This window comes from Micrococcaceae bacterium Sec5.8 (genome assembly GCA_039636775.1).
Taxonomy (GTDB): Bacteria; Actinomycetota; Actinomycetes; order Actinomycetales; family Micrococcaceae; genus Arthrobacter.
The window spans coordinates 3,615,521-3,673,191 of record CP143429.1; the positions used below are offsets into that span (position 1 = coordinate 3,615,521).

The following is a 57,671-nucleotide window of genomic DNA, read 5'->3' on the forward strand; positions in this document are numbered from 1 at the left end:
CTTCACCGCGCGGGACTCCGAGGCCGCCTACAAAACGAAGATTTCGCAGGCCCAGCACGAGATCGCCGAGGGCAACACCTACGAGGTGTGCCTGACCACCATGCTGACAGCCGAGCTTCCCTCCGCGGTCGATCCATGGCAGACCTACCTGTCCTTACGCCGGAAGAATCCGGCCCCGTTCGCCAGCTACCTGCGGTTCGGGGAGCTCGCCGTGGCGAGTACGTCCCCGGAACGGTTCCTCCGGATCGCTGCCGACGGTCACATGCGCGCCGAGCCGATCAAGGGAACCCGGCCCCGGGATGCCGATGCCGCCCGGGACTCAGCGCTGCGGCAGGACCTCCAGTCCTCACCGAAGGACCGCGCCGAGAACATCATGATCGTGGACCTGCTCCGCAACGATCTCAGCCATTTCGCCGTGCCCGGATCGGTGGCGGTCAGCCGGCTTTGCGCGATAGAAAGCTACGCCACGGTCCATCAGATGGTGAGTACCATCGACGCCCTGCTCCGGCCCGGCATGCCGCGGGCCGAGGCCGTCGCAGCGTGCTTCCCCGCCGGGTCCATGACCGGCGCCCCCAAGGTCAGCACCATGGCCATCCTCGACCGGCTCGAGGGTGCACCCCGCGGCGTGTACTCCGGGGCAATCGGCTATTTTTCCCTCAACGGCGCCACCGACCTCGCCGTCGCGATCCGCACCCTTGTGGTGACCGGGCAGTCCGGGAACCGCACTGCCCTGAGCCTGGGCGTCGGCGGTGCGATCACCGCGGATTCCGACCCGCAGGAGGAATACGCGGAGATCAGGACCAAAGCGTTCGGGGTTCTCTCCGCGCTCGGCGCGGAATTCCCGCCCGGCTAGGCTCCGCGCCGAACCGGCGCCACGTCCGGCCCGCACCGCCGCAGGCTATTGGAGCGTCGCCGTCAGCCGGGCGACGTTGTCTACGTATTTGACCCCCATGGGCCGCTTCATCCAGTCCTCAAGCACCAGCTCGCGGGAAACGCCGCGATAGGTGTCCTCCACGGCGCTGACCCGCCGGACAATGTCCTCACCCAGGAGCATCACGGAGACTTCCAGGTTCAGCGAGAAGGAGCGCATATCCATGTTGCTTGACCCCAGCACCGCGACCTCGTTGTCGATCGTGAAGTGCTTGGCGTGCAGCACAAACGGGGCCTGGTAAAGGTAAATCCGCACCCCGGCCTCCAGCAGCGCCTCGTAATAGGACTGCTGCGCGTGGTGGACCAGGAACTGGTCGCCCTTCTCCGAGACGAAAAGTTCGACGTCGACACCGCGCTGCGCCGCCGTCGTTACCGCGTACAGGAGCGAATCATCCGGCACAAAGTACGGGCTGCAGATCGAGATGTTGCGCTGCGCGGAGTAAATCAGGGTGTTGAAGAGCCGCAGGTTGTTTTCGGTGATGAAGCCCGGCCCGCTGGGCACCACCTGGGCCGTGATGTTCCCGGCGTGCAGTTCCGGGCGGTGCGCCAGCTGCTGTTCGAGGTTTTCATCCGTTTCGCTGAGCCAGTCGGTGGCGAAGACCACGTTGAGCGTGGTGACAATCGGTCCGCGCAGGCAGGCCATCAGCTCGACCCATTCGCGGCCCACCTTGCGGTGCCGAGGGTTGTTGTAGGAGGGCTCAATCAGGTTCTGCGACCCGGTGAACGCAACTTCGCCGTCAATGACCATGATTTTGCGGTGGTTGCGCAGGTCCGGGCGACGCCACTGCCCATGGACGGGCCGCAGCGGGAGCATGGGCCGCCAGCGGATCTTGCTGGCCTTGAGCCGGGCGATCAGCTTGCTGTAACCCTTGACGCGCAGGGTCCCCAGGTGGTCGAACAAAAGGCGGACTTCCACGCCGCGCTCCGCGGCTTCCTCCATCGCTGTCAGCAGGTCATCGGTGAAGTGGTCCGAACTCAGGATGTAGAACTCGGCGTTGACGAAGGACTCCGCTTCCCGGATGGCGGCCGCCATGGCCGTGAACGAATCCGGGTAGCCCGGGAGGAGGTCCACGTGGTTGCCGTCCACCATCGGCAGCGACCCCAGCGTCTTGTTCAGTTCCGCCGCGGACAGCACCCAGTCCGGGCCCTCATAGCCGCTCTCCAGCATCGCGAGCTCCGAGGCGCCGGCGCGGACCCGGGTGTTCACTGCGTCCTGCTGTGCCCGGCGTTTGCGGGAGAGCCGGAAGTTGCCGAAGAGCAGGAAGAGCACCAGGCCCACGGCCGGAACAAAGAAGATGATGAGGAGCCATGCCATGGCAGTGGTGGGCCGCCGGTTTCCGGGAATGATGCCCAGGGCCAGGACCCTGATGCCGAAATCAACTACGGCCAGAATCAGGATGATCCATGACGGAAGAGAATCCGCCAGCGAAAACGGCCACAGCACAGGCGAACCCCTCCAGCTCCAAGCCCGCGGAACAGTTCCGGAACGGGCAACCTTGAAATCCTATCCCGTCACCCCGCCGCACTAAGCTGAAGGCATGACTTCTCCCGTAGCCGCTCCGGTGCTGGTCTTTCTGGATCCCGCGTTCGACGGCGGCCGGCTGGCCGACGCCACCAAACCACAGCTGATGGCGACCGACCAGGGAGCCACCCGAGGCGACGGCGTCTTTGAGTCGCTGCTGGTTGTGGGCGGACAGCCCCGCAAGCTTCAGGCGCATCTGAACCGGCTGGCCGGGTCCGCCCGGCTTTTGGAGCTGGGCATCCCGGCCGAGGGCGTGTGGCGCCGGGCCATTGCGACAGCGATCAGCGAATACCGGCGCAGCCATCTGCCCGGCGGCGGGACCACCGACGACGAGCTCGTCGTCAAGCTCCTCGTGACCCGCGGCGTCGAAGGCGCGGCGGGGCCCACCTGCTGGGTACAGGCGTCGGTCCCCGGCGCCGCCGGACGGCGCCAGCGCGAAACCGGCATTGACGTGCTCCTGCTGGACCGCGGCTACGACAGCGAAGTCGGGGAACGCGCCCCCTGGCTGCTCATGGGCGCCAAGACCCTCTCTTACGCCGTCAACATGGCAGCGCTTCGCTATGCGCACGCGCACGGAGCCGATGACGTGATCTTCACCTCCGCGGACGGGCGGGTCCTGGAGGGTCCGACGTCCACCGTCCTGCTCGCACACCTGGACACGGACGACGACGGCGCCGGCGGGGTGCGCACGGTCCGGCGGCTCATCACGCCCCAGCTCGACAGCGGAATCCTGCCCGGCACCTCGCAGGGGGCCTTGTTCACCGCGGCCAAGGCGGCCGGCTGGGAGCTGGGCTACGGCCCGTTGGAGCCGCGTGACCTGTACGACGCCGACGCCGTCTGGCTGATCTCCAGCATCCGGCTGCTGGCTCCCGTCAACCACATCGACGGCCGGGAAATCGGCACGCCGGACCTGCGTCAGCAGCTCACCGCGGAGCTCAACGCGCTGTACGCCACCATCGAGTAAGGGCCCCGGGCCCGCCGGAGACGGTGCGGCTCAGCCCTTGGCAAGGGCTTCGTCGACGATCCGGGCCAGGTCCGCTGCTGCGTCCTCGGTGACTCCGGGGCCTGATGCCACCGCCGCGGCCGTCAGCGCACCGCTGAGACCCATGACGGTGACAGTGGTCTGGGTCTGCCCGGTCGGCAGGGTCTGGATGCCCATGGTCGAGAAGGACTTTTCCGCCGATGTCGCGATGTCCAGGACTTTGGTTTCGCTGGCGACTTTTTGGCCCTGGAGCTCCATGGTGAAGCTTGCGCATTTCTTGCTGTCAGCTACCGATTCGTCCAGCTTGGTGCGTTGCAGGTCCGGATCCTGGACAGCCACGACCGTGACGACGGTGACCACCTGGTCCGCGGCGGACTGGGACACGCCGCTGGCATAGCTGCTTCCCTCCGGGATCTGGCTGTTGCTGTCCACCACCGCCGCGCACTCGGGCGGGGTGATCGCGGCCGTAGCGATCAACTTCTTCGCCGTGGCGATGCCTTGCTCCAGCTGGTCTGCGGATACGGCGGTGAACCCGGCGCCGCGCTCGTCCGTGAGCCCGGCAACGATCTGCGCGAGATCCCCGGCCGCATAGGCCTTCACCGTCGCGGCCGGCGACGGCGCGGAGGACGGGCCCGCGGCCGGGGATGACGGGTCAGGTGTGGTCGGCGAGGCCGGGGCCGCGGCCGCGGACGGACCGTCCGGGGCTGAAGGCGCCGGAGCGCCGCCGCAGCCTGCGAGCGCCAAAGCGGTCGAGAGCAGCAACGCTGCCGGAGTGATGGTGCGCAGAATCATGGAGCTCCCCAATTTCTCTGTAATGGCGTCACGCACCGGATCGGGCGCGACAATCGTGAGCTTACGACATCCGGTCCGTGAAAAACACGACCCCGCCTGCCGGCCGGTCACGCTAGGATCACACTTTCCGGAGCACTCGCCAGGCGTCGCCGCCCAGCGGGCTGCAGCCCAAGGCAAGCCGGAGGATCAGGTCCAGCAGAACCACGATCTGGACCACGGGCAGCGCCACCATGGTGATGGCATTGAACAGCAGGTACGCGCCGCCGCATTACCTTTTGTCGGTTCGGCACCTTTTCTCCGTTCCGGCCCGTTACTTGACATGACGGCGGCAACGGTGCGGGCCGGCGTCCGAGAGTGTTAGGTTTCTAGTGAGTAATGAGAACCGGCGCCAAGCCCTGACTGGCCGGACGGCAACCCTCCCTTTCGCGGCGGGGTGCCTCAGGTGAGTACTCGGCATATCGACCATTCGAGCTGCAAGCGTGAAAGAAGGAGATCCGTCGTGCCTGACGCGTCCACCCCCGCAGTACCCATACCGGCACCAGCCCCGTCCCCGGCGGTTGCCGGCACGAGCGGGAAGAAGCTGGCATACCGCCTGTTCACCGGCCCCGACGACCGTGCATTTTGCGAGCGCGTCTCGGCCGCCCTCGCCGCGGGCTACGTTTTGCACGGCAGCCCGGCCGTCACATTCAACGGCAGCGACGTCGTCGTGGCCCAGGCCCTGGTGCTGCCGGCGGCGATCGCCAGCGCCGATGCCGCCGTCGCCGACGCCGCGGGCGGCCCTGGGTTCGACCGAAAGTTCGACGGAAAATTTGACGGAGAGTTCGACGGAGAGGGCCACGCGTGAGCTACGCCGGAGACCTCAGCCCGCACGAGGCGTGGGCAAAGCTCGAGGAAGGCGCCCTGCTCGTGGACGTCCGCACCGTGGGCGAATGGGCCCTTACCGGCACCCCGGACACCACCGGAACACCGCACCCGCCGCTCTTCCTGCAGTGGAACCTGGCCGGCGGCATCCCCAACCCGCAATTCATCGCGCAACTGCGACAACTCGCTGCCGAAGCCGGCAACACCGAACTTCTCTTCCTGTGCCGTTCGGGCGTCCGGTCCGTTGCCGCAGCACACGCCGCCACGGACGCCGGGTTCACTTCCTACAACGTCCTCGAAGGCTTTGAGGGCGAACCCGACCGGCAGGGCGAACGGACCGTCAACGGCTGGCGGAACCGCGGCCTGCCCACGAACGCGGAAAATTACTAAATGGCCTTCAATGCTGAGGCCGGGGGCTGGAGCGCCGGCACCCAGGCTGTCCGTGGCGGCCTGGACCGGACCGGTTTTCAGGAAACCGCCGAACCGATCTTCCTGAGCTCCGGATTCGTCTACGAATCCGCGGCCGCCGCCGAGCGCGCCTTCACCGGCGAGGACGAACGCTTCGTCTATTCCCGCTACGGCAACCCCACGGTGGCCACCTTCCAGGAACGGCTCCGGCTGCTCGAAGGCACCGAGGCCTGTTTTGCCACCGCCTCGGGCATGTCCGCGGTTTTCACCGCGCTTGGGGCCCTCCTGGCCGCCGGCGACCGGGTGGTAGCAGCCCGCTCGCTGTTCGGCTCGTGTTTCGTGATCCTCAGCGAGATCCTGCCCCGATGGGGGGTGCATACGGTCTTCGTCGACGGACCGGATCTGGAGCAGTGGCGCTCAGCGCTCTCTGAACCGACGACGGCGGTCTTCTTCGAGTCGCCGTCGAACCCGATGCAGGAAATCGTCGATATCGCCGCCGTGAGCGAGCTGGCGCATGCCGCCGGGGCGACGGTCGTCGTCGACAATGTCTTTGCCACCCCCCTGCTGCAGCGCTGCGGGGAACTCGGCGCGGATGTGATCGTCTATTCGGGAACCAAGCACATCGACGGCCAGGGCAGGGTGTTGGGCGGCGCGGTGCTGGGTACCAAGGAATTCATCGAGGGACCGGTCAAGCAGCTCATGCGCCACACCGGCCCGGCGCTCTCCGCCTTCAACGCGTGGGTGCTGGCCAAGGGCCTGGAGACGATGGGCCTGCGGGTAAACCATTCCTCCGCTTCGGCCCTGCGGCTGGCCGAATGGCTGGAGGAGCAACCCGGCGTCAGCTGGGTCCGGTACCCGTTGCTGCCTTCCCACCCGCAGCACGAATTGGCCGCCCGGCAGATGAAGGCCGGCGGCACCGTGCTGACTTTCGAACTCTCCCCGTCCCCCGGCAGGTCAGCGAAGGAGGCCGCGTTCGCGCTGCTGGACGGGCTGCGGATCATCGATATCTCCAACAACCTGGGCGATTCGAAGTCCCTGATCACCCATCCCGCCACGACGACGCACCGCGCCATGGGGCCGGAGGGCCGGGCCGCGATCGGTTTGAGCGACGGCGTGGTGCGCCTCTCGGTGGGCCTTGAGGACCTTGAGGACCTGATCCGCGACCTCGGCCAGGGCCTCAAGCAGATCTAGTCGTGCCAGGCCTGGGCGAGCAAGCAGTTCGCGGCAATGTTTCCGGGCGGTACTGCCGCGAAATGCGGTCCCAGCGCCACCGGATCAGGCGCGCCGGACGCTGCCGAGCGGGACGTCGTCCGGCGGCGTCCCGGCGTCCGTTCCCTGCGTGGTCACGTCGACGGCCCGGTTGACGACGGCGGGCAGCCCGCCCGTGGAGAACGGCTCCCGCTGCAGCTGGGAACCGGTGCCGTGCGCCAGGATTCGGCCGATGCCGTTCCGCACCAGGTCCAGTTCGCCCTGCTCCTGAAGCACCGGGGCCACGAGGTCCACCAGCGCCCGGACCACGTCCCCCGCCGGAGCCGGGTTGAAGGTCCCGAAGTCCAGCAGGTGCCCGCGGAGTCCACAGTTGCTGGCCTGCCACGCAGCCATCCGCAGCAGCAGCGTCGGCACCGGGGCCGGATCCACTCCGTCGTTCCATTCCCGCGACGCCGACTCGACCAGGGCACGCACCAGAACAGCGATCAGCGCAGCGTCCTCGGCCCGCAGGCACACGTCGGCAACCCGGATCTCCAGCGTGGGGTGATGCCGGCACAGCCGCGAATCAAAATAGACCATCCCCTCATCCATGAGGACGCCGGTTTCCACCAGCCGGGCCACAACCCGGCGGTAGGCCGGCAGACTGCCGAAGATCATGGTGGGACCCGAGCCGGGCCAGCGGTTCCAGGCCTGGGTGCGGTAGCTTTCGAATCCTGACTCCACACCGTTCCAGTACGGGGAGTTCGCGCTGAGGGCAATGAGCACGGCAAGCTTGTCCCGGATCCGGTCCATCACCGCCACGCCCTCCTCCGGGGAGTCCACCAGGACGTGGACATGCAGCCCGCACGTCAATTGGTTCCGGACGGTGAGCCCGAAGCGCTGCTGCATGGTCATATAGCGTTGCTTCGGCGTCAAGTGCGAGGCGGAACCGAGCGGAGAGGTGGCGAGGGCAGCGACGCGGCCCCCGTGCAACCGGGCGGCGCGGTCCGCGCGGGCCCGGCCGCACCGGAGCTGCCCAAGCAGTTCCAAATACCCCAGGCACGGCCGCGTCTGGGTTTCGATCTGTTCGAGCTTGAGCTCGAAGCTGAAGCCGGGATCCGGGTGGACCGCCTGCGGCAGCAGGCGGGCATCCTGCCCGGCAGGGCCGGGGCCCGGCCCCGGCGGGAGCAGGCAGGGCAACATCACGTCGGCGAGGGGCAGCGGCCTCCCGGTTCCGGGGTCCACGATGAGCAGTTCTTCCTCCACGCCGAAGGTGCGCATGGTTCTATTGTGCGGCAGGATCCGCCGAAACATTCAGTCCTGGAAGTACTCGATCTTTGCGCCGATGGTGTTGAGCCGTTCGGCCAGGTCCTCGTAGCCGCGCTCGATCACGTAGATGTTGCGCAGTTCGGAGACTCCACGGGCGGCGAGCATCGCCAGCAGCAGGCAGGCCGCGGGGCGGAGGGCAGGCGGGCAGCCGACCTCGGCCGCGCGCCATTTGGTAGGCCCGTTGACGTAGATCCGGTGCGGGTCCAGCAGCTGCACCTGGGCGCCGAGCTTGTTCAGCTCGGTCAGGTAAATCGCCCGGTTGTCATAGACCCAGTCGTGGATCATCGTCTGGCCCTGGGCGTTTGCGGCGATGACAGCGAAGAAGGGCAGGTTGTCGATGTTCAACCCGGGAAACGGCATGGGGTGGATCTTATCTTCCGGAGCGCGCAGTTCCGAGGGCCGGGTGGTGACGTCCACCAGCCTGGTGCGGCCGTTCCGGGCCACGTATTCCCCGGACACCTCCAGGTGCTGGCCCATTTGCGCCAGCGTCGCGAGCTCGATTTCCATGAATTCGATCGGCACACGCCGGACCGTGACTTCCGAGTTCGTGACGATGCCGGCGGTGATGAGGCTCATCGCCTCAATCGGGTCCTCGGAAGGGAAGTATTCCACGTCCACGTCAACCGACGGACGTCCGGTGATCTTCAGCGTGGTGGTTCCCACTCCCTCGATCCCGATGCCCAGCATCTGCAGGTAGAAGCAGAGGTCCTGGACCATGTAGTTGGGGCTTGCGTTGCGGATGATCGTGGTGCCGCTGCGGTGGGCGGCGGCCATGATCGCGTTTTCGGTTACGGTATCACCGCGTTCGCTGAGCACGAAGGAACGGTCGTGCCCGTCCGACGGCGGAGCCTGCACGGCATAGAAGCCGGACTTCGCGTCGACGCTGAGGCCGAATTGGCGCAAGGCCTGCATGTGCGGCTGCACCGTGCGGGTGCCCAGGTCACAGCCGCCGGCGTACGGCAGCCGGTATTCCCCGGCTTCGTCCAGGAGCGGGCCCAGCAGCATGATGACGCTGCGGGTCCGGCGGGCGGCTTCGATGTCCATCGAGTCCAGATCCAGCGTGGCGGGACGGCGGATCTGCAGGTCGTTGGCGTTCAGCCACGTGCAGTCGACGCCGATGCTCGTCAGGACCTCGACAATCCGGTTGACCTCCTCGATCCGCGCCAGTCGGCGCAGGATGGTGGTGCCGCGGTTGATCAGGCTGGCGCAGAGCAAGGCGACGCCGGCATTTTTGCTGCTGTTGACGTCCACGGAACCGGACAGGGTCCTGCCGCCCTCAACCCTGAGATGCGTCATCGCGGGCCGTCCCACCTTGACGATGCTCCGGCCGAAGATCGCTTCCAGCCGCTGGATCATCTTCAAGCTGAGGTTTTGCTTGCCCTGCTCCATGCGGGCGATGGCGCTCTGACTGGTTCCCAGCTCGGACGCGAGCTGCCCCTGGGTCCACCCCTTCTGTCCGCGGGCTTCGCGGAGCAGGGCGCCAACATGTTCAGCAGTCTCTTGAGTCATTCCAAGAAAATATCATGCATGACGTATTCCGGCCCGTCATTCCCACTGTTTTGCCGTGAAGGTCACAGTGATACCCGCGTTGTGCGATATCGGCGTCAGTGCTGTGCGAGGAAGACCATGTTCCAGGTTCCTGCCGCCAGCGCAGTGGCGACGGCGGCGCCAGCGATCAGCAGCCCGCCAAGAGCCACCCACAGATCCAGGGCACTGAAGGTGGACCGACGCGCCCAGGTGCGTTGCTCGCCGCCGAAGCCCCGGGCCTCCATGGTGACCGCGAGGCGGGAAGCCCGGCGGACGGCCTGGACCAGCAATCCGAAGCTCTGCCCCAAGGTGGCGCGGAGACGTTGCAGCGGATTCCCGTGGGAGCCCACGCCGCGGGCGCGGCGCGCCATCCCGATGGTCTGCCACTCCTCGGCCATCAGGCCGACGAGCCGCATCGCGGCCAGCGTCCCCAGGACAAAGCGGTGCGGCAGTCCCGCTCTCTGGGCAAGGGCGTCCGCCAGGTCCGTAGGATCTGTACAGCTCATCAGCAATATGGCCGGAAGCGCGATGGCCAGACCTCGGATCAGAAAGCCGAGCCCGAGTTCGAGGGACCCTTCGCTGATCGACCAGATTCCGGCGTCGAGCAGGATGCTCCCGTTGTCCGGTGCCAGGATCGTGGTGCTCCAACCACCTAACGCCGCGGCCAGGATCAGCGGCCAGCCCCGCTGCCAGAGCCGGCCGGGTGTCAGCCCGGCCAGCGGAAGCAGCGCCAGCAGCAGGGCGAGCGCCACCGATGCGGACACCCAGTCGATGGACAGCGCCAGCACGATCGTGATGAGCATGACCGCAGCGAATTTCGCCAGGGGGTTGGACCGGGTCAGCAGGGCGTGGTTTCCGCCCACCATCAACTCCTGCCTCATGGCGCGGCAACCTTCCCGGGGGTCCCGTGCCCGGCGTCGCGCGGGTCGGGGCCGCCGGGTTCAGCCGCCGGGAGCCGCAGTTCGGTGCCACCAAGGACCTCGCTGAACTCGGCGTCGTGCGTCACGGACACGACGGCGGTGCCGCCATCGAGGAGTTCGGAGAGGAAGGAGGCCAGTTCGGCCCAGGTGTTGGCGTCCTGGCCGAAGGTGGGTTCGTCCAGGATCAGCACCCGGGGATGGGCTGCGAGGACGGTGGCGACGGACAGGCGCCGTTTCTCACCGCCGGAGAGCGTGTAGGGGTTGGCGTCCACGAGCTCAGTCAGCCGGAGCCGCGCCAGCAGTTCGTCCACGCGGTCTTCGCCGCGGCCCAGGTGCCGGGGCCCGAACATCAGCTCATCGATCACCCGGCCGGTGACGAACTGGTGTTCGGGTTCCTGGAACACGGTGCCGATCCTCGCGATCAGCTGCTGCGCCTTCCACCGGTAGGGATCGATTCCGGCGCCTGCGCTTAGCTCCAGGGTGGCGGAGACCTTGCCCGCCACGGGCGCGAGCAGGCCGGCGAGGGTCAGGGCGAAGGTGGATTTCCCTGAACCGTTCGGTCCGGTGATGGTCAGCGCTTCTCCGGCGCGGACCTGGGCGGTGATCCCCTTTTGCACGGGCACCGGCGGAATCGGCCGGAAGCCGCCGCGGAATCCCGCGCGCTCTGGCCGTTCCCGGGAGACGGCCAGGTCCTCCGCTGCCAGCAGCAGATGACCCGCGCCTTTGACGCCGGAACCCGGTTCCGCGGACAGCGTCCGGCGCGCCCTGGCCGGCGGCACGTAACCGGGCACCCAGACGCCTGCGGCGGTGAGCATGTCCCGCGCCTGCGCCAGGACCCGGTCCGGTGGCCCGTCGATCAGTACGGCGGACTCCGTAGCGGAACCGCGCTGCAGCACTACGATCCGGTCTACGAGGTCCTTCCAGACCGCGACGCGGTGTTCCACCACCACCAAAGTGGCGCCGGTCTTGTCAAGGCAGCGGCCGACGGCGTCGCGGACTTCCAGGACGCCGGCCGGGTCCAGGTTGGCGGTGGGTTCGTCCAGCAGGATCAGCCCGGGCCGCATCGCGAGGATCCCGGCGAGCGCCAGCCGCTGCTTCTGACCGCCGGACAGTGCCGACGTCGGGTGATTCAGCGGCAGCCCGCCCAGCCCGACGTCCTCGAGCGCTTCCGCCACGCGGGGCCAGATGTCCGCTGGCGCGACGGAGAGGTTTTCCGCGCCGAAGGCGACGTCATCGCCGAGCCGCGAAAGCACCACCTGGGTCTCCGGGTCCTGCTGCATTAAACCGGCCCGGCCGCGCGCTGCCCGGGGCGCGGCACCGTCGATCAGCAGGCTGCCTGACTCGTCCGCGTCGTCCGCAGGATCGACGCCGCGGCCGGCCTCTCCGGTGGAGCTGTCGCCGAGCACCCCGGCCAAAGCATGAAGCAACGTCGACTTGCCGGCACCTGAAGGGCCCAGCAACAGCACCCGCTCCCCCGGCTGGATGTCCAGGTCCAGGCCCCTGATGGCGGGCCGGGGCCTGCCGGCGTGCCGCCAGCCCCAACCGCGGGCAGTGACCGCGGCGGGGCGGGCGGCGTGGTCTGCCGGCATCAGGAGAACACAGGTTCCGATGCCGCCTTGCGGGACGCAAAGGAAGCCAGCACCCCGGTCCTGGCCAGGCCGCGGGTGGCGAGCCAGGACAGTCCGCCGGCGATCACGGCCCCGGAAATGGCGCAGAAGATGATATAGGCGAATTTGTCACCGGCTTCGTAGGCGACGTTCCAGCCCCAGGGGAGGAACGAGTCGTTCAAGCCGCAGAACAGGCCCGCACCCGCACCGGCCAGCAGGGACACCGGCAGGTTGAACCTTTTGTAGAGGAACGCGGCGAAGATGAGTTCGGCGCCGAGGCCCTGCAGGAAGCCTGAAAACAGCACGGAGGCACCGTACTGGGAGCCCATGATCAGCTCACCCGTGGCGGCCACAGTTTCGCAGAACACCGCCGCGCCCGGCTTCCGGATAACCAGCATGCCCAGCACCGCCGGAATCATCCAGCCGCCGGCGTAGAGCCCGGTGAGCGGCGGGTAGAACGCATTGACGGGTGCGGAGATGAGGTTTGCGCCCTGGGACCAAGCCCAGAAAATCACGCCGCCAGCCACGGCGATTAACGCCGCCAGCACAATGTCCACCACACGCCAGGCGTGCGTCCGCCGTGCGGGGGTCCCGGCGGTCGCGGGGGTGGTTGGTTCCTGCTTGCCGAACCCGTGCTTTGCAGATGTGTCAGTCATTTCGTCCTCCTGAGGAACAGGAGGGGAGAGTGACCCGGTCCACGGCTTCTGCCGCCCACCGGGGTCACTCTGAGAACTCGACTCCCTTGCGCCGGTACTAACCGGATCAGGTTCGAGGGTCTGCGGCTGTCCGCACTCTCAGCGCCCACCTGTGGTGTCCCCGGATTCCTCCGGAAATGCCCGACGGCGGCGCTCCCCTGTCGTATCTAAATCGCCCTTGTGGGCGTGGCCCAGTTTACACCCGCGCGCCGTCGTTCATCCGGCAGCCCGCTCCGGGCGCCGGACCGCTGGCGGCGTCGACCAGATCGCTGCCGCTTCATCCCGCTGCCGGCGTCGCCTCCGGTTAGGGTTATGGCATGACGTTGGGGAGCGGGGCGGCGGAGCCGCTGGTACACATTCAGGATTTTCGAATGGACTTCGGGGATACGACCGTCATCCGGGACCTCTCCTTCGATGTCCGGGCCGGGGAAACGTTCGGGTTCCTGGGCAGCAACGGCTCCGGGAAGACCACCACGCTGCGGGCGCTGCTGGGCATTTACCAGCCGACCGCCGGGACCCTCCACATCGGCGGCAAGCCCTTCGCCCCGCAGGACGGGGCGCGCCTGGGGTACCTGCCCGAAGAACGTGGCCTGTACAAGAAAGAGTCCGTCCTGGATGTGATGGTCTATTTCGGCCGGCTCAAAGGCCTGGACAAGGCCCACGCGAAGACCTGGTCCCGGGAGTACCTGGAACGGGTGGGCCTGCCGGACAAGGCGGGCATGCGGCTGGACAAGCTCTCCGGCGGGCAGCAGCAAAAAATCCAGCTCGGCGTGACCATCATGAACGATCCCGAACTGCTCATCCTGGACGAACCCACCAAAGGCTTCGACCCGGTCAACCGGCGCCTCCTGATGGACATCATCGAAGACCAAAAACGCGCCGGCGCCACCGTCATCATGGTCACCCACCAGATGGAAGAGGTCGAACGGCTCTGCGACCGGGTGATCCTGCTCAAAGACGGAACCTCCCGCGCCTACGGCACCGTTGCCGAAGTCCAGGAACAATTCGGTGGAACCGTCTACCGGCTCTCCTACGACGGCGCGCTGCCGCCCTCGGCCCTGTACGACATCGTCACCGCCGCCGGCGGCGACGCGGAACTCTCCCCCCGCCCCGGCGGAGACCAGGCGACCGTCCTGCGGGAACTCATCAGCCAGGGCGTGGCCGTGCAGTCCTTCACCACGGCCAGGACCTCCCTGGACGAGGTCTTCATCAAGGTCTATGGCGACAACCATGAAATGGCGGAGGTCTGAAAACCGTGGCCCACCAAACATCCACCCAGCGTCCGTCCCCTGCCCCGGCGGCGCCGACGCCGGTCCCGCCCAAGCGGCCCTTTGCCCGGCATAACCTTCGCACGGTGGTGGACTTCGAGTTCACCCGCACCATGAAAAAGCGCGCCTTCTGGATCGCCACCCTGTCGATCCCGGTGGTGATGGCTGTCGTGTTCGCGCTCATCTATTTGAGCAACTCCTCCACCGCGGCCAGCGCCGACGCCCAGAAGACCGCCGCCGTGGCCTTCACCTACACCGATAGTTCCGCCCTCGTCAGCGCGGACGTCGCCGCGGCCATGGGCGGCAGACCGGCCGAGGACCCCGCCCGCGCCCTGGAGGACGTGAAAGCCGGGGTGACGGACGCGTACTTCGTCTACCCCGCCGAGCCCGCGGCGCAACCGGTGAAGGTCTACGGAGCCGACAAAGGGATCTTCGAGAACGGCAAGTACGACGCCGTCGCCAAACAGCTGCTTGCCGCGTCGGCGCAGGCCCAGGTGGGCTCCCCGCAGCTGATTGCCGCGGCCAGCGGAAACGTCAAAACCGAAGCCGTCACCTTCAAGGACGGTCAGCCGACGGGCGGCTTCGGCTCAGCGCTACCGCCGCTGATGTTCCTGCTGATCTTCTACGTCTCGATCATTCTGCTCTCCAACCAGATGCTCAACTCCACCCTGGAGGAAAAGGAGAACCGCGTCACCGAGATGATCCTGACCACGCTGAACCCCACCACCCTGATCATCGGCAAAGTCATTGCCCTCTTCATGGTCGGAGTCGTCCAGATCCTGGTCTTCCTGACGCCGATCGCCGTTGGGTTCCTTTACTTCCGGGACAAGCTGGCCATCCCCGATCTTGACCTGTCGAGCATCACGTTCAACCCGGGGACCATGATCGTCGGCGCGCTGCTGCTCATCGGAGGCTTCATGGTCTTCACCGGAGTCCTGGTCGCCATCGGGGCCATCATGCCGACCGCCAAAGACGGAGGCACCATCTTCGGGCCCCTGATGGCCCTGATCTTCGTGCCGTTCTATGCGATCAGCCTGATCATCTCCGATCCGCGCGCGCCCATCGTGCAGATCTTCACCTACTTCCCGCTTTCCGCCCCCGTCACGGGCCTGCTCCGGAACAGCTTCGGCACCCTCAGCCCGCTCGAGTCCACGATCATCATCGTCGAGCTGTTCCTGACCGGATTCCTCATCCTTCGCCTCGCCGTCCACCTCTTCCGGTACGGGTCCATCCAGTACTCAAGCAAACTTTCCATCGCCGGAACCTTCCGCAAACGCACCACCCCCGCCGGGAAATAGCCGCCGGAAGGGGCACCCCGGCGGCGTTCCCGCACCACGGACTGCCCTGTCTGGAGCGCGGGGCGGGGAACGCTAGGCTAGGGGAAGCCCTGTTTCCTCCCGCTAGGAGTTGCGAAGAATGAACATTTTTATCAAACTGCTCGGCACCGGCATCAGCCTGCTCGCCGGCTTTGTCGGCACCAAACTCGTTGACACGGTCTGGGAGAAGTCCACGGGCAACAAGCCGCCCAAGGGCCACGACGACGACGTTCCCACCACCCTGCGCTCCGCCCTGACCTTCGCCCTGATCTCCGCGTCTGTCAGCGCCATCATCCAGGTCCTCGCCAACCGAGGCACCCAGCGCGCGGTGACCCGCTTCGCCAAGACCCAGGAACTGGTTTAGGAACTGGTTTAGGCGACTGGTCTAGGGCGCATCATCCAGCAGCGGGCCCGCCGGCGTCGTCGGTGAAGCCGCGCTTGCCGGCCGCCTGCTGCACCACGGCCTCCAGTTCATCCGTGCTGAGCAGCTCAGGATGCAGGTGCTTTGTCCGGTAGCCGGCCCGGCCCACCATATGGGCCGATACCGGCACGGTGAGCAGCTGGAAGATCCAGGCCACCACCAGCACGGGCCACACCCACCAGGTGCGCATTTGCAGGCCCAGCGCGGACAGCAGCAGGAACAGTCCCAGCACCTGGGGCTTGGTGGCCGCGTGCATCCTGCTCATCAGGTCCGGGAAGCGGAGCAGGCCTACGGCCGCCGCGAGCGACATCAGGGCCCCGACCAGCAGAAAGACTGCTGAAACGGCGTCGATCACGGTGTCACCGGAAAACGACTCAGGATTCACGCGTTTTCTCCCGCCGGTCGGCCACAAAGCGGGCAACTGTTACGGAGCCGACGAACCCGATGAGGGACACCGCCACCAGCAGCATGAGGTTGTTGAGGTGCCGGTTCACGGCCATGTCAATGCACAGGGCGGCGCCGACGATGGCCAGCAGCACGTCCGCGGCGAGCACCCGGTCCAGCAGCGACGGGCCCCGCGCGATCCGGATGATCGCTCCTCCGGCGGCCAGCGACAGCACCACCGCGGTCACGGCCAGGACGAGTTCCATCATGCGCCCACCTCCTGGTTCAGTGCCGACAGTTCGGCCTTGGTGCCCATGATCCTGATCAGCCCCGCCTCCGTGTCGCGGACGTCCTTGCGCAGCTGGGCGGCGTCGTCCGCGTTGCGCACGTTGATGCCGTGGATATACAGCGTGGACGTGGATCGGTCCACCTCCACTACCAGCGAGCCGGGGATCAGCGCCGTGACGTGACCGGTGGCGGTGACCAGCAGGTCCGAGTGGCTGCGGAGGGGAACGGCGACGACGGCGCTGATGACTTTGGGTCCTTTGACCGCGGCCAGGTAGAGGACCTGGAAGCTCGCTGCCACCACTTTGAGCAGGAACATCACGGCGAACGGAACAGCCCGGAGCACATTGAAACGTCCTCCGAGTTCCACCGGCGGCAGGTAAAACAACCGGGCCACAAGAACTGCTATCAGCGCACCGAAGAGCAGGTTACCGGGGCTGAAGTCCCGCCAGAGGGCGCCCCAGACCACCACAAGCCAGACGAGCAGGGGAAGTTCCTGCCGCAGGGAGATCCGCTTCCGGCTCATCTCCCTCCCTCCCGCTGCTCGGGCTGGGAGATCGCCGGAACCGGCGCATCCCCACCGAGGACTGCATGGATGTACGGGGTCCGGTCCAGCATGTCGAAGGCCGACTGGTCTGCCACCTTGAACAAGGGGCCCGCGAAGACTGTCAGTGCCACTCCGAAGATCACCAGGCCCAAGGTGGACCCCACCATGGTCCGCGGCAGCAGGGTGACATTGGTTTTTCCTGCCCGGTCCCCGGTAGCGGAATCGGAGGCGGCGGCCAGCAGGACCGGATCGGGGTGCTCGGCGTCCTCGGGCTTGCGCCAGAACGCGCGGTTCCAGACCCTGGCGATGGCCAGCAGGGTCAGCAGGCTGGTGAGAACCCCGCCAATCACCAGGGCGTAGGCCAGCGGGGTTCCCAGCTGCACGCCGGCCTGCAGCAGCCCCAGCTTGCCCAGGAAGCCCGAGAACGGCGGGATCCCGGCCAGGTTCATGGCCGGGAGGAAGAACAGTATGGCCAGCAGCGGGGACAGCTTGGCGAGCCCGGCAACACGGTCCACCGAGGAGCTGCCGCCACGGCGTTCGATCAGGCCAGTCACCAAGAAGAGGCTGGTCTGGATGGTGATGTGGTGGGCCACGTAGAAGACCGCCGCGCCCAGTCCGGCCACAGAGGACATCGCAAGGCCGAACACCATGTACCCGATATGGCTGACAAGGGTGAAGGACAACAATCGCTTGATATCACTTTGGGCCAGTGCTCCCAGGATTCCCACGATCATGGTCAGCAAGGCGGCGACCATCAGCGGCCCGTTGAAAGTGTCCCCGGGAAAGAGCAGGGTTTCCGTGCGGACAATGGCGTAGACACCCACCTTGGTGAGCAGGCCGGCGAACACCGCCGTGACCGGGGCCGGTGCTGTCGGGTAGGAGTCCGGGAGCCAGAAGGACAGCGGAAACACGGCCGCCTTGATGCCGAAGGCGACCAGCAGCATCACGTGCAGCAGGTTCTGCGTTCCCTGGTCCAGGTCCGCGAGCTTAATGGCGAGATCGGCCATGTTGATGGTGCCGGTGGCTCCATAGATCATCGCAATCGCCATCAGGAACAGCACAGAGGACACCACGGAAACCACGAGGTAGGTCACGCCGGCACGGACCCGCGGTCCCGTTCCGCCGAGGGTCATCAGCACGTAACTGGCTGTCAGGAGGATTTCGAACCCGACGTACAGGTTGAACAGGTCCCCGGAGAGGAAGGCGTTGGACACCCCGGCCACCAGGATCAGGTAGGTGGGGTGGAAGATCGAGACGGGCGCGTCCCGGTCGCCGTCTGCCATGCCCTGCCCGGTGGCGTAGATCAGCACCGCGAGGCTGACGGCGGAGGACACCACCAGCATCAGCGAGGAGAACTGGTCCACCACCATCACGATGCCCCAGGGCGGAAGCCAGCCGCCGAGGGTGACAGCCGCCGTTCCGCCGTCCCAGACGGCGGCCAGCAGCCAGCATTCAAGCAGCAGCGTCATGGACAGGAGTGCGATGCTTACGGTCCGTTGCGCCCGTGAGTGCCGGATCAGCAGGAAGGTCAGGGCGGCACCGAGGATGGGAAGAAGGACGGCGAGCGGGGCGAAGCTGGCAATGTTCACTGTCCGCCTCCTTCCTTGTTAGGCGGTATGACGTTCAAGGATCCCGGCTGTTCCTCCGCGGCGGCCGCATGGGCGTCCAGCGTGCGGTCAGCGACCTCAACGATGGCCGACGCCCCGGCGGGAATATCGGAGACCGCTTGGCCGTCCGTACCGACCATGGTCAGTGGGAACTCGGAAGTCTCCACCGGGACCACGGAATCGTCCTCGATGTCGAAGCTGGGGGTCCGCGCCACGCGGCGGTCCTCGGCGTCGTCCTGGATTTCGTCCTCGCGGGCCAGGACCCAGGTCCGGTAAATGATGCCCAGCATGAACGCTGTGACCGCGAAGGAGATGACAATCGAGGTGAGGATCAGGGCCTGCGGCAGGGGATCGTTGTACGCTGCGGCCGGGGTGTCCTTGCTGAACATGGGCGCGAGGCCGGCGTAGCCGCCGGTGGTCAAAATCAGCAGGTTGGTGGCGTTCGTCAGAAGCATCAGGCCCAGCAGGACCCGGGTGAGGCTCCGTTCGAGCAGGAGGTAGATGCCGCACGCGTACAGGGCCCCCATAACCACGAGCAGGGTCAGGTTGACGCTCATGCTTTCCCCTTGACGGTGATCTCGGCCGGAACTCCGGCGGGCTCAGGATCGCCGGGGTGTTCCCCGGCCTCTTCCTCGAAGTGTTCGTCGATTTCGGCTCCGAGGCTGCGCAGCACATCCAGCACCAGGCCGACGACCACCGTGTACACGCCGATGTCGAAGATTGTGGAGGTGACAAACTTGACGTCACCAAAGACCGGGAGCCAGAACTCGATGATGGCGGTCTGGAACACCTGGCCACCCAGCAGCAGGGGCACCAGGCCGGACACCGCTGCGGTGGCCAGCCCGACGCCCAGCAGGGTGCCGGCGCTGATCGGCGAGGCTTCCCGTAACTCGAAACGCCCGCCCGCGAGGTATCGGACGGTGAGCGCCAGTCCGGCAGTCAGGCCGCCGGCGAAGCCGCCGCCGGGGAAGTTGTGCCCGGCGAGCAGCAGGTAGATGGAGAAAACGATGATCGAGTGGAAGACCAGCCGTGTGACGACTTCAAAGATGATCGAGCGGCGTTCCGGCGCCAGGGTCCGGCCGGCCACCAGCCAGGCGTCACGGCCGGAGGCGGCGAAGCGGCGGCTCATGGCCAGCGCGGCGTCGTCGCGGGTGTTTCCGCGTCCGGCGCCGGGGCTGCGGCGGCCCACGGAACCCTCGGCAACAGTGGAGGCGGCGCGGATTCCCTCGCCCCGGCTCTTGACGAAGATCAGGCTGGCCACACCGGTGGCCGCGAGGGCCAACACCGCGATCTCCCCAAACGTGTCCCACGCGCGGATGTCGACCAGTGTCACGTTGACGATGTTCAGGCCGCCGCCGCCCTCGTACGCCAGCTTCGGGAACTCCAGCGATACCGGCGCGGCCACCCGCGCGCCAAGGGCGTAGATGGCGACAAACACCATGGTGACTCCGAAGGCGGCGCCAATGATGACTCGGACCACCCGGTATTTCCCGCCGGTCCGGTCACGCAGTTCCGCCGGGAGGCTGCGCATGGCCAGGACGAAGGCCACCAGGATGATGGATTCCACGAGCATCTGGGTCAGTGCAAGGTCCGGGGCGCCCTGCAAGGCGAACATCAGGGCGATGCCGTAGCCGGTGACAGACACCATCAGGACGGCCAGGAACCGCTTGTTGGCGCGCACCGCGGCCAGCGCCCCGATGATGATTCCCGCGCCGACGACGATCTGCAGCGGAGAGTGGGGGTCGATGAAGTAGAGGTCCTCCGGCAGCGGCTTATTGGCCAGTACCAGCGCCGTGAGCGGAAGGACGAACGCCACGGTCAGGATGACGGACAGGTAGAAGAACAGCGAGCCGCGCTGGGTCCGGCCGGTAATCCAGACCGCGGCGTCATCCAGGGCGCCGATGGTCAGCTGGTATCCGCGGTCGCCGTCAATCCACCCGGGGACCCGGGCCTGGAGGCGTCCGACGGCGTGACGGCCGTAGTACATGGCCAGGCCGAGGGCGAAGGTGATGGCGGTCAGGCCAAGCACCGGGGTCACGCCGTGCCAGAGGGCCAGGTGGCCGGCGGCGGCGGCCGGGTCTTCGCCGTCGGGCACAAACAGCGCCGCGTACGGCTGGATCCAGCCGTCCACCGGAGCCGGCCACAGCCCGTACACGATCGTCAGCACGCTCAGAAGGGCGGGGGCTGCGAGGAACGCCGGCTTGATCGGTTTAAAGGGTGTCGTCCCCACGCCGGATTTGACGGCGAAGGCGCCCCACATGAACCGGGCGCTGTAAGCGAATGTCAGGATGGAGCCAAGGACCAGGCCGACGAGGACCACCATCCCCCACGGTCCGGCGCCGGAGCCGTGGTGGACGAAAGCTTCGAAGACCGATTCCTTGGCCACGAACCCGGCCAGGGGCGGAATCCCGGCCATTGAGGCAGCGCCGATGGCGGCCACGATTGCGAGGGCACGGGAGGAACGGAACACACCCGAGAGCTTGCGGATGTCCCGGGTGCCGGCCTGGTGGTCGATGATGCCCACCACCAGGAAGAGGGTGGCTTTGAACAGCCCGTGGGCGAGCAGCAGCCCGAGGCCGGCGAGGGCGGCGTCGGGCTCGCCGAGTCCGACGACCATGGTCAGGAAGCCGAGCTGGCTGACCGTGCCGTAGGCCAGGATCAGCTTAATGTCGGTCTGCCGCAGCGCCCGGTATCCGCCCACAAGCATGGTGGCCAGGCCAAGGCCCAGCACCACCGGCAGCCAGAAGGTCGTTTCCGCGAATCCCGGCGCGAGCCTCGCCACCAGGTAGATGCCGGCCTTCACCATGGCCGCGGCGTGCAGGTAGGCGCTCACCGGGGTGGGCGCCGCCATGGCGCCCGGGAGCCAGAAGTGGAACGGGACGAGCGCGGATTTGGTGATCGCACCCACCAGAATGAGCACGACGGCGCCGGCTACTGCCCCCGCGGCGGGTCCGGTGACGAGGGTGGGCGCCAGTTCGAGAATGGCCGAGATCCGGTAGGTCCCTGCAGTGAAGCCGAGGATGATCAGGCCCACCAGCATGGCCAGTCCACCGGCGGTGGTGACGATGAGGGCCTGCAGGGCGGACCGCCGCGCCGCGAGCCGGGTCCGGGCGTACCCGATCAGCAGATAGGACAGGACCGTGGTCAGCTCCCAGAAGATGAAGAGCAGGAGCAGGTCATCCGCCGTCACCAGGCCGAACATCACCCCGGCGAAAGCCAGCAACTGCGCGCCGAACCCGCCGAGGAAGTCGTCCTTATCCTTGAAGTACCGGGCACAGTAGACCAGCACCAGCGCGCCGACGCCCAGGACCAGCAGGGACAGGACCCAGGCAAGGGCATCCATGCGGAAGGCGAGCTCGATCTTCAGTTCGGGGATCCAGGGCAGGACGTCGGCCATGCCGGCGCCTGAACCCCCGGCCCGGGGGCCGCCGGAGCCGGCTGCATAGACGGCGCCGTGCTGCATGACCAGCCAGACGAACGAGCCGGCGGGCACCGCCGCGAGAACGTAAAATGCGTTTCGACCGAACCGGTGGAAGAGCACTGGCGCCACAACAGCCACCGCAAAGTGCACGGCAAGGACTGTGATCACTGGTATCTCCGCAACGTCAGGGGTTCAATTGTCAATAAGCTGGAGCAGGCGGCGCATTCGTTAGGTTCAGTGCGAACAGTTTACCAAGCGTTGACAAATTCTTTTCCCTGGTGCGGCCGGTTCCCCGTGAACGGGGGCTAACATTTCCGCTATGAACTCCGCTGCCGCCCCCGAGGCCATGCGTCCCGCGTCGGAACTGGAATCCGGCCCCCAGGCCTCGCAGAAGGGCCGCATTCTCGCGTGGGCCGCCTGGGACTGGGGCTCTGCCGCGTTCAACGCCGTCATGACCACATTTGTGTTCACGGTCTACCTGACCTCCAAAGCCTTCGGCGGCGAGGACCAGGCGTCTGCCGTTCTGGGCGGGGCGCTGGCCATCGCCGGCGCCGCCATCGCGCTGCTGGCACCTGTCACGGGGCAGCGATCGGATACCGGGGGGCGCCGGAAGCTCTGGTTGGGAGTGAACACTGCCGCCGTCGCCCTCCTGACCGCCCTGTGCTTCTTCGTCTTCCCGCGCCCGGAATTCCTGTTGCTCGGCGTCACCCTGATCGCGCTGGGCAACGTCTTCTTCGAATTTGCCGGGGTGAACTACAACGCCATGCTCGCCCAAATCTCCACCCCGCAGAATATCGGCAAGGTCAGCGGGTTCGGCTGGGGCATGGGATACCTCGGTGGCATCGTGGCGCTGCTGATCGTGCTTCAACTCTTTGTCCAGCCGAGCTTCGAGTGGTTTGGCGGCTCCACGGAGGACAGCCTGAACATCCGCCTGGTCGCGGTGTTTTCGGCGCTGTGGTTCTTCGTGTTCGCGCTGCCCGTGCTCTTCGCCGTCCCGGAACTTCCCCGGACACGGCAGGGGGCCGGCCTGGGGTTCTTCGCGTCCTATGGCCTGCTGGCGCGGCGGATCGCGGCGATTTACCGGACCAGCCCGCACACCATCTACTTCCTGCTCGCCAGTGCCGTGTTCCGCGACGGGCTGGCTGCGGTGTTCACGTTCGGCGGCATCATCGCCGCCGGCACGTTTGGCTTTGAGCTCAAGGAGGTCATCTTCTTCGCCATCTTTGGAAATGTGGTCGCCGCGGCGGGCGCCATTGCCGGCGGCTTCCTCGATGACCGGGTCGGGCCCAAGACGGTCATTGCCGGGTCGCTGGTGGGCCTGCTGGCCGCAGGCACGATGATCCTGGTCCTCGGCAACGGGAACTATTCCTTCTTCGGCATGCACTGGGCCGGCACCACGACCTTTTGGGTCTTCGGCCTGTTCCTGTGCCTGTTTGTGGGGCCGGCGCAATCATCCTCGCGGGCCTACCTGGCCCGGCTCGCCCCGCACGGGGAGTCCGGCGAACTGTTCGGCCTCTACGCCACCACGGGCCGTGCCGTCAGCTTCCTCGCCCCGGCACTTTTCACGCTGTGCATCGCGGTGGCCGCCCCGCTCGTGGAACCGGGCGGCGCCCAGCGTTGGGGCATCCTCGGCATCATGGTGGTGCTCCTGGCGGGGCTGCTGTTGCTGCTCCCGGTCAAAGCACCGGGGAAGGCCGGCATCGCCGTCGTACCTGCAGCCTGACGCTGCCCGGATTCCCCGGCAGCGCACTAGGCTGGAGGAATGAACGTGGATGAGACAGACCTCCCGGGACTGGGCCGGCGCAAGGACTTCATGACCGCCTCCGGGCGCCGGATCGGCGTCGTGGAGTACCGCGAGGGTCAAACCGAATTGATCGTTTCGACCTGGGACGATCCGGACACCTGCCAGGCGTCCATTCCGCTGACGGCCGACGAAGCCGCCGCCCTGGGGAACCTGCTCGGCGGCCAGCGGCTGGCCATGCAACTCTCCGAGGCCCACCGCGAAGTTCCCGGCATCGTCACCCGCCAGTTTTCCATCGCCGCCGGCTCCCCGTTCTCCCACCAGCCGATGGGCAAAGCGGCCATCAGGACCCGCAGCGGCGCCTCCATCGTCGCCATCATGCGCGAAGGGGAGGTGCTCCCCTCGCCGGGACCGGACGTCGTCCTGCACCCCGGCGATCTCCTCGTAGCAGTGGGTACGCAAGAAGGCCTGGACGCGGCGGCCGGCATCCTGCGCAACGGCTGACGGCATGGATCCGCTCGCACTGACCCTGATCGAACTCGGGGCCGTCGTGTTCTGCCTCGGCCTGCTGGCCAGGCTGGCCGGGCGGATCGGCATGTCCCCCATTCCGCTGTACCTCATCGGCGGGTTGTTCTTCGGCGCGGGCGGCCTGGTCAAACTCGAAGGCATGCACGAGTTTGCGCATCTTTCCAGCGAAATCGGCGTCATTCTCCTCCTGCTGATGCTGGGATTGGAATACACGGCGGCCGAGCTGGTGACGGGATTGCGGCGCTCCTGGCAGGCCGGCGTCCTGGACCTCGTGCTGAACTTCCTGCCCGGCGCCCTGCTCGCGGCCCTGCTGGGCTGGGGCGTTGTCGGGGCGATGGTGATGGGCGGTGTCACGTACATCTCCTCTTCCGGAATCGCGGCCAAGGTGATCACCGACCTGGGGCGGATCGGTAACCGCGAAACCCCGGTGGTGCTCTCGATCCTCGTGTTTGAGGATCTGGCCATGGCTATCTACCTGCCGATCCTGACGGCCACCCTGGCCGGCGTCAGTTTCGTCGCCGGGCTGCAGACCGTGGGGATTTCGCTCGCCGTCGTCACCGTGGTGTTGCTCGTGGCATTGCGGCACGGGCACCACGTGTCCAAGGCCGTGCACAGCGAAAACTCCGAGGTGTTCCTGCTCAATCTGCTCGGCGCCGCCCTGCTCGTAGCCGGGCTGGCGGCGGCCATGCAGGTTTCAGCGGCGGTGGGCGCCTTCATGCTCGGTATCGCCATCTCCGGTGCCACAGCGCACAGCGCCACCCGCATGCTGGAACCGTTGCGGGACCTCTTCGCGGCCATCTTCTTTGTGGTCTTTGGCCTCAACACCGACCCCACCACCATCCCGCCGGTGCTCGGCTGGGCGCTGCTGCTGGCCCTCGTCACAGCGGCCACGAAGATGGTCACGGGGATCTGGGCGGCCAAGCGCGCCGGGATCGGCCTGCCGGGGCGGTTCCGCGCCGGCGCCGCGCTGATCGCACGCGGAGAATTCTCGATCGTCATTGCCGGCCTCGCCGTCGCCTCCGGCGTGGTGCCCAAGGAACTCGCGGCCCTTGCCACCGCCTACGTGCTGATCATGGCCGTGACCGGGCCGCTCGCCGCCAGGTTCGTGGAACCGGTCGTGGCGATGCTTCGCCGGCCGGCGAAACCGCCCCGGGTACGAACGGCAGACGGAATATAGCGGCACCGCCCGGGAAGGATCCGGGCGCGCCCTGCCGCCGTCCTGCTCTGGGGGCCTAGATTTCCGTGCGGTGGAAGTTCAAGTGGCTCCGGCTCGCTGTTGGGCCGCGCTGGCCCTGGTAGCGGTTACCGTACTCGCCTGAGCCGTACGGGTGCTCGGCGGCCGAGGTGAGCCGGAAGAAGCACAGCTGGCCGATCTTCATCCCCGGCCACAGCTTGATCGGCAGTGTTGCCATGTTGGACAACTCCAGTGTCACATGGCCGGAGAACCCGGGATCGATGAATCCCGCCGTTGAGTGCGTGAGCAAGCCCAGCCGTCCCAGCGAGGACTTGCCCTCCAGCCGGGCCGCGATGTCGTCCGGGAGGGTCACGGTTTCGTAGGTCGAGCCCAGCACGAACTCTCCCGGGTGGAGGATGAACGGCTCGCCCTGCTCGACCTCGACGAGGCGGGTCAGGTCAGGCTGCTCTTCCGCCGGATCGATGTGGGCATATTTGTGGTTGTCGAAGAGCCGGAAGAATTTGTCGATCCGCACGTCAACCGATGAGGGCTGCACCATGGCAGGGTCGAAAGGCTCCAGGACGATCCGTTGGGAATTGATTTCGAGACGAATGTCGCGGTCAGAGATCAGCACAGTCTCAAATTACCGTACTCACCGTCCCCCGTCAGGCTCAGGACCAGTGTTACAGCCCTGCCGGCGCTCCCGGCAGCGTCCTGGGTGCTGAGCAAGAGCCGCAGGGCAGCCGGGCCGTCCGGAGCGTTGTTCGGCAGAACGTCCACGGCTGGGGTAAGGTAAATCTCGTTGTTCGCCGGGGCCCGGCCAGCGGTTCCAGGCCACCCCCTTGCGGCTGTAGCTCAATGGTAGAGCGCTAGCTTCCCAAGCTTGATACGCGGGTTCGATTCCCGTCAGCCGCTCCAATCCCCCGCAGGAACCTGCGCAAAAGCCCTTTTCCGCGGCACCTGCCGGCTGTTAGGCCGCAACCTGTATCGTTCAAAGTCAGGAACTTTCCGGTTCCGGTACAGGAGCGATCATGGCTGACACATCCCCCCGTCAAACGGAGTCCCAGGAAAAAGTGAACGGCCCCTCAAGCCTTCTCACCCTCGGGGTCCTGGGCACCACGCGGAAGCCCAACGAGCGGCGCCTTCCGATCCACCCCCGCCACCTGGACCGGATCGCCCCGGCACTCCGACAGCAGCTGATCGTTGAGGAGGGCTATGGCGAACGGTTCGGCGTCTCGGACGCCCATCTTGCGCCGATGGTGGGACGCATCCTCCCTCGTGCCCAGCTGCTGGCGGAGGCCGACGTCGTCCTGCTGCCCAAGCCGCAACCCGAGGACCTCGCCGAATTGCGGGACGGGCAGATCCTCTGGGGCTGGCCGCATTGCGTCCAGGACCGGGCCATCACACAGCTGGCGATCGACAAGAAGCTCACCCTGATCGCGTTTGAGGCGATGAACCACTGGGCGAGCGACGGCGGCTTCGGCCTGCACGTGTTCCACAAGAACAACGAACTCGCCGGTTACTGTTCGGTGCTGCACGCCCTGGCGCTGACAGGTTCCACCGGGGACTACGGCCGCCGGCCCAGCGCCGTCGTCATCGGCTTCGGTGCTACGGCCCGTGGTGCCGTGACGGCCTTGAACGCCCATGGTGTCCACGACGTCCAGGTCCTGACCAACCGCGGGGTAGCCGCGGTGGGCTCCCCGATCCATTCCGTCCGGATCGCCCAGCTGGACCACGACAACGAGGCGCCCTTCCTCAGCGAGGTCATCACCGGGCGCGGCCGGGTGCCGCTTGCGCCGTTCCTGGCCGAGAGCGACATCGTGGTCAACTGCACCTTGCAGGACCCGAACGCACCGCTGACCTATCTGCGCACGGAGGACCTTGGCGCGTTCAGTCCCGGCAGCCTGATCGTGGACGTATCCTGCGACGAGGGAATGGGCTTTAGCTGGGCGAAGACCACCACCTTCACCGACCCCATGTTCACAGTCGGCGACCACATCAACTACTACGCGGTGGACCACAGCCCGTCCTACCTGTGGAACTCCGCCAGCTGGGAAATCAGCGAGGCCCTGCTGCCGTTCCTGGAGACCGTGGTTGCCGGCCCCGAGGCCTGGGCCGGCAACGAGACCATCCGCCGCGCCATCGAAATCCGCGACGGCGTCGTCCTCAATCCGGACGTGCTGCAATTCCAGCAGCGCGGGACGGAGCACCCGCACACGCCGCTGGCAGGCTAGCGGCCGGCTTCCCGGCGGACAATCTTCACGATCCGTCGGCGGTCCTTGAGATCCACTTTCAGTTTCAGCTGGCCGCGGCGGGCCAGCACGACGGCGACGGTCGCAGCGGCGAGCGCCGGGACCCCGCCGGACACCAGGATGGCCGTGGACGGATTCACGTGCTCGGCCAGCCAGCCGATCATCGGCCCGCCAATTGCCTGGCCGCCGATCAGCACCATGATGTAGAGGCTCATGACGCGGCCGCGGATGGCCAGGTTGGAACTGATCTGGACCAGCTGGTTGGCCGCGGTCAGGAACATCAGGCACCAAAATCCTGCCAGCACCATTGCCGCCCCGAACCACGCCATGGAGGGCGCCGCCCCGGCCAGACAGAGCATAAGCCCGTACATTCCTGCTCCCAGCACCACCGAACGCAACCGCAGATGCCGCCGGCGGGCGGACGTGACGGCGCCGGCAAGGGCGCCGAGGGCCACCAGCGCGTTGAGCATCCCGTAGCCCGCGGCGCCGACGTCGTACACGTGATCCGCGAAAGCGGCCAGCAGCACCGGCAGGCTCATCGCGAACACCGCGATAAAGCCGGCCATCAGCCACGGCCAGTAAATCGTGGGTTTGCTCAGCGCGTAATCCAGACCCTCCCGCAGCATGCCCTTGCGTTTGGAGGCGGGGGCACTGATGTGCAACTGATCCTTCCGCAGCGTTAGCAGCATCGCGACCGTGGAGCAGCAGGCGACCGCGTTGGCGGCGAACGCCCAGCCTGCCCCCACCGCGGTGAGCAGCAGCCCGGCGAGGGCCGGACCAATCAGGCCGCCGAGCTGGAACGTCGTGGAATTGACGCTGATGGCGTTCCGGAGGTACGCCGGGCCTACGAGTTCGTTGACGAAGACCTGCCGCGCCGGCTGGTCCAGCACGGTGACCAGGCCCAGGGCCAGGGCAATCGCGTAGACGTGCCAGACCTCGATCCTTTGGCTTAGCGCCAGCAGCGCGAGAATGGCCGCCAGCACGGCGGCCGCGGACTGGCAGAGCATCAGGATCTTCCGCTTTGCGAAGCGGTCCGCCATCATGCCCGCCCACGGGCCCAGGAACAGCGACGGCAGGAACTGCAGCGCCACGGTGAATCCGACGGCGGTGACGGAACCGGAGAGTTCGAGCACCAGCCAGTCCTGGGCGATCCGCTGCATCCAGAGGGCGATCACAGCGATGAAGTGGCCGATCGCAAAGATGCGGAAGTTGCGGACTCTCAGCGAGATGAAGGTATGCCGCCACGGCAGCCGCTGGGTGATGACGGCGAGAGGCGCGGTGCTGGTGTCCGGCAGTGCGGCGGCGACGTTGGTCTCTAACGGCGGTGGGGGTGCCACGGAAAGTCCTCAAACGAGCGGATGGGTGCGATGGGTTAACGCTAAGCTGGCCGCAACAGATTGTGGAAGCTTATTCTCTGCATAACTCGCATTACGGAACGCAATACAATGGCGCCGTCGCCCGAGGAGGCCGCATGTTCGAACCCGCCCAGTTGCGGTCCTTTCTCGCCGTGGCCGAAACACTGAGTTTCACCAAGGCCGCAGACCGGCTGGGGCTGGCGCAGCCGACGGTCAGCCAGCATGTGCGCAAGCTCGAAACGGCGGCAAAACGGGTCCTTGTGGCCCGGGACACCCGCGATGTGCGCCTGACGGACAACGGGGACGCCATGGCCGGTTTCGCCCGCACCATTCTCGCCGCCCATGACGCCGCCTCGCGCTACTTCTCCGGATCCGCCATGCGCGGCCGGCTGCGCTTCGGCACCGCGGATGATCTCGCGATCACGGGGCTGCCGAGAATCCTGCGCGAATTCCGGCAGGTCTACCCCGAAATCAACCTGGAGCTGACCGTGGGGCAAAGCGAGCAGCTCTACAAACGTCTCAACGCAGGGCAACTGGACCTCATCTTCGTCAAGTGGGTCGCCGGAGCCAAGGGCGGCACGGTGGTCCAACAGGACTCGTTCGCCTGGGTGGGCCTGGAGCAGACCTCTCTCAACCCGGCCGACCCCGTGCCCTTGATTGCCTACCCCGCGCCGAGCCTGAGCCGGAAGCTTGCCATCGACGCGCTGGAGTCGACGGGCCGGACGTGGCGGATCACCTGCACCACGCGGCAGATCTCCGGAGTGCTGGCCGCCGTGCGGGCTGGAATCGGGGTGGCGGTCATGCCATCCTCCCTGGTGCCGGATGATCTGAAAACCATCACCCGGCGCTTCGACCTTCCCCCGGTAGGCGACGTCGATTTCACGCTGATCCGCAACCCGCTGGCCAACGCCGAGGTGATCGAGGCCCTGACCCAGACCATCGCGGGCAGGACCCTGAAACGCGCTACTTAAGCGGCGCTACGCACCTGCTGTGTACCTACGCGGATTGAGTACTTACGCATACCATTGATCCACTGGGGATACTGGCATATCATAGGCATATTGAAGGTCAAGCAGAGGCCTGGAACAACGATTCAAAAAACGGACGCTGTCCCTACGTCTGCCGCAGGGCGGTCCCAGGGGGGCGTTCGGGATAGGCCGACAATGACGCCAGCCATTAACCGCCCGCACCTCCCCGTCGGAGCCCGCGACCTAAAGTCCGTTGGCCCGCTCTCCCAGGCAGTTCACCGCGGCGCCGCCGCCCGCCACCCCGGCCGCGGACGCATGGATCCACATCTGACCACGCTCGTTGAGGCCGAATATGTCGGCAGTCCGTACTGCGAGCGCTGCGGGACCGACGAGTATGTCTACCTTGAAACCTTTGTGCCGGCCACGCACCACCGGGATGGATCCGTCAACAAACTGGGCGAAGTCACGTACTTCTGCTCCGGGTGCGACGACTTCTCCGCCCACGCCGTGCCGGCTACCTGGGTTCCCCCCGGCTGGTACTTCGGCTGAGCCGCCGGGCACAGCGCGCACCATCAAACAACGAGCCGGACGGCCACTATTGGAGGGTGGCCGTCCGGCTCGTTGTGCGTCTGCTGTGTTGCAACCGGGGAGCGGACCCCTAGATCAGCCCGTCGGAGATGTGGTTCGGCGTTCCGAAGCGGTGCGCCGTGATGCTGATGGCCTGCTCGTGCAGGAACGTCAGCAGCTCGAGCCGTCCCGCTTCGGTGACCGGGTGGAAGTAAATTGCCAGGTCCGGGCGTCCGCCGGTCGCCTCGGCCAGTTCCCTGGCGCTGCCGCCGATAAGCCGGACCCGCGGGACAGTGAGGCTGCCCGCAGCGGCCAGCCAATCGCCGTCGTCCTGTACTGTCACGTCGACGCCGAGGCCGGACAGGACAGTGTGCAGTTGGGCGGGAAGTTCGACGGCGGTGGAGACGGTCAGCACGGACCCGGTGAGGACGCCGGCAGCGACGGTCCGGACCAGGTGGACGAGCGGTTCACCGTCCGAGAGCCGCACCGAGACCGGCAGCGGGCGGTATCGGAAGATGTTCCGCTCGGCGCTGAGGCCGGAGACGTCCTTGGCGGTGCCGAATTCGTCGGCCCAGGCAACGGCGTCGGAGGCCAGCGCACGCTGCAGTGACTCAAGTTCGCCGGCGGCCAGGACGGCGCGCGCTGCCTGCACGAGCCGGCTGATGCCGGGGTGCGCGGACTCAGCCAGGCTGTTCCCGCCCGCGGCGGCAGGCTTGCCCACCCAGTCGCCGAGCCCCACGAGGTAGTTGGGCCCGCCGGCTTTAGTGCCCGCGCCGACGGCGGATTTCTTCCATCCGCCGAAGGGCTGGCGGCGCACGATGGCGCCGGTGATGCCACGGTTGACATAAAGGTTGCCGGCCTCGACGGTGTCGAGCCAGAGCGCCACTTCGTCCGGGTTCAGCGAATGCAGGCCGGAGGTGAGGCCGTATGCGATCTGGTTCTGGATGGCAATGGCGTCCGCCAGGGTCTCGGCGGTCATCACCCCGAGGACGGGGCCGAAGAATTCCGTGAGGTGGAAGTAGGAGCTGCGGCGGACGCCGTAGCGGACGCCCGGGCTCCAGAGCTTGCCCGTTGCGTCCAGTTTCCGGGGCTCGACGGCCCAGTGCTCGCCTTCGCCCAGGGTGGTGAGGGCGTTCAGGAGCTTGCCGCCGGCGGGTTCGATGATCGGACCCATCTGGCTGGCCGGGTCCTCCGGGTAGCCGACCTTGAGCGAGGTGACGGCGTCGATCAGCTGGTTGTGGAAGCGCCGCGATTTGGCCACGGATCCGACCAGGATCACCAGGGAGGCAGCGGAGCACTTCTGCCCGGCATGGCCGAAGGCGGAGTATGCCACGTCCTTGGCGGCGAGGTCCAGGTCGGCACTCGGGGTCACGATAATGGCGTTTTTGCCGCTGGTCTCAGCCAGCAGCGGCAGGTCCTTGCGGAAGGAGCGGAACAGCTCGGCCGTCTCGTAGCCGCCGGTGAGGATGACCCGGTCCACGGCGGGATGGGAGATCAGCTGACGACCCAGTTCCCGTTCGCCCAGCTGGACCATGGTGAGCACATCGCGCGGGACGCCGGCTTCCCAGAGCGCCTCAATCATGACGGCACCGCTGCGGCGGGCCTGCTTGGCGGGCTTGATCACCACGGCGGAGCCGGCGGCGAGGGCGGCCAGGGTGGAGCCGGCCGGGATGGCCACCGGGAAGTTCCACGGCGGGGTCACCACGGTGAGCTTCGCCGGAACGAAGTCCGCGCCGTCGACGTCGTCGAGCTTGCGGGCCGATTCGGCGTAGTAGTGCGCGAAGTCGACGGCCTCGCTGACTTCAGGGTCGCCCTGGTCAATGGTTTTGCCTGTCTCGCTGGCCATGACTTCCAGGAGGTCGGCGCGGCGTGCTTCCAGCACGTCGCCGGCGCGGTGCAGGATCTCGGCCCGCTCATCACCGGTGAGCGCGCCCCAGGCCCTGCCCCGTTCCACGGCGGTCTCAATCACGGTGTTGAGGGTCTGTTCGTCGTGGATGATGGCGGCGTCCACGGCGGCGTTGCCGAGGGTGGAGAACGGCACCCGTTGCAGGATCGCACGGCCCCAGTCGCGGTTGGCCGGCAGCGAGGGGTCGGTGTCCGCGGTGTTTTCGAAGGACGCGCGGGGCATCGGCTCGGCCGGGAGGCTGCGGTTCTGCCGCCGGTTGGGCGGCGGGACCTCCTCGTCGAGCTGGGCGAGGGAAGCGAGGAAGCGCTGTTTCTCGCGCTCGAAAAGAGACTCGTTCTCACTGAGTTCGAACACGGCGGACATGAAGTTGTCCTGGCTCGCGCCTTCCTCCAGCCGGCGGATCAGGTAGGCGATCGCGACGTCGAACTCGGCCGGGTGGACCACCGGAGTGTAGAGCAGGAGCGAGCCGACGTCCTTTTTAACGGCTTCAGCCTGGCCCTGGGCCATGCCGAGCAGCATCTCGAACTCGATGCCGGACTCCACGCCGCGCTGCTTGGCCAGCAGCCAGGCGAAAGCGATGTCGAAGAGGTTGTGGCCGGCGACGCCGATCCGGATGTTGCCGATCCGGTCCGGGTGCAGCGCATAGTTGATGACGCGCTTGTAGTTGGTGTCGGACTCCTGCTTGGAGCCCCAGGTGGCAAGCGGCCAGTCGTGCAGGGAGGCTTCGACCTGTTCCATCGGCAGGTTGGCGCCTTTAACGACGCGGACCTTGATCGCGGCGCCGCCGTCGGCGCGTCGGGCAGCGGCCCAGTCCTGCAGGCGGATCATGGCGGCGAGCGCGTCCGGGAGGTAGGCCTGCAGCACGATGCCGGCCTCGAGGTCCTTGAACTGCGGCTTGTCCAGGATCCGGGTGAAGACCGCGATGGTCATGTCGAGGTCCTTGTATTCCTCCATGTCCAGGTTGATGAACTTGGCTTTTTGTCCACCGGCGGCAAAGGAGGCCGCCCGGGTGAAGAGCGGGGTGAGTTTCTCCACGACGTGCTCGACGGCCTCGTCAAAGGCCCAGGCCGAGTGCGGGGCCACGGTGGAGGAGACCTTGATGGAGACGTAGTCGACGTCGGGGCGGGCCAGGAGTTTGTGGGTGCCTGCAAGCCGGCGGGAGGCCTCGTGTTCGCCGAGCACGGCTTCGCCGAGGAGGTTGACGTTGAGCTTGATGCCGTCCTTGCGGATCTTGGCAATGGCCGGGCCCAGCTTGGCGTCGGTGGCATCGACGATGAGGTGGCCGACCATTTCCCGGAGGACGCGGCGGGCGATCGGAATGACCACCTGGGGCAGGGCCGGGGCCATGGTGCCGCCGAGACGGACGGCACTGCGCATGTACCAGGGCAGGAAGTCAGGGACCTTGGGGGCCAGGGCGGCGAGGTTGCGGGCTGCGACCTGAAGGTCTTCGGGGCGGACGACGCCGTCGACGAATCCGACCGTGAAGTCCAGGCCGTTGGGGTCCTTCAGGACGCCGGCGAGCTGCTCGGCGGAGGCGTCGACCGGCACCTTTGCCGCCTCGGTGAGCCAATGGCGCACCAGCCCGATGGTCTCCTCGGCGAGGGCTGCTGCCTCGGGAACCGGCGAGCCTTCCGGGACGGGTGCGTGCGAGGCCGCGCTGCCTGTGGTCACTCCGGACTCCGTTGAAACGTGGGTCATGGCTGGTACTCGTTCTTTCTCAAAATGTGGACCGTTCTGACTTCAGTATGCGACCGGATTTTCATAAGATAAAGCGATGTTTTCTGAGCAATACTGATCAGAAAATCAGAACCTTCTGCCGCCCTACCGCCCCTCCCGCAGATCATGCCGGAGATACAGCGAAACCCTTCCCCAAGCCAGGAAAGGGTTTCGCCGATGCCATGCCAGATGTGCGGAAGCGTCCGGGAAACCACCGCAGTATGTCCGGGAGCGTCCTTTGGGGGTTAGCCGACGTGCCGGTGCATCTCCACGGCCTCTTCATGCCGCGGGCTGTCCGGGTTCATCAGCGAGTGCTTGCGGCCGTAGCCGAAGTAGATGACCAGGCCGATCACGAGCCAGACGCCGAAGCGCAGCCAGGTCTCCCAGTGCAGCTGAAGCATGAGGAACCCGGAGGCCAGGACGCCGAAGGCCGGAACGAGCGGCATGAGCGGCAGGCGGAAGGTGCGCGGCGCGTCGGGTTTCTTGTAGCGGAAGACGATCACCGAGAAACAGACGACGACGAACGCGGCCAGGATGCCGATATTGGTCAGGTCGGCGACGGCCTTGATTGGAAATACGCCCGCGAGCAGTGCGGACGCGATCCCGGCGATCCAGGTCACGCGCTGCGGCGTCCCGTGGCGGTCCGTCTTGGCGAACCATCCGGGGAGCAGCCCGTCGCGGCTCATTGAGAACCACACACGGGTGACACCGAGCAGGAAGGTGAGCATCACGGTCAGGATGGACAGCACGGCAAAGACCGAGATGATCGTGGCAATGACCGGCAGGCCCACGCCGTTGAATGCGGACGCGAAACCGGCCTTGGGGTCAATGTCCTTGTAGTTCTGCATGCCGGTGAGCACCAGGGTTGCGGCGACGTAAAGGAGCATCGCGATGATGAGGGACATGATGATGGCCTTCGGCATGTGCTTCTTGCCGTCCGTCGCCTCTTCCGCGGCGGTGCTCATGGCGTCGTAGCCGAAGACGGCGAAGAAGACCGTTGCCGCGCCGGCCACCACCGGGCCGAACCCGCTGGGCATGAACGGGTTGTAGTTGCCTGTGTCGATGTAGAAGATGCCGAGGCCGATGATGAACAGGATCAGAACCACCTTGATCCCGACGGCCACAAGTTCGAAGCGGCCAAATGTTTTGGTGCCGCGGGACAGGATCCAGGTCACCAGCAGGCAGACCACGATCGCGGGAACGTTGATGATGCCGCCCGTGCCCTCATCCGGCGTCGCTGTCATCCAGGCAGGCATGTGAACGCCGATCCCGGCCAGGAACGCGTCGAAGTAGCCGGAAATACCGATGGCCACAACGGCGACAATCGCGATGTATTCCAGCAGCAGGTCCCAGCCGATGAACCAGCCGATGATTTCTCCGAGCGCCACGTAGCCGTAGGTGTAGGCGGAGCCTGCCCGCGGGATCATGCCGGCGAATTCGGCGTAGGACAACGCGGCAGCCGCAGAGGCGAGGCCCGCAATCAGGAAGGAGAACAGCACCGCCGGGCCCACACCGGGTTCAGATTCGCTGCCGTGGGCCACGAGCCCGGCGAGGGAGAAGATACCGACACCGATGATGCCACCGACGCCGATGGCCGTCAGCTGCCACAGCCCGAGGCTCTTCCGGAGCCCGCTGTGCAGGTTTTCCTCTTCGATGTCGTCAATGGGCTTGCGCCTCAAGAGTGACTTGGACATGTCTTTTGTGTTCATTTCAGGGTCTCCCGCTTAGGTGTGGCACCCATCAATCCACCCTGTGATGGGGGTTACTCAACGACACAAGTATGCAAGCCGGATTCCGTTAGATAAAGTGAATTCTCCTAATCAATAACCATTAGCATTCACAAAGGAATAGCGATGCTGGACGTCCGGCGATTGCGGTTGTTGCGCGAGCTGAAGATCCGGGGCACCCTGGCCGAGGTTGCGGAGGCGCTCCAGTACAGTCCGTCGTCGGTCTCCCAGCAACTGGCCCTCCTGGAGAAGGAGGCCGGTGTCGAGCTGTTGCGCAAGACCGGACGCCGCGTCCAGCTCACTCCGCAGGCTGAGGTCCTGGTGGCCCACACGGCCCAGCTGCTGGAAACCCTGGAACAGGCCGAGGCGGATCTGGCGGCCTCACTGACCACCGTGACGGGCACCGTCCGCATTGCCGTCTTCCAGTCCGCGGCGCTTGCCCTGATGCCGGATGCCCTCACCCGGATGTCCTCGCGCTACCCCGAAGTCCGGATTGAAATGATCCAGCGGGAACCCGAAACGGCACTGCACGAGACCTGGGCCCGGGACTTCGATCTGGTGATTGCCGAGCAGTACCCCGGGCATGCGGCACCCCGATACGCTGAACTGGACCGGGTCCGGCTCACCAGCGACGCCATCCGCCTGGCCGTTCCGCCGCCCGCCGCCGCGCGCCCGGCGGTCTCATCGCTAGCCGACACCGCCGGGCTGGCGTGGGTCATGGAACCCCGGGGTGCAGCCTCACGGCACTGGGCGGAACAAGCCTGCCGGAGCGCCGGGTTCGAACCGGACGTCCGGTATGAAACCGCCGATCTGCAGGCCCAGATCCGGCTGATCGAATCCGGGAACGCGGTGGCGCTCATGCCGGATCTCGTCTGGACGGGGAGGGGAACGACGTCGCAGTTGATCACCCTGCCGGGAGATCCGCACCGGACCATTTTCACCTCCGTACGACGCTCCAGTGCCAAGCGTCCGGCCATCCTCGCCGCCCGGGAGATCCTGAGCGAGACGGCCGCGTCCATCCCGCCCGCCGGCCCCTGACCGACCGGTACCGGCCCACGGGCCCCACCTACCCAAACGCCTCGCGGCCGCTGTCGGCCGGCTCACAGCACAGTCCCCCGCCCGGCGCTAGACTGATTCCGTTATGAATCGCACAATGTTCAAGTCCAAAATCCACCGCGCCGCGGTTACGCACGCGGACCTCCACTACGTCGGTTCGGTCACCGTGGACCTGGACCTGCTCGAAGCCGCCGACATCCTCCCCGGCGAACTCGTGTCGATCGTTGACGTCAGCAACGGCGCCCGGCTGGAGACGTACACGATCGCCGGTGAGCGCGGTTCGGGTGTCATCGGCATCAACGGCGCCGCCGCGCATCTGATGCACGAGAATGACATCATCATCCTCATTACCTATGCCCAGATGACCACGGATGAGGCCAAGGCTTACACCCCCAGAGTGGTCCATGTGGATGAGGACAATAAAATACTGCAGATCGGCAACGATCCTGCGGAGGGCCATACGCCCGGAGTCCTGCGGCCCCCGTACGCGCTGAACAACGCCGCCCTCAACTGAAGTCCGGATCTTCGCAGGCCTCTTTCCGCCGTACTGCGTACCCGGTGTAGAACAGGCTGATTAGTCTGGGAGGGTGATTGCCGCCCTTTCCACGCCTGAAGTCCTCCGGACCGCCGCGTGTTAGGTGTTCTTGCCGGATTCTCCGTGGTCTGGTGCATCATCCTGGTGGGCATGTTCGTCGGCCGGCGCGGCATCCTGGGCGAGAACGCCCGCTCCGTGCTCAGCGCGCTGACCTTCTTCGTTGCCAGTCCCGCGCTATTGTTCGAAACGCTCAGCAAAGCCAAGCTCAACGACGTCTTCGCCGCGCCGTTGCTGGTCACCGCAGCCGGGGCCATCGTCACGGCGTCGCTCTTCTTCGTCATTGTCCGCTTCCTGCTCGGACGGCCGCTGCCGGAGTCCCTGGTGTCCTCCATGGGCGCTTCGCTGGCCAACTCCGCCAACCTGGGCATCCCCATCGCGGTGTTCGTCCTCGGCGACGCCGGCTATGTGGCTCCGCTGCTGATCTTCCAGTTGGCGTTCTTCTCCCCGCTGTTCCTGATGGCCCTCGATGCCACGACGAGCACCCGCCGGACCACGCCCCTGGGGTTCGGACTGATGATCCTGCGGAACCCCATGATCGTGGGCTCCGGCCTCGGTCTTCTCGTGGCGGGTACGGGCTGGCAGGTCCCAGAGCTTGTGATGCAGCCGATCCACCTGATCGGCGGCGCCGCGATCCCTGCCATGCTGATCGCCTTCGGCATGAGCCTCAACGGCTCCCGGCCGCTGCAGGCCACGGCCGGCCGCCGGCTCGACGCGCTGCTTGCCAGTGGCTTCAAGCTAATCGTCCACCCGGCGCTTGCCTTCCTCTTCGCCCGGTTCGGTTTGGGGATGGCGGACCAGGCCCTCTTTGCCGTAGTGGTCACCTCGGCTCTGCCCACGGCACAAAATGTCTTTGTCGTCGCCAGCCGCTACCAGACCGGCCTGACCGTCGCCAAGGACACCGTGCTGATCACCACCATCGCCGCCGTTCCGGCCATGATCTGTGTGGCCCTGCTCCTCACCTGAGAGCTGCCACCGCCGGCTCTCGCCGGCCGCGGGGCGGAGATCCGCCCCGCCGACCTCGCAACCGGGGAGCGCCCTGCCCCGGGAATCTTCTCGGCCCCACGCCCGGGGGTCCGCTGACCGCCAAGCAACCCGGGTAGGCTGGGACCGGTCTCAAGCCGGCCGGCAACTCCCGGCGCTCAGCACGAAGTGGGGAACAATTGCACAGCGTCACACCACGCCGGACCGCGGTATCCGGCGCCGTCGACTGGATCGCGGCGGGCCTCACGGCACTGCTGCTGGTCTCCGCCACTGCCTGCGCCGGAACGGCCCCGGCTGCTGCCCCGGTTGCGGGTGCCACGTCCCCCGCCGCCGTCGGCGGCCCAGCGCCCGCCTCCCCGGCCGCCGACACTCCCTCACCCACCGCCGGGCCCACCCTGCCGGACCCCGGCACGGCCACCGGCTCCCTGGCCGGCAGGGCCCTGGACGTCCTGGACTCGCTCCCGGTCAAGGGCCGGGCGCCGAAAACGGGATACTCGCGCGAGCAATTCGGCCAGGCCTGGGCCGACGTCGACCGCAACGGCTGCGACACCCGCAATGACGTGCTGCGCCGCGACCTGACCGCGTTGGCCCTCAAACCCGGCACCGGGGACTGCGTGGTCCTGTCCGGCATCCTGAATGACCCTTACACGGCAACCCTGATCAACTTCCTCCGCGGCAACAGCACCAGTTCCGCGGTGCAGATCGACCATGTGGTGGCCCTCAGCGACGCCTGGCAGAAAGGCGCGCAGCAGCTCACCGAAGCCCAACGGCTCGCTCTCGCCAACGATCCGCTGAACCTGCTCGCGGTGGACGGTCCCAGTAACCAGCAAAAGAGCGACGGCGACGCCGCCACCTGGCTTCCGCCAAACACGTCATACCGCTGCGACTACGTCGCCCGTCAGATCTCGGTCAAATCCAGCTATGGGCTGTGGGTCACCCAGGCCGAGCACGATGCGATGGCGCGCATCCTGGCCGGCTGCCCGGACACAGCGCTCCCCGCCGGCCAGGGAACACCGCACCCCGCCGAACCCGCCCCGCTTCCCGCTTCAGCCGAACCGGCGCCGGCAAGACCAGCGGCGCCAGCCCCGGCGGCACCGGCGGCACCAGCGGAGGCCTTCTATGCGAACTGCGCCGCAGCCCGGGCGGCAGGAGCTGCCCCGCTGCGGGTCGGCCAGCCGGGCTACCGCGAGCAGATGGACGGCGACCGCGACGGCGTCGCCTGCGAATAGGGACAGGGACGTGCGGAGCTAGTTCTTCGGCAGCGCGTCCAGCAGCCGTGCGCAACGGATGAAGCCCAGGTGCGAGTAGGCCTGCGGATGGTTTCCCAGGTGGGTTTCGGTGCCGGGGTCGTATTCCTCCGGCAGCAGCCCGGTGGGCCCGAACAGATTGACCAGCTGATCGAACAGGTCCCACGCCTCCTCGATCCGCCCCACCGCGACGTAGGCCTCGATCAGCCAGGTGGTGCAGATGTGAAAGCCGCCCTCCAAACCCGGCAAGCCGTCGTCGTACCGGTAGCGGAACACGGTGGGACCCACCCTCAGTTCCCGTTCCACCGCCGTGACGGTGTCCAGGAAGCGCTGGTCCGCAACGTCCAGGAGGCCCGACAAACCGATGTGCAGCACCGCGGCGTCAAGATCCGGGCTATCGTAGGCCACGGTGTAGGACCCTGCACCTTCATCCCAGCCCTCCCGCAGGACTTGCTCCCGGATGACCGCCGCGGCCGGCTCCCACTCAGGATGCGGCGTCCGTCCGTGCCGGTCAGCAGTCCGCAGCGCCCGGTCCAGCGCCACCCAGCACATCACTTTCGTGTAAACGTGGTGCCGGGGTGCCCGCCGGGCCTCCCAGATCCCATGGTCCGGCTCGTGCCAGCGGGCCAAAACGGCCGAGGCCATCTGCACCATCACCTCCCAATGGGCATCGGCCAACTCCCCCAGCCGGGCGCTCAGCGCATCGATGAGCTCAGCGATCGGACCGAAAACGTCCAGTTGCACCTGGTGGTCCGCGGCATTGCCGATCCGCACCGGCCGGGAGCCCGCGTACCCGGGAAGGCAATCGATAATGGCCTCGGTGGACAGCGGTGCCCCAGTGACCGAGTACAGCGGATGCAGCCATTCCGGACCCGGCGTGTGGGCCAGGATCCGGCCCAGCCAGGCCAGGAAACCCTCCGCCTCCGAGGTGGAACCGAGGTCCACGAGGGCGTTCACGGTCATGGAACCGTCCCGCAGCCAGCAGTACCGGTAGTCCCAGTTCCGGGTGCCGCCAATTCCCTCAGGCAGTGAGGTGGTGGGCGCCGCAAGCACGGCTCCGGTGGGCTCATGAACCAGGGCGCGGAGCACCAGCGCTGACCGCCGCACAAGGGACGGTTTCACCGCGGGCAACCGCAGTGCCTGCACCCAGCGCCGGGAATGATGCGCGACGGCGGCACGGCGCGAATGCTCCTCCGGCGGCTCGGCGCGTTGAAGTTCCGTGTCGCCGCAGCGCAGGTTCAAGACCACCGGCCCGTGCCGCAGCTCGACGTCGGCCGTGGCGGTCGCGTGGCGCCCATCCGAGGTGAGCGTGAAATCCACACCGGAGGCAAGCAGAATGATCGGGTCCGCGGTGCCCACGACATGCAGTTCTGACCCGCGGGCCTCCATGCTAAACGGTGCGTTCGCGTAATCCGGGCGGGGTGCAAAGACAATCCGCGCCATCCCGGTGCCTGTGAGCACCCGGACCAGGCTGGTTACACCCTCCGGCGCGGGCTCCAGATAGTCCGTGACGGTGACATCAGCCCAGCGTGTTTCAACAATCATGGTGCTGTCCACGTAGCGCTGGCCCAGGACCTGCGAGGCTTTCACCGGTTCCACCGAGAAATGACCAGCCGCGTCGCCGCCCAGCAAATGCGCGAAGAGGGACCCGGAGTCCGGCAGCGGGTGGCTCATCCAGCAGATCTTGGCATCCGGGGTCAGCAGTGCCGTGGAGGACCCGTTGCCGATCATCGAGTGCCGTTCCAGCCCGACGGCGTCCTCCCCAAACAGCCAGGCCCTCCGCAGTTCAAAGAGAATGGCCAGCACCCGGGCGAAGGCCTCCGGGTCCCGCAGCCGGTGCGCGGCGAGAGTGGCGCCCTCCCCCACCCGCAGCGCCAGATCCGGGCCGCGCAGGGTGGCCATTGCCAGTTCATCGCTGGCAGCGTCACCCGCGTAAAGGGCTGCGCTGACGCCGAGCATGGAGCGCAGGTGTTCCAGGGCGCCGCCCTTGGCCGGCTCCACCACGGACAAGTCCAGGACCGATCCGTCCACAACAAAGAACAATCCGTGCTCCCGGGCGATGTCCGCTGCCTGCTGCGTAGCCAGCGCGACGACGTCGGGCGCCGCCGGCCGGGTGTGCACGGACACGGCGACGGGCTTGCGCTCGATGGTGACGCCCCGGTAGGCGCCCACGGTTTCGGCGAGCGCCTGGGCGGCCTGCTGAAGCACGGATTCGGTGGCCAGGGACAGTCCGTGGGCGTAACCCATGTCGAACTCGACGCCGTGCGAGCCGACCAGGTGCACCTCGGCGGGAAGCCGTGAGACTGCGGCCAGGTCACGCAGGGAACGCCCGGAGATGACGGCGGCGTGGGTATTGGGGAGGGCCGCCAGCGCCCGGAGCGCGATCGAGGCGCTGCCCAGCGGCAGGGTCTCGGTGGAAACGCCTTCCGCGGCGCACAGCGTCCCGCCGTAGTTGCAGGCCACCAGCAGCCCCGGGGTGCGGGCCAGGATCTTCAGTTCCGCCAGCAACTGCGGCGTCAGCCCGTCCTCCACCGCATTGGTCTGCACAAATGCACGGAGCAGTCCCAGCGGCAGGGACTTCGTCAGGAGGGCAGAGTCGGCCAGGGACTGGTTGAGCGGAGTGGGCATGCGCGGAGTCCTTCGGTAAGTCCCCAAATGCCTGCGTGAGAGCGCCCCGAAGGACGTACTTCCAGTCTCCTCCGCGCCCCATGTCGCGCAGGTGTCCCGGCTGTTGCGGGGACGTAAAATCCGCAACTGCCGGAACGTTCCGCATCCGCGGACACTAAAATGTTCTTTTTTGCCTCTTGACGTTCCTTATTGTGCGTTTATGATAGATAATTATGTGAGTCGCCTCACACCCGGATGTTTCAAAGGAGAAATCATGACCATGCACGAAGACGCGCTGCGCCGGGCTTCCAGCCAGGGCGCGTGGGACCGGCGGACCTTGCTCAAGACGCTGGGTGTGGGAGCCGTCGCGCTGGCGGGAGTGCCCGCGCTGGCTGCGTGCACCGGTGGCAGCGCCCCGGCCGCAAGCGGGGGCGCCAAGACCGTCAGTTTCGGTTCCGGATCCTCGGATGAAGTACCCAAAAATGCGTACAAAGCCGTCACGGACGCGTTTGAGAAGAAGTCCGGCATCAAAGTCGCCACGAACGTGGTCCCGCACAACGACTTTCAAAACAAGATCAACACCTACCTGCAAGGCAGCCCCGACGACAGCTTTACCTGGTTCGCCGGCTACCGGATGCAGTACTACGCGGACAAAGGATTGCTCGCACCGATCGATGACGTCTGGGAGAAAATCGGAGGTAATTACTCCGACGCCCTCAAAAAGGCATCCACCGGCGCGGACGGAAAGATGTACCTGGTCCCGAACTACAACTACCCCTGGGGCTTCTTTTACCGGAAGAGCCTGTGGGCCGAGAAGGGCTACGAGGTTCCCACGACCTTTGATGAGCTGACTGCCCTCGCCAAGAAGATGCAGGGCGATGGCCTGATCCCGATTGAATTCGCGGACAAGGACGGCTGGCCCGCCATGGGCACGTTCGATTATCTGAACATGCGCCTGAACGGATACCAGTTCCACATGGACCTCACCGCCCACAAGGAAAGCTGGGACCAGAAGAAGGTCAGCGACGTCTTCGACACCTGGAAGGAGCTGCTTCCCTACCAGAACCCCAATGCCCTGGGCATGACCTGGCAGGATTCCGCCAAGAATCTGGGCGACAAGAAGTCCGGCATGTACCTGCTCGGCTCCTTCCTCACCCAGCAGTACACCGACAAGACAGTGGCGGACGACATCGATTTCTTTCCGTTCCCGGAGCTCGCCATGGAGGGCCAGGACGCAATCGAGGCCCCCATCGACGGGCTGCTGCTCTCCAAGAAGGGCGGCCAGAACCAGTCCGCCAAGGACTTCCTCGCCTACCTCGGCACCCCCGAGGGACAGGACGTCTACGCCTCCGTCGACTCCGCCAATATTGCCACCGCCAAGGGTGCAGATACCTCGAAGTTCACACCGCTGAACAAGAAGATGGCGGACGCCATCAGCAATGCCAAGAGCATCAGCCAGTTCTTCGACCGCGATGCCCTCCCGGCCATGGCCAACAACGTGATGATCCCGGCCCTGCAGTCCTTCATCAAGGACGGCAACGTCGACGTCAAGAACCTGGAAGCCCAGGCCAAATCGCTCTACGCCGCCCAGTAGCGGCACTCGATATCGAGCAAGGACTTTCCGTGAGCACAGCAAGCGACACAACAACGGCCGGGGCACGAGGCGCCAGGGGTGCCCCGGCACGGCGGGTCCGGCGTTTGTCCGGCCGGGACAAGTGGGTCCTCGGATTCATGGTGGGGGTCCCCACCCTCATCCAGCTCGTCCTGGTCTGGATCCCCACGCTGCTTTCCGCTGCCCTGTCCTTCACCCGATGGAACGGGTTGAGCCTGAGCGACATCAAGGGCGCCGGCCTGGCAAATTACCAGTTCATCGCCAACGACTACCCGCCGTTCTGGCCCGCTGTCCAGCACAACGTGCTGTGGCTGGTCTTTCTGGCCCTCGTCGCCACTCCGCTCGGCCTGCTGCTCGCCATCCTTCTCGATCAGAACATCCGCGGCTCCAAGATCTACCAGAGCATCTTTTTCACGCCCGTCATGCTGTCACTGGCCCTGATCGGGGTCATCTGGCAGCTGTTCTACAACCGGGACAGCGGACTGTTGAACTTCCTGCTGGGAACCGCCGGCACCCCGCAGGCGGTCGACTGGTTCGGCGATTCCAGCGTCAACATTTGGGCCGCTCTCCTTGCCGCCACCTGGCGCCACGCCGGCTACGTCATGATCCTTTACCTTGCCGGGCTCAAGGGCGTGGATCCCACCTTGCGGGAGGCGGCCCAGATCGACGGCGCCAATGCAGTCCAGACGTTCTTCCGGGTCATTTTCCCGGCCATGCGGCCGGTCAATGTGATCATCATCGTCATCACGGTGATCGAATCGCTGCGCGCCTTCGACATTGTCTACGTCATTAACCGCGGCACGAACGGACTCGAACTCATCAGCGCCCTGGTCATCCAGAACCTCGTTGGCGAAGGACAGGTGATCGGCGTCGGCTCCGCTCTTGCCGTCATCCTCCTGGTCATTTCGCTGGTTCCCATCACCTTCTACCTGTCCCGCGCCTTCGGAAAGGACAAAGAGGCATGAGCATCATCAAGCCGGCCCCTGCCGCGGCGAGAAGCGACCACCCTGCCGCAGTGCAGCACCCGGGCGGCAAGGGCCGGGGACCGGCCAAAAAGCACCTCGGCATCCACCTCTTCCTGATCGTGATGGCAGCCATGTGGCTGGTGCCGCTGGCCTGGACCATCTTCACGTCCCTGCGGCCCAAGGCCGACACCGACAAGTACGGGTACTTCAGCCTCGGCGGGTCCTTCAATTTCGACAACTTCACCGAAGCATGGACCCGGGGCGGGTTCGCGCAGTACGCCTGGAATTCCGCGCTGATCACCATACCGTCGGTCATCCTGATTCTGTTCTTCGCCTCGATGATGGCTTTCGCTGTCAGCCGGGTGGCCTGGAAATTCAACGTGACGCTGCTGATCATGTTCACCGCCGGCAACCTCCTGCCGCCCCAGGTGCTCGCGGCTCCCCTGTTCCAGATGTTCAAGCAGCTCGAACTCCCCTACAGCGTCAGCGATTCCGGCAACCTCCTCAACACCTACATCAGCGTCATCGCCGTCGACACGGCGTTCCAGATCGGCTTCGTCACCTTCGTGCTCTCCAATTACATGAAGGCACTGTCCCCCGAACTGACCGAGGCTGCCCTGGTGGACGGCGCCGGCATCTGGCGGCAGTACTGGGAAATCATCCTCCCCCTGTGCCGGCCCGCCCTAGCCGCGATGGGCACGCTGCAGGTCATCTTCATCTACAACGACTTCTTCTGGCCGCTGCTGTTCATTCAAAGCGGGGACCGGCTCCCGCTCACCACCGCCGTGAACAACCTTCAGGGCCAGTTCCTCTCGGACTACAACCTGATCGCCGCCGGCGCCATGATCACAGCCATTCCTGCCCTCATCATCTACCTGCTCCTGCAGCGACACTTCGTGGCCGGACTGACACTCGGCTCCAGCAAAGGATAAACGTGGACTTCAACAACAACACCGCCGCCATGGACTACATCACCGCGCGCCTGGGCTCGGAAGGCGCACCCATGCTCGCGTTCGGCGGCGATTACAACCCGGAGCAGTGGCCCGAGGAGACCTGGGACGAGGACGTCCGGCTCATGCGCGAGGCCGGCATCAACCTGGTCAGCGTTGGCATCTTCAGCTGGTCGTTGCTGGAACCGTCCGAGGGTATCTACGAATTCGGCTGGCTGGACCGGGTGCTGGACCTGCTGCACGCCAACGGCATCCGGGTGGACCTGGCCAACGCCACCGCCTCGCCGCCGCCCTGGTTCAGCCACAAGTATCCTGGCTCCCTTCCCGTCACAGCCGATGGAGTGCGCCACAGTTACGGGTCGCGGCAGGCCTTCGCCGCATCCAGCCCGGACTACCGCCGTGCCGCGGCCGCCCTGACGGAGCAGATTGCCATGAGGTACAAGGACCACCCCGCGGTGGTCATGTGGCATGTGCACAATGAGTACGGCTGCCACAACCAGCCGGACTTTTCTGACGGCGCCGCCGCCGGCTTCCGCAACTGGCTACAAGCCCGCTACGGAAGCCTCGACGGACTGAACGAGGCCTGGGGTACCGCCTTCTGGTCCCAGCGCTACTCCGCCTGGGAGGAAATCCTGCCGCCGCGGACCTCCGGGACCTGGGTCAATCCCACCCAGCAACTGGACTTCGCCCGGTATTCCTCGGACGAACTTCTCGAGTGCTACAAAGCGGAGGCCGCGATCATCCGGTCGCATTCCAAGCATCCGGTGACTACCAACTTCATGGGCTTCAACATGGGCCTGCACCAGCCGGTGGACTACTGGCGCTGGGCCGAACAAATGGACGTGGTGTCCAACGACCACTACCTCATCGCTGAGGACTTGCGGAACTTCCAGGAGCTTGCCGCGGCGGCGGACCTGAGCCGCGGCTGGGCGCAGGGCCGGCCCTGGCTGCTGATGGAGCACTCCACGTCCGCGGTTAACTGGCAGCCCCGCAATATCGCCAAGGCGCCCGGAGAAATGCTGCGCAACTCGCTGCAGCACATCGGCCGCGGCGCCGACGGTGCCCTCTTCTTCCAGTGGCGGGCTTCCCGGGCCGGCGCGGAAAAATTTCATTCCGGGATGCTGCCGCACGGGGGAACCGACACCAAGGTGTGGCGGGAAGTCGTCCAGCTGGGCCAGGCGCTGCGCAGCCTCGCCGAAGTGGCCGGCTCGACGGTGACCGGTGCGTCCGGCCGCGTTGATGTCGCAATCATCCATGACACCGATGCCCGCTGGGCCTCGGAACTCGACTCGCACCCGAGTACGGATGCCTCCAACATCGCGGAAACGCGCCGCTGGCACGATGCCTTCTACCGTGCCGGGGTCCCCACCGACTTCCGTCAAAGCACAGATGATCTCTCCGGCTACCGGCTCGTGGTGGCCCCGATGCAATACCTCGTGACCGACGCCGGAGCGGCCAACCTGGACCGCTACGCAAGGGACGGCGGCCACCTCGTCATCACGTACTACTCGGGCATTGTGAACGAGCACGACCACATCCGGCTCGGCAGCTATCCGGGGGCGTTCAGTGAGCTGCTGGGCGTACGGATGGAGGAATTTTATCCGTTGCGCTCCGGCGAATCGCTTCCGCTCAGCGCGTTCGGTGCGGGCTCGTGCTGGAGCGAACTCGGCCGGGCCAGCACCGCCGAGGTGCTCGCCGCGGTAACCGAGGGGCCGGTGGCCGGTTCGCCGGCGGTGACCCGCAACCAGGCGGGAACGGGCCTGGCTTACTACGTCGCCACCACGTTGTCGGCCGCGGGCCTCAGTGACTTCGTGGCGCTCAGCTGCGCCGACGCGTCGGTACAGCCGCTGGTACCGGATCTTCCGGCCGATGTGGAGGTCATCCGGCGGAGCAAGGACGGCACGGACTGGACGTTCTGCATCAACCACGGAACGCAGGACGTCCGGTTGCCCCTGGCGGGAGTCGACCTCATCGCCGGTCGGGAACTCGACGGCGGCCTTGCCTTGGGCGCCGGCGCTGCCGCCGTCGTCCGTTCCCGGACCGCTGCCGAAGCGGTCCGGTAAGGACACCAGATGCTCGCCGCAGCCCGCCACTCAGCCATCACCGCGGAAGTCCAGCGTGAACGAATCGTCCGCGTCGCGGACCTTGCGAAACTGCTGGGCGTCTCCCTGATGACTGTCCGGCGGGACATCGACGCGCTGGACGCTGCCGGCGCCGTCGAAAAGATCCACGGCGGGGCCAAACTGCCCGGCGGGGCCAGCACCCACGAGCCGGGCTTCGAGCTGAAATCAACCCAGCTCCCGGAGGAGAAGATGGCGATTGCCCACGAGGCCGCCGCGCAGGTCCGTGAGGGGATGGCGGTGGGGCTCAGCGCGGGCACCACCACCTGGGCGCTGGCGCAGCTGCTGTCCGCCGGGCCACGGATCACGGTGGTCACCAACTCGGTGCGCGTCGCAGATGTGTTCCACCAGAGTTCCTCCCCGTCCACGGTGATCCTGACCGGCGGCGAACGAACGCCCTCCGACGCTCTCGTGGGGCCGCTGGCCACATCCGCCTTGAAGCAGCTGCACCTCGATGTGTTGTTCCTCGGCGTCCACGGCGTTGACGCCGACGCCGGCTTCACCACCCCCAACGTGCTGGAGGCGGAAACGGACCGCGCGTTCGTGGCGGCCGCCCGCAGGGTGGTGGTGCTGGCGGACCACACCAAATGGGGGACCCTGGGCATCAGCACGATCGCCGCCCTTGAGGACGCCGACGAACTCATTTCCGACGACCATCTGGGCGGCGAAGCCCGGCGCATCCTTGGGGAACGGGTGGGCAGGCTCCGGCTGGCGCCTCTCGTTCCCGCCGGGTCGCCTGCGGGCTGACCGGGAGCGCCCTCCCACCCCTCCTGCCCTGCCCACCCCTACCGCCCCTGACGACCACAAGCCTGGAGCTGCCGTGAACCATCTAAACCCCGCCACCGTTGCCCAGGAATCGCCGGCCCTGCAACCGCTGCCGCGGTTACTGTACTTGCGGCGCTCCGGCACGGCGCTGCTCATTGACTGCAGCACCGGCGAACCTGCAATGCTGCACTTCGGCGCGGACCTGGGCCCCTCCCTGCCGGATTTGTCGCTGCTCGGGGACCCCGTGGCGCCCTCCTCCCTGGACATTCCCGTGACGCAGGGCCTGATTCCGCAAGCCTCGTCCGGCTGGCGCGGCCGCCCCGGGCTCCGCGGCCACCGCAATGGCCGCTCGTTCTCCGCCCGGCTCCGCCTCGTGTCGGTGACCGAGGATGCTGACTGTTCCGCCGTCATCACCCAATCCGACCCCGCCGCCGGCGTCACCCTCCGCACCGAGATCAAAATCAACGATGGCGGCCTGCTGCAGCTCCGGCACAGCCTCCACAACGACGGTCCGGGCAGCTATTCGGTGGAGGAACTCGCCGCGGTGCTTCCCGTGGGGCGTGCCGCCGGTGAAATCCTGGACCTGACAGGGCGCTGGTGCCGGGAGAACCACCCCCAGCGGCTCCCCATGCGGCAGGGCACGTGGGTACGCTCCGGCCGGCACGGACGTACCGGCCATGATTCCTCGCTGCTGCTGGCGGCCGGAACCCCGGGCTTCGGCAACCGGCACGGGCAGGTCTGGGCCGTCCATCTGGGCTGGAGCGGCAACCACGAAAGCTTCGTGGAAACCATCGCCGACGGGCGCGCAGTCATCGGCGCCGCGGAATTGCTGGGCTCCGCCGAGGTCACACTCGCGGCCGGAACCAGCTACCAGACACCCTGGCTCTTTGCCGCGTACTCGGACGCCGGGCTCGACGGCATCAGCGACTCGTTCTACGCCTGGTTCCGGGCGCGGGCGCACCATCCCGGGGTCCGGTCCGGGAAGCCCCGCCCCGTGGTGCTCAATGTGTGGGAGGCGGTGTACTTCGACCACCGCCTCGGCACGCTGCTGGAGCTGGCCGGCACCGCGGCCGGGCTCGGCGTCGAGCGCTATGTCCTCGACGACGGCTGGTTCCGTGGCCGCCGCGACGACTCCGCCGGCCTGGGCGACTGGTATGTGGATGAACAGCTGTGGCCGGACGGGCTGACGCCCCTGATCGACGCTGTCACGGCCCACGGCATGGAATTCGGGCTGTGGGTCGAGCCGGAGATGATCAACGAGGACTCGGACCTCGCCCGCGCACACCCGGACTGGATCGCCGGTCCCGGCCCGATTCCGCAGGAGTCCGGGGTTCAGAAGACCGGCGCGCCGGGCCGGTTGCCGGAGCGCTGGCGGAACCAGCAGGTGCTGGATCTCGTCAACCCGGAGGCCTGGCAGTATATCTTCGACCGGCTCGATGCTCTCCTCACCGAGCACGCCATCAGCTATCTGAAGTGGGACCAGAACCGGGATCTCGCCGAGATGGGGCACGGGGGCGCCCCCTCGGTCCATGCCCAGACGCTGGCCGTGTACCGGCTGCTGGACGAGTTGCGGAAAGCCCATCCCGACGTCGAGATTGAAAGCTGCTCATCAGGGGGCGCCCGGGTGGATCTGGGGATTCTGGAACGCACCGACCGGGTCTGGGCCTCCGACTGCAACGACGCTTTGGAACGCCAGACCATCCAGCGGTGGACCGGAACGGTGGTCCCGCCCGAACTGGTCGGGGCGCATATCGGGCCGACTACCTCGCACACCACGGCCCGCACCCACGACCTGTCATTCCGCGCCATCACCGCCATGTTCGGCCACTTCGGCCTGGAATGGGACGTCCGCCACCTCCAGGGCGCAGAGCGGGACGAGCTCGCCGCCGTCATCGCGCTGTACAAGGAACACCGCACACTGTTGCACAGCGGGCGCATGGTGCGCGCCGACGAGCCGGACCCTACGCTGATGCTGCACGGCGTCGTCGCACACGACGGCTCCGCCGCACTGTTCGCGCTGGTGGCGGTCGCGACGTCGTTCGCCGAGGTTCCCGGACGCGTGGCGCTGCCCGGGCTGTTGCCCGGCCGGAACTACCGGGTGGAGCTCGCCTACCCTGCACGGGACAGCGGACACACCTTCACCCAGACGCGGTCCACCGCGTGGCTGGCCACCGGAATTGAGGCGAGCGGCCGCTTCCTTGCCGGGTCAGGTCTGCCGATGCCTGTTCTGAACCCGGAACACGGCCTGCTGCTGAGCGTGCGGGCCGTTCCGGATGCCGCCGGGAAGGCCACCTGACATGGCCGGAATCACGAAGCGCGCATTCCAGCTGGCTGACGGGCGCGACATCATCTACTTCGACGACGCCGATACCGCGCTCCCCCCGGAACGGTCCCCGGATTTGCGTGTTCCGGCACCGCGGCCACGAACGGCCACCATGCGGCAGGACGTTCTGACCGGCGAATGGATTTCGGTGGCGTCGGCCCGGCAGAACCGGATCGTGCTTCCGCCCACGCACCTCGATCCACTGGCACCGGCCTCGGCGCAGAATCCCTCGGAGATCCCGAGCCTCTACGACGTGGCGGTCTTCGAAAACAAATCACCGTCCTTCGGCCCGGACCTGGCCGGCCCGAAGGCGCCGGAGGGGCTGGATGAGCTGTCCCGGATCGGGCTGGGACGCAGCCGCCAGTCCGTGGGCCGGTGCGAGGTGGTCTGCTTCTCACCCGAACACACCGGGTCGCTCGCCGGCGTGTCGACATCACGGATGCGGACCGTGGTGGAGGCCTGGGCGGACCGGACAGCAGCGCTGTCCGCGATGCCCGGCGTCCAGCAGGTCTTTCCCTTCGAGAACCGCGGGGAAGAAATTGGGGTGACACTGCACCACCCACACGGGCAGATCTACGCCTACCCCTTCATCACGCCGCGCACCCAGCAACTGATCCGCTCCGTGGAGCGCTACGGCAGTTCGCTTTTTGAGGACGTCCTCGACTTCGAACGGGCGTCCGAGCGGGTGGTGCTCCAGGGCGAACACTGGACAGCGTTCGTGCCTTTCGCGGCGCGCTGGCCGCTGGAACTCCATGTCCTGCCGCACCGCCAGATTCCCGACCTCGCCGCTACCCGCCAGGAGGAACGTGACGAGTTCGCCCTGCTGTACGGCCGGCTACTGCGCGGCGTCGACGCCCTGTATTCGACGCCGACTCCCTACATCTCGGCATGGCACCAGGCCCCCGTCCGGGCGCACCGGGACAATATCCGTCTGATGCTCCAGCTGACCTCCCCCCGGCGGGAAGAAAACAAGCTCAAGTACCTTGCCGGTTCGGAGGCCGCAATGGGGGCGTTCATTGCCGACATCGCACCGGAAACCGCGGCCGCCCGCCTCCGGGAGGCCGTCGGGCCGGGCTAGGCGCGCACAAGTTCGGCGACGTCGGCCAGCAGCTCCACGGACCGGAGCCGCGCTTCAGTGCCGGTGCTCTGGTGCGCGACGATGAGCTCGTCGGCGTCGGCGTGGGCGGTGAACCCGTCCAGGTATTCCAGCACCGCGTCCGGGGTGCCCACGGCGGAGTACTTCATCATCTGGGCCAGGTGCTGGCCCTGCGGTGAGTCCAGGATCATGTCCGCCTCGTCATCACTGAACTCGCGGCCGTTGCCGAAGAACAGCGAGACCCGGGCGCGTTTGGTGGCCTGGAACATTTCCTGCGCCTCGGCCGCGGAATCCGCCGCGATGACATTGACCGCGGCGATCACGTGCGGGGCATCGAGCTGGGCGGAGGGCTGGAAATCGCGGCGGTAGATGGCCACGGCGTCCCGGAGCGCATTTGGCGCGAAGTGCGAGGCGAAGGCATAGGGCAGGCCCAACTGCGCCGCGAGCTTGGCGCCGAACAGCGAGGATCCCAGGATGTACAGGGGTACATTGGTTCCCTTTCCCGGGGTGGCCTCGACGCCCGGGATCCGGGTGGGGCCGGTCAGGTAACCCTGGAGCTCCAGCACGTCCTGCGGGAAGCTGTCCGCGGACATCGGGTCGCGGCGCAGGGCCCGCAGGGTGTTCTGGTCGCTGCCGGGTGCGCGGCCCAGGCCAAGGTCGATCCGCCCCGGGTGCAGGGTTTCCAGGGTGCCGAACTGCTCGGCGATGGTCAGCGGGGAGTGGTTGGGCAACATCACACCGCCGGCGCCGAGACGGATGCGCTCTGTCTGCGCGGCTACGTGGGCGATCAGCACACTGGTCGCAGAGGACGCAATGGCTGACATGTTGTGGTGCTCGGCATACCAGACCCGGCGGTACCCGCGCTGCTCGGCGAGCTGCGCCATGGCAACGCTGCCCGCGAAGCTTTCCGCCGCCGTCTGGCCCTTGCCGATGGTTGCGAGGTCAAGGATGGAAAGCGGAACAGTCACGGAAAAGCCGGCCTTTCGTAGCGGGGTTTGATCAGGTGCCGCACCGGATTCCGGGGACGGACACACTGTGGACAACGACGCGGGGCCCCGGGTTATTTCAGCCTCAGGTGTGGTGCACCCCATGCCGGTTCCCGGCCGCGGCTCACGGACTTGAATAGTTATAGCCCAGCCCTCCGGAGACATACTGCGTCAAGGCGACGCCGCTGCCGGGCGTAAGTGCGGGCAGCGGGCAGTCGGATTTGGTTCCTGGCCGGAAAAACCTCCCCATGGGCCGGGAGGCGGAATACTCAGCTGGCGGAGGGAGTTGCCGCCCTTATGAGCCATGACACCGCACAGCAACCGCAGCCGTCCGCCACGATCGATCTCAGGGACCTGGGAACTGTCCACCGTCTCGGGTTCGGCGCCATGCGCATTGTCGGGGACGGGGTCTGGGGCGAGCCTGCCGACCGCAAGGCCGCCATCGCCGTGGTCCGCCGCGCGGTGGAACTCGGCGTCGATTTCATTGACACCGCCGATTCTTACGGGCCGAACATCAGCGAGGAGATCCTGGCCGAGGCCCTGCACCCTTACCGGGAGGGACTGCGGATCGCCACCAAGGTCGGGTTCACCCGCACCGGTCCCGACGTGTGGGTGCCGCTGGGCCGGGCCGAATATCTGCGGCAGCAGACAGAGTTGAGCCTGCGCAAGCTCAAGGTTGACGCGCTGGACCTGCTCCAGCTGCACCGGATCGACCCCAAAGTGGATCCGGAAGAGCAGTTTTCCGTGCTCCGTGACCTGCAAAAGGAGGGCAAGGTGAAGGCGCTGGGCCTGTCCCAGGTCAGTGTTGCCGAACTCGAAGAGGCAGGGAAGTACTTCACCGTCTCCACCGTGCAGAACCGCTACAACCTGACCGACCGCAGCTCCGAGGACGTCCTTGACTACGCGGAGAAGAACGGGATCGGTTTTATCCCCTGGGCCCCCATCTCAGCCGGCGAACTGGCGCAGCCCGGTGGCCTGCTGGATGAGGCCGCCAAGCGGCTCGGCGCCACCACCGCCCAGGTGGCACTCGCCTGGCTGCTGCGCCGGTCCCCCGTCATAATGCCGATCCCTGGCACCGGTTCGGTCCAGCACCTCGAAGAGAACCTGGCCGCAGCCGGCGTCGTCCTGGACGACGCCACGTACGCCGGGCTCGAAGCCGCGCGCTAAGTCCGTTTACTTTTCACTTTGATTTTCAAGGCCGGCCCGTGGCCGGCAGAACAGGAGCCCAAAATGGCTAACATCCTCATGGTCGTATCCGCCGCCGATTCACTCACCATGCGCGACGGCAGCGAACACCCCACCGGCTACTGGGCCGAGGAAGTGGCGGTTTCGCACCAGACTCTGCTCAACGCCGGACACACCGTCCACATCGCTACGCCGGGCGGCGCGAAGCCCACGGTGGATGAGGTCAGCCTTGCCCCCGAGTCCGCCGGCGGCCAGCACCGCGCCGACGGTTTCCGCAAGTACCTTGCCGGGATCGACGCCGAGCTGTCCGCGCCGCTGGTGCTGGCCGACGTCGGGCTCTCCGGCTATGACGCAATTGTGATGCCCGGCGGCCACGGGCCCATGAGCGATCTCTACCAGGACGCCGACCTTGGAACGCTTCTGGTCGCGGCGAACACGGCCGGCAAGGTCATCGCGCCGTTCTGCCACGGCCCGGCCGGCCTGTTGAGTGCCACGAACGACGCCGGGGAGTTCGAATTCGCGGGCCGCCGCCTCACTGTCTTCACCAACGAAGAGGAGCTCAACGGCGGCACGGGCCCCAACACCCCGTGGTTCGTGGAGGACGAGTTGAAGGGCAAAGGCGCCGTGATTGATAACGCCGCCGCCTGGAGCTCCCACGTGGTTCGCGACGGCAACCTGATCAGCGGCCAGAACCCGCAGTCCAGCGAGGACGTGGCGAAGGAAGTCCTCAAGGCCCTCGCCGAATAGCAACCGCCGAAACGCACAGCACCCGCCGGGTCCGGACAGCCGGGCCCGGCTAAGCTGACGGGATGGCCATCAAATCCACTGCAGAGAAAATCGCCACCATCCAAAAGGGCTACACCCTGGAAGGGCCCACCATTGAGTTGGGCGCCGCGATCATCGACGGCGAGGTTCGCAAGGAAGCCCCCGTCCGGCTGCCGCTGTCCATGATGAACCGCCACGGGCTGGTGGCCGGGGCCACCGGCACGGGCAAGACTGTCACCTTGCACATGATGGCTGAACAGCTTTCCGCCGCCGGGGTCCCGGTTTTTCTGGCGGATATCAAGGGAGACCTCTCCGGGCTTGCCACTGCCGCTACCGGCAGTGAGAAGCTGATGGCCCGCACGGCAGGGATTGGCCAGACGTGGTCCGGCAAGACGTTCCCCGTGGAGTTCCTGGCCCTCGGCGGGGACGGCCACGGCATCCCGGTCCGTGCCACCGTCACTTCCTTCGGCCCCATCCTGCTGTCCCGGATCATGGAGCTCAATGACACCCAGGAATCCAGCCTGCAGCTGGTCTTCCACTTCGCGGACAAAAACAATCTCGAACTGATCGACCTGAAGGACCTGCGGGCTGTCATCCAGTTCCTGACTTCCGCTGACGGCAAGGACGAGCTCGAGGACCTCGGCGGGCTGTCGAAGTCGACCGCCGGTGTGATCCTCCGCGAGCTCATCACCCTCGAAGCGCAGGGCCTGGAAAAGTTCTTCGGCGAGCCCGAATTCGACACCGCCGAACTGATGCGCACCGCCCCGGACGGCCGCGGCGTTATCACCTGCCTGGAGCTGCCCACCCTGCAGAGCAAGCCGATGCTGTTCTCCACCTTCTTGATGTGGCTGTTGGCTGACTTGTTCGAAGACCTGCCCGAAGCCGGCGACCTGGACAAACCCAAACTGGTGTTTTTCCTCGATGAGGCCCACTTGCTGTTCAATGGCGCATCGAAGGCGTTTCTGGATGCGATCACCACCACCGTGCGGCTGATCCGGTCCAAGGGTGTTGGCATTTTCTTTGTCACCCAGACCCCGAAGGATGTCCCGGCCGAGGTCCTCGGTCAGCTCGCCAACCGGGTGCAACATGCCCTCCGGGCCTACACTCCGGAGGATGCCAAGGCGCTTAAAGCCACCGTCTCCACCTTTCCCATGAGCGACTACGACCTCGCCGAAACCCTCACGTCCGCCGGGATCGGGGAGGCGGTCATCACCGTCATGAATGAAAAGGGCGCCCCGACGCCGGTGGCCCTCACCCGCCTGCGCGCACCGGAATCCCTCATGGGCCCCAGCGCCGACGCCCTGCTCGCCAGCACCGTTGCCGCCTCATCACTGCTGCCCAAGTACGGTACCGCCGTCGACAACGCCTCCGCTTATGAGAAGCTCTCCGGGAAAGCCCCGGGCACGCCTGCCGCGGACTCCGTTCCGGCACCCGGTGGAGGCTCCGACGTCGACGCCGAAGCCCGGCGGATCGAGGAGGAAATCCTGGGCCGCCCCAGCAGCCGACCTGCCCCGGTTCCTCCCCAGGAACCCCGCCGGGAGGCCCGGCAGGAACGCCAGCCAGCCGAAGACGGCGGCATGGGTGGGGATCTCGCCGGGGCCCTGGGCGGCGCCTTCGGCGGCGGGCTCAAGAGCATGGCGCGCTCGCTCGGCACCCAGCTCGGCCGCGAACTACTGCGCGGAGTCTTCGGCACTGCCCCCAGGCGCCGCCGGCGTTAGGAGCGGCCCGGCGGGCCGACGAAGCCTTCCGGGCAGCGTGCGACACGGGGATTCCTGTGGGGTGCAGGTAACGTAAGGTGAGTGCAAATGTCTCAGGCGTTGGTCAGGATCGCAGCCGGGTGGCTGCTTGCCCTGATGCTGGCCGTGGCTGGCGGCATCGTCGCGATCAATGTCGTGAACAATTCCATTGCGAGTCCGCAGCAGCCTGTCCGTGAGTATATCGATGCCCTGCAGAAGGGCGAGGGCGGGAAGGCCCTCGGTCTGTTGCACGCGTCCGTGCCGCCAAGCAACGCCGCCATGCTGGACGGAACCGCGCTGCAGACGGCCGCTGCCCGGATCAGCGGCGTCAAGTACGGCCCGGCCGAGGACCGTGGCGGCAACCAGGTCATGGTTCCTATTGACTACACCATTGATGGCAGCCAGCTGCGGACCGAGTTCCTGGTGGAAAGGTCCGGGACGGACTGGCTGTTCTTCCATCACTGGACCATCGTTCCCACCGCCCTTCCCGTCCTGAACGTCACCGTGGTCAACGCGAGCGAGGCCATATTGAACGGCGTTCCGGTGAACATGCCCAACGGCCGTAACTCCTTCGCCGTCTTCTACCCGGGAGAGTACGAGGCCTCGCTGTCCGGCGAATACTTCGCAGCAGCGCCAACCAGGGCCACTCTGTCCGGCCGGGACATCCCGGTGGCGCCACTGAATCTGCTGACCGAGGCCACCGACGGACTGAAGAACGCCGTGGGCGGCAAGGTCAAG

At 66.7% G+C, this 57,671-nt stretch carries 49 protein-coding genes, 1 tRNA gene and 2 riboswitches (2 of these 52 running past the window's edge); of the genes, 30 read left to right on the forward strand and 20 right to left on the reverse strand.

All coding sequences use genetic code 11. From position 1 onward, the window contains the following. Positions 1–853 carry the 3' end of an aminodeoxychorismate synthase component I gene (gene pabB, locus VUN84_16710; GenBank protein ID XAS63909.1) on the forward strand. Its footprint begins 1,214 nt before the window's first position, so only the last 853 of its 2,067 coding nucleotides appear in the window; its start codon lies beyond the left edge, outside the window; it ends in the stop codon at positions 851–853. A gap of 45 nt (positions 854–898) precedes the next feature. On the opposite strand, the gene cls is transcribed toward pabB, so the two are convergent. Next, positions 899–2,374, reverse strand: coding sequence for a cardiolipin synthase (gene cls, locus VUN84_16715; protein ID XAS63910.1), 1,476 nt, complete (start codon positions 2,372–2,374; stop codon positions 899–901). 94 nt (positions 2,375–2,468) lie between these two features. Here cls and VUN84_16720 point away from each other — a divergent pair, with 94 nt between their 5' ends. Further along, positions 2,469–3,416, forward strand: coding sequence for an aminodeoxychorismate lyase (locus VUN84_16720; GenBank protein ID XAS63911.1), 948 nt, complete (start codon positions 2,469–2,471; stop codon positions 3,414–3,416). Positions 3,417–3,446: 30 nt separating this feature from the next. On the opposite strand, the gene VUN84_16725 is transcribed toward VUN84_16720, so the two are convergent. Further along, positions 3,447–4,226 carry a hypothetical protein gene (locus tag VUN84_16725; GenBank protein ID XAS63912.1) on the reverse strand — a complete coding sequence of 260 codons (780 nt, stop codon included), beginning with the start codon at positions 4,224–4,226 and terminating at the stop codon, positions 3,447–3,449. Positions 4,227–4,597: 371 nt separating this feature from the next. Next, positions 4,598–4,712, forward strand: a riboswitch (SAM riboswitch). A gap of 43 nt (positions 4,713–4,755) precedes the next feature. Between VUN84_16725 and VUN84_16730 the strand changes: the two genes are divergently transcribed. From VUN84_16730 to VUN84_16740, 3 genes are read left to right on the forward strand one after another with little or no spacing between them, the layout of a single operon-like run. Next, the gene (locus tag VUN84_16730) at positions 4,756–5,070 is read left to right on the forward strand and encodes a DUF1737 domain-containing protein (GenBank protein XAS65886.1); all 315 of its coding nucleotides are present in this window, start codon (positions 4,756–4,758) and stop codon (positions 5,068–5,070) included. After that, the gene (locus VUN84_16735) at positions 5,067–5,477 is read left to right on the forward strand and encodes a rhodanese-like domain-containing protein (GenBank protein XAS63913.1); all 411 of its coding nucleotides are present in this window, start codon (positions 5,067–5,069) and stop codon (positions 5,475–5,477) included. Before VUN84_16730 ends, VUN84_16735 begins: the two co-directional genes overlap by 4 nt. Next, positions 5,478–6,686 (forward strand): O-succinylhomoserine sulfhydrylase, encoded by a 1,209-nt coding sequence (locus tag VUN84_16740; GenBank protein ID XAS63914.1) that lies wholly within the window; start codon positions 5,478–5,480, stop codon positions 6,684–6,686. It abuts the gene before it with no gap. Positions 6,687–6,770: 84 nt separating this feature from the next. Here VUN84_16740 and VUN84_16745 read toward each other — a convergent pair whose 3' ends face one another. The 5 genes from VUN84_16745 to VUN84_16765 all read right to left on the reverse strand — a co-directional run bounded on the left by VUN84_16745 (position 6,771) and on the right by VUN84_16765 (position 12,722). Beyond that, positions 6,771–7,964 (reverse strand): glutamate--cysteine ligase, encoded by a 1,194-nt coding sequence (locus VUN84_16745; protein ID XAS63915.1) that lies wholly within the window; start codon positions 7,962–7,964, stop codon positions 6,771–6,773. 33 nt (positions 7,965–7,997) lie between these two features. Beyond that, positions 7,998–9,521, reverse strand: a complete 1,524-nt coding sequence (locus VUN84_16750) for a UDP-N-acetylglucosamine 1-carboxyvinyltransferase (protein XAS63916.1) — start codon at positions 9,519–9,521, stop codon at positions 7,998–8,000. 95 nt (positions 9,522–9,616) lie between these two features. Then, on the reverse strand, positions 9,617–10,420 hold the full coding sequence (locus VUN84_16755) for an energy-coupling factor transporter transmembrane component T (protein XAS63917.1): 804 nt from the start codon (positions 10,418–10,420) through the stop codon (positions 9,617–9,619). Then, complete coding sequence (locus VUN84_16760) at positions 10,417–12,048, reverse strand: ABC transporter ATP-binding protein (protein ID XAS63918.1); 1,632 nt, start codon at positions 12,046–12,048, stop codon at positions 10,417–10,419. The genes VUN84_16755 and VUN84_16760 overlap by 4 nt, the downstream gene beginning before the upstream one ends. Then, positions 12,048–12,722, reverse strand: a complete 675-nt coding sequence (locus VUN84_16765) for an ECF transporter S component (protein XAS63919.1) — start codon at positions 12,720–12,722, stop codon at positions 12,048–12,050. Before VUN84_16765 ends, VUN84_16760 begins: the two co-directional genes overlap by 1 nt. A gap of 65 nt (positions 12,723–12,787) precedes the next feature. After that, a riboswitch (TPP riboswitch) is annotated at positions 12,788–12,931 on the reverse strand. A 201-nt stretch (positions 12,932–13,132) separates the two neighbouring features. Here VUN84_16765 and VUN84_16770 point away from each other — a divergent pair. The 3 genes from VUN84_16770 (at position 13,133) to VUN84_16780 (ending at position 15,709) form a co-directional block, all read left to right on the forward strand. Continuing rightward, positions 13,133–14,011 (forward strand): ATP-binding cassette domain-containing protein, encoded by an 879-nt coding sequence (locus VUN84_16770; GenBank protein XAS63920.1) that lies wholly within the window; start codon positions 13,133–13,135, stop codon positions 14,009–14,011. 5 nt (positions 14,012–14,016) lie between these two features. Next, entirely contained in the window at positions 14,017–15,327 is a 1,311-nt protein-coding gene (locus VUN84_16775; protein XAS63921.1) for an ABC transporter permease, read from the forward strand. Positions 15,328–15,445: 118 nt separating this feature from the next. Next, the gene (locus tag VUN84_16780) at positions 15,446–15,709 is read left to right on the forward strand and encodes a DUF4235 domain-containing protein (GenBank protein XAS63922.1); all 264 of its coding nucleotides are present in this window, start codon (positions 15,446–15,448) and stop codon (positions 15,707–15,709) included. Positions 15,710–15,740: 31 nt separating this feature from the next. On the opposite strand, the gene mnhG is transcribed toward VUN84_16780, so the two are convergent. From mnhG to VUN84_16810, 6 genes are read right to left on the reverse strand one after another with little or no spacing between them, the layout of a single operon-like run. After that, positions 15,741–16,151 (reverse strand): monovalent cation/H(+) antiporter subunit G, encoded by a 411-nt coding sequence (mnhG, locus tag VUN84_16785; GenBank protein XAS63923.1) that lies wholly within the window; start codon positions 16,149–16,151, stop codon positions 15,741–15,743. Beyond that, a complete protein-coding gene (locus VUN84_16790) occupies positions 16,141–16,419 on the reverse strand; it encodes a monovalent cation/H+ antiporter complex subunit F (GenBank protein ID XAS63924.1) in 279 nt (92 codons plus the stop codon). The genes mnhG and VUN84_16790 overlap by 11 nt, the downstream gene beginning before the upstream one ends. Continuing rightward, positions 16,416–16,961, reverse strand: a complete 546-nt coding sequence (locus VUN84_16795) for a Na+/H+ antiporter subunit E (GenBank protein XAS63925.1) — start codon at positions 16,959–16,961, stop codon at positions 16,416–16,418. The genes VUN84_16790 and VUN84_16795 overlap by 4 nt, the downstream gene beginning before the upstream one ends. After that, a complete protein-coding gene (locus tag VUN84_16800; GenBank protein XAS63926.1) occupies positions 16,958–18,571 on the reverse strand; it encodes a Na+/H+ antiporter subunit D in 1,614 nt (537 codons plus the stop codon). The genes VUN84_16795 and VUN84_16800 overlap by 4 nt, the downstream gene beginning before the upstream one ends. Continuing rightward, positions 18,568–19,146, reverse strand: a complete 579-nt coding sequence (locus tag VUN84_16805) for a Na(+)/H(+) antiporter subunit C (GenBank protein XAS63927.1) — start codon at positions 19,144–19,146, stop codon at positions 18,568–18,570. Before VUN84_16805 ends, VUN84_16800 begins: the two co-directional genes overlap by 4 nt. Beyond that, positions 19,143–22,178 carry a Na+/H+ antiporter subunit A gene (locus VUN84_16810; GenBank protein XAS63928.1) on the reverse strand — a complete coding sequence of 1,012 codons (3,036 nt, stop codon included), beginning with the start codon at positions 22,176–22,178 and terminating at the stop codon, positions 19,143–19,145. The genes VUN84_16805 and VUN84_16810 overlap by 4 nt, the downstream gene beginning before the upstream one ends. Positions 22,179–22,329: 151 nt before the next feature. Between VUN84_16810 and VUN84_16815 the strand changes: the two genes are divergently transcribed. From VUN84_16815 to VUN84_16825, 3 genes are read left to right on the forward strand one after another with little or no spacing between them, the layout of a single operon-like run. After that, on the forward strand, positions 22,330–23,733 hold the full coding sequence (locus VUN84_16815; GenBank protein ID XAS63929.1) for an MFS transporter: 1,404 nt from the start codon (positions 22,330–22,332) through the stop codon (positions 23,731–23,733). A 39-nt stretch (positions 23,734–23,772) separates the two neighbouring features. Continuing rightward, a complete protein-coding gene (locus tag VUN84_16820; protein XAS63930.1) occupies positions 23,773–24,255 on the forward strand; it encodes a cation:proton antiporter regulatory subunit in 483 nt (160 codons plus the stop codon). A gap of 4 nt (positions 24,256–24,259) precedes the next feature. Then, the gene (locus tag VUN84_16825) at positions 24,260–25,456 is read left to right on the forward strand and encodes a cation:proton antiporter (GenBank protein ID XAS63931.1); all 1,197 of its coding nucleotides are present in this window, start codon (positions 24,260–24,262) and stop codon (positions 25,454–25,456) included. 55 nt (positions 25,457–25,511) lie between these two features. Here the strand turns inward: VUN84_16825 and dcd are convergent, their stop codons facing one another. After that, positions 25,512–26,087 (reverse strand): dCTP deaminase, encoded by a 576-nt coding sequence (gene dcd, locus VUN84_16830; protein XAS63932.1) that lies wholly within the window; start codon positions 26,085–26,087, stop codon positions 25,512–25,514. After that, entirely contained in the window at positions 26,081–26,233 is a 153-nt protein-coding gene (locus VUN84_16835; GenBank protein XAS63933.1) for a hypothetical protein, read from the reverse strand. Before VUN84_16835 ends, dcd begins: the two co-directional genes overlap by 7 nt. A gap of 64 nt (positions 26,234–26,297) precedes the next feature. Here VUN84_16835 and VUN84_16840 point away from each other — a divergent pair. Further along, positions 26,298–26,371 (forward strand) — tRNA-Gly (locus VUN84_16840). Between the two features lie 155 nt (positions 26,372–26,526). Next, the gene (locus VUN84_16845) at positions 26,527–27,687 is read left to right on the forward strand and encodes a N(5)-(carboxyethyl)ornithine synthase (GenBank protein XAS65887.1); all 1,161 of its coding nucleotides are present in this window, start codon (positions 26,527–26,529) and stop codon (positions 27,685–27,687) included. On the opposite strand, the gene VUN84_16850 is transcribed toward VUN84_16845, so the two are convergent. Further along, positions 27,684–29,000 (reverse strand): MFS transporter, encoded by a 1,317-nt coding sequence (locus tag VUN84_16850; protein XAS65888.1) that lies wholly within the window; start codon positions 28,998–29,000, stop codon positions 27,684–27,686. The genes VUN84_16845 and VUN84_16850 overlap by 4 nt on opposite strands. A gap of 176 nt (positions 29,001–29,176) precedes the next feature. Here VUN84_16850 and VUN84_16855 point away from each other — a divergent pair, with 176 nt between their 5' ends. Both VUN84_16855 and VUN84_16860 read left to right on the forward strand, forming a co-directional pair. Next, on the forward strand, positions 29,177–30,031 hold the full coding sequence (locus VUN84_16855; protein ID XAS63934.1) for a LysR substrate-binding domain-containing protein: 855 nt from the start codon (positions 29,177–29,179) through the stop codon (positions 30,029–30,031). A 192-nt stretch (positions 30,032–30,223) separates the two neighbouring features. Continuing rightward, positions 30,224–30,577 (forward strand): hypothetical protein, encoded by a 354-nt coding sequence (locus VUN84_16860; GenBank protein ID XAS63935.1) that lies wholly within the window; start codon positions 30,224–30,226, stop codon positions 30,575–30,577. A 109-nt stretch (positions 30,578–30,686) separates the two neighbouring features. Here VUN84_16860 and VUN84_16865 read toward each other — a convergent pair whose 3' ends face one another. Further along, entirely contained in the window at positions 30,687–34,199 is a 3,513-nt protein-coding gene (locus VUN84_16865; GenBank protein ID XAS63936.1) for a bifunctional proline dehydrogenase/L-glutamate gamma-semialdehyde dehydrogenase, read from the reverse strand. Positions 34,200–34,462: 263 nt separating this feature from the next. Then, a complete protein-coding gene (locus VUN84_16870) occupies positions 34,463–35,926 on the reverse strand; it encodes an amino acid permease (GenBank protein XAS63937.1) in 1,464 nt (487 codons plus the stop codon). Positions 35,927–36,070: 144 nt separating this feature from the next. Here VUN84_16870 and VUN84_16875 point away from each other — a divergent pair, with 144 nt between their 5' ends. The 4 genes from VUN84_16875 (at position 36,071) to VUN84_16890 (ending at position 39,805) form a co-directional block, all read left to right on the forward strand. Then, positions 36,071–36,982, forward strand: coding sequence for a LysR substrate-binding domain-containing protein (locus VUN84_16875; GenBank protein ID XAS63938.1), 912 nt, complete (start codon positions 36,071–36,073; stop codon positions 36,980–36,982). Between the two features lie 103 nt (positions 36,983–37,085). Further along, positions 37,086–37,514, forward strand: a complete 429-nt coding sequence (gene panD, locus VUN84_16880; protein ID XAS63939.1) for an aspartate 1-decarboxylase — start codon at positions 37,086–37,088, stop codon at positions 37,512–37,514. Between the two features lie 117 nt (positions 37,515–37,631). Then, on the forward strand, positions 37,632–38,558 hold the full coding sequence (locus VUN84_16885; GenBank protein XAS63940.1) for an AEC family transporter: 927 nt from the start codon (positions 37,632–37,634) through the stop codon (positions 38,556–38,558). 197 nt (positions 38,559–38,755) lie between these two features. Next, entirely contained in the window at positions 38,756–39,805 is a 1,050-nt protein-coding gene (locus VUN84_16890) for a DUF1524 domain-containing protein (GenBank protein XAS63941.1), read from the forward strand. 18 nt (positions 39,806–39,823) lie between these two features. Here the strand turns inward: VUN84_16890 and VUN84_16895 are convergent, their stop codons facing one another. Further along, positions 39,824–42,451: a trehalase-like domain-containing protein gene (locus tag VUN84_16895; GenBank protein XAS63942.1), complete on the reverse strand. Its 2,628-nt coding sequence runs from the start codon at positions 42,449–42,451 to the stop codon at positions 39,824–39,826. A 253-nt stretch (positions 42,452–42,704) separates the two neighbouring features. Here VUN84_16895 and VUN84_16900 point away from each other — a divergent pair, with 253 nt between their 5' ends. The 7 genes from VUN84_16900 to galT all read left to right on the forward strand — a co-directional run bounded on the left by VUN84_16900 (position 42,705) and on the right by galT (position 52,243). Next, on the forward strand, positions 42,705–44,024 hold the full coding sequence (locus VUN84_16900) for an ABC transporter substrate-binding protein (protein ID XAS63943.1): 1,320 nt from the start codon (positions 42,705–42,707) through the stop codon (positions 44,022–44,024). A gap of 29 nt (positions 44,025–44,053) precedes the next feature. Further along, positions 44,054–45,007, forward strand: a complete 954-nt coding sequence (locus tag VUN84_16905; protein XAS63944.1) for a sugar ABC transporter permease — start codon at positions 44,054–44,056, stop codon at positions 45,005–45,007. After that, the gene (locus VUN84_16910) at positions 45,004–45,939 is read left to right on the forward strand and encodes a carbohydrate ABC transporter permease (GenBank protein XAS63945.1); all 936 of its coding nucleotides are present in this window, start codon (positions 45,004–45,006) and stop codon (positions 45,937–45,939) included. The genes VUN84_16905 and VUN84_16910 overlap by 4 nt, the downstream gene beginning before the upstream one ends. A 2-nt stretch (positions 45,940–45,941) precedes the next feature. Further along, positions 45,942–48,020: a beta-galactosidase gene (locus VUN84_16915; protein ID XAS63946.1), complete on the forward strand. Its 2,079-nt coding sequence runs from the start codon at positions 45,942–45,944 to the stop codon at positions 48,018–48,020. Between the two features lie 9 nt (positions 48,021–48,029). Then, positions 48,030–48,824 (forward strand): DeoR/GlpR family DNA-binding transcription regulator, encoded by a 795-nt coding sequence (locus VUN84_16920; protein XAS63947.1) that lies wholly within the window; start codon positions 48,030–48,032, stop codon positions 48,822–48,824. Between the two features lie 139 nt (positions 48,825–48,963). Continuing rightward, positions 48,964–51,138 (forward strand): alpha-galactosidase, encoded by a 2,175-nt coding sequence (locus tag VUN84_16925; GenBank protein ID XAS65889.1) that lies wholly within the window; start codon positions 48,964–48,966, stop codon positions 51,136–51,138. A gap of 1 nt (position 51,139) precedes the next feature. Next, on the forward strand, positions 51,140–52,243 hold the full coding sequence (gene galT, locus VUN84_16930; protein XAS63948.1) for a galactose-1-phosphate uridylyltransferase: 1,104 nt from the start codon (positions 51,140–51,142) through the stop codon (positions 52,241–52,243). Here the strand turns inward: galT and VUN84_16935 are convergent. Next, on the reverse strand, positions 52,240–53,229 hold the full coding sequence (locus tag VUN84_16935; GenBank protein XAS63949.1) for an LLM class flavin-dependent oxidoreductase: 990 nt from the start codon (positions 53,227–53,229) through the stop codon (positions 52,240–52,242). The two genes, galT and VUN84_16935, sit on opposite strands and share 4 nt — an antisense overlap. Positions 53,230–53,544: 315 nt before the next feature. Between VUN84_16935 and VUN84_16940 the strand changes: the two genes are divergently transcribed. From VUN84_16940 to VUN84_16955, 4 genes are all read left to right on the forward strand, one after another. Next, the gene (locus VUN84_16940; protein XAS63950.1) at positions 53,545–54,414 is read left to right on the forward strand and encodes an aldo/keto reductase; all 870 of its coding nucleotides are present in this window, start codon (positions 53,545–53,547) and stop codon (positions 54,412–54,414) included. Positions 54,415–54,477: 63 nt separating this feature from the next. After that, the gene (locus tag VUN84_16945) at positions 54,478–55,179 is read left to right on the forward strand and encodes a type 1 glutamine amidotransferase domain-containing protein (protein XAS63951.1); all 702 of its coding nucleotides are present in this window, start codon (positions 54,478–54,480) and stop codon (positions 55,177–55,179) included. Between the two features lie 62 nt (positions 55,180–55,241). Next, positions 55,242–56,915 (forward strand): helicase HerA-like domain-containing protein, encoded by a 1,674-nt coding sequence (locus tag VUN84_16950; protein XAS63952.1) that lies wholly within the window; start codon positions 55,242–55,244, stop codon positions 56,913–56,915. 87 nt (positions 56,916–57,002) lie between these two features. Beyond that, a protein-coding gene (locus VUN84_16955) for a hypothetical protein (protein ID XAS63953.1) crosses the window boundary here: on the forward strand, positions 57,003–57,671 show its 5' portion. 324 nt of this gene lie beyond the right edge of the window; only the first 669 of its 993 coding nucleotides appear in the window; its start codon is at positions 57,003–57,005; the stop codon falls past the right edge of the window.

Coding starts and splice junctions, on each gene's coding strand:
- VUN84_16720 (XAS63911.1), top strand. CDS start 2,469: ATGACTTCTCCCGTAGCCGCTCCGGTGCTGGTCTTTCTGGATCCCGCG.
- VUN84_16725 (XAS63912.1), bottom strand. CDS start 4,226: ATGATTCTGCGCACCATCACTCCGGCAGCGTTGCTGCTCTCGACCGCT.
- VUN84_16740 (XAS63914.1), top strand. CDS start 5,478: ATGGCCTTCAATGCTGAGGCCGGGGGCTGGAGCGCCGGCACCCAGGCT.
- VUN84_16745 (XAS63915.1), bottom strand. CDS start 7,964: ATGCGCACCTTCGGCGTGGAGGAAGAACTGCTCATCGTGGACCCCGGA.
- VUN84_16750 (XAS63916.1), bottom strand. CDS start 9,521: ATGACTCAAGAGACTGCTGAACATGTTGGCGCCCTGCTCCGCGAAGCC.
- VUN84_16755 (XAS63917.1), bottom strand. CDS start 10,420: ATGAGGCAGGAGTTGATGGTGGGCGGAAACCACGCCCTGCTGACCCGG.
- VUN84_16760 (XAS63918.1), bottom strand. CDS start 12,048: ATGCCGGCAGACCACGCCGCCCGCCCCGCCGCGGTCACTGCCCGCGGT.
- VUN84_16765 (XAS63919.1), bottom strand. CDS start 12,722: ATGACTGACACATCTGCAAAGCACGGGTTCGGCAAGCAGGAACCAACC.
- VUN84_16770 (XAS63920.1), top strand. CDS start 13,133: ATGGACTTCGGGGATACGACCGTCATCCGGGACCTCTCCTTCGATGTC.
- VUN84_16780 (XAS63922.1), top strand. CDS start 15,446: ATGAACATTTTTATCAAACTGCTCGGCACCGGCATCAGCCTGCTCGCC.
- VUN84_16790 (XAS63924.1), bottom strand. CDS start 16,419: ATGATGGAACTCGTCCTGGCCGTGACCGCGGTGGTGCTGTCGCTGGCC.
- VUN84_16795 (XAS63925.1), bottom strand. CDS start 16,961: ATGAGCCGGAAGCGGATCTCCCTGCGGCAGGAACTTCCCCTGCTCGTC.
- VUN84_16805 (XAS63927.1), bottom strand. CDS start 19,146: ATGAGCGTCAACCTGACCCTGCTCGTGGTTATGGGGGCCCTGTACGCG.
- VUN84_16815 (XAS63929.1), top strand. CDS start 22,330: ATGAACTCCGCTGCCGCCCCCGAGGCCATGCGTCCCGCGTCGGAACTG.
- VUN84_16820 (XAS63930.1), top strand. CDS start 23,773: ATGAACGTGGATGAGACAGACCTCCCGGGACTGGGCCGGCGCAAGGAC.
- VUN84_16825 (XAS63931.1), top strand. CDS start 24,260: ATGGATCCGCTCGCACTGACCCTGATCGAACTCGGGGCCGTCGTGTTC.
- VUN84_16855 (XAS63934.1), top strand. CDS start 29,177: ATGTTCGAACCCGCCCAGTTGCGGTCCTTTCTCGCCGTGGCCGAAACA.
- VUN84_16860 (XAS63935.1), top strand. CDS start 30,224: ATGACGCCAGCCATTAACCGCCCGCACCTCCCCGTCGGAGCCCGCGAC.
- VUN84_16865 (XAS63936.1), bottom strand. CDS start 34,199: ATGACCCACGTTTCAACGGAGTCCGGAGTGACCACAGGCAGCGCGGCC.
- VUN84_16870 (XAS63937.1), bottom strand. CDS start 35,926: ATGAACACAAAAGACATGTCCAAGTCACTCTTGAGGCGCAAGCCCATT.
- VUN84_16875 (XAS63938.1), top strand. CDS start 36,071: ATGCTGGACGTCCGGCGATTGCGGTTGTTGCGCGAGCTGAAGATCCGG.
- panD (XAS63939.1), top strand. CDS start 37,086: ATGAATCGCACAATGTTCAAGTCCAAAATCCACCGCGCCGCGGTTACG.
- VUN84_16895 (XAS63942.1), bottom strand. CDS start 42,451: ATGCCCACTCCGCTCAACCAGTCCCTGGCCGACTCTGCCCTCCTGACG.
- VUN84_16900 (XAS63943.1), top strand. CDS start 42,705: ATGACCATGCACGAAGACGCGCTGCGCCGGGCTTCCAGCCAGGGCGCG.
- VUN84_16910 (XAS63945.1), top strand. CDS start 45,004: ATGAGCATCATCAAGCCGGCCCCTGCCGCGGCGAGAAGCGACCACCCT.
- VUN84_16920 (XAS63947.1), top strand. CDS start 48,030: ATGCTCGCCGCAGCCCGCCACTCAGCCATCACCGCGGAAGTCCAGCGT.
- galT (XAS63948.1), top strand. CDS start 51,140: ATGGCCGGAATCACGAAGCGCGCATTCCAGCTGGCTGACGGGCGCGAC.
- VUN84_16940 (XAS63950.1), top strand. CDS start 53,545: ATGAGCCATGACACCGCACAGCAACCGCAGCCGTCCGCCACGATCGAT.
- VUN84_16945 (XAS63951.1), top strand. CDS start 54,478: ATGGCTAACATCCTCATGGTCGTATCCGCCGCCGATTCACTCACCATG.
- VUN84_16950 (XAS63952.1), top strand. CDS start 55,242: ATGGCCATCAAATCCACTGCAGAGAAAATCGCCACCATCCAAAAGGGC.